We start from the raw sequence: 56,030 nt of genomic DNA, 5'->3' as shown, positions 1-56,030 counted from the left end.
GGGAGGGGTACCTCAAACAGAAGGAAATTACTGTCATATATGGTGGTAACTTCCGATTCCTTTGGGTACTATTCCACTAGCCGTAGTGTCTGGGGCTATTTATCCCCTTGCGATTGTGTTAAAAGGTCTATTTTCTGGCGGCGGAAGTGAAAATCTCTTAGGGGTGGAACTCACCTCGGAGACGATTGCTGTAGCTCAGCTCAAACAGCAGGGGTCTAGCCTCAAGCTGACTCACTTTGCGACCACTCCCATGCCCAGCGGAGCGATGGAGGATGACAAAATTCTCGATCCGCAAGCCGTAGGGCTAACCTTACTGGAGTTACTCAATGAGAATCGCATCAAGCAGACCCAGGTGGCTAGTGCCATTCCGGGGCGAGACGCCATTGTGAGATTGCTGAGACTACCTGCCGACTTGCCAGAAGACGAGTTGCGCAATACGGTCCTCAATCAAGAAGCAGAATTGTACATTCCCTTCCCTCGAGAAGAGGCGGACATCGACTTTCAACCCTTGGGAATTAATGTTTCCCCCGATGGGGCGGAAGAAATTGAGGTGTTATTGGTGGCCACGCCCAGAGAGATCGTCGATAACTACCTATCGGTGATGTCGGTGGCCAATCTAGAAGTCAACTCGATCGAATTGGCCAGCTTTGCACTCATTCGCGCCATCAAAGATCAACTGGCTCAATTCGGCCAGCAAGAGGCGATCGCCCTAGCCTCGATCGGCTACGAAGTCACCCAGTTGAGCATCATTGTTTCTGGGGTGCCGCAGTTTACCCGCACCATCAATATCGGTACGGCGGAAATGCAGCAAGTGTTGGGACAGGCCCTCAACGTTCCGGCAGCCACCTCAGACTCGTTGCTCAAATCCTTGAAGCTGCCCATTGTCGATCCCAATGTGGGCTCTCGGCCCACCGGCAATCCGGGCAGTGCTGCAGTCGCCAGGGTACTGACCGACTTGGCCGACGAGTTGCAGCGCTCGATCGATTTCTACGCCAACCAAGATGGCAGTGCATCGGTCGTACAAATTCTGTTAGCTGGGCAGGGGGCCAGCCTCAAAGATATCGACGTGTTCTTGGGACAGCAACTCAGTCAAACTGTGTCGCTGGTAGATCCCTTGAATGGGGTGAGTGTCCCGCAGTCGATCGACATTCCAGAAGGCATGCGGGCATCCATCGGGGTGGCAGTGGGTTTAGGCATGCGAGAGAGTTAGCGGAGGGGAAGACCGTGTACACACCTGAAATTAATTTCCTCAAGCAGCGGCAGCAGCAGGCCGCAGGGGGGGCAGTTGGAACTGTCATCAGCCCTACGGTTGCCCGAGGAATTCGCAGTGGAGCGAATGCTGTCATTATCGGTGCAGCTTTTGCTCTCGTCCTCGTAGGGGCTTATGGGGCAGTGGCCTTTTTTGTCGAGAGGCGGCTCGCCAATCTGAAGGGAGAACTGGCACAAGTTGAAACAGATTTGAGTCGGGCTGAAGGGGAAGTAGCCCAGTTGCGTCAATTGGAAAACGAGTTGAATGCCATCAACGATCGCACTTCGGCTTTCAAGTCATTTTTCAATCAGTTGCGGCCTTGGTCGTCCATTTTAGAAGACTTCCGACAGCAAGTTCCTGCGAATGTCTGGATTACTGAAATTAGGGCCGAAAACAGGACGGTCACGATTGAGGGGCAATCTCCCTCATTCGATAGTGTGAACGACTACCAATTGACCTTGTTGCAATCTCCCTTGGTGGAAAATGCCTTGCTGGAGAGGGCCGTCCTCGAAAATACCTCAGGAGACGCAGAGGCAGAACTCTTGCCAACCGTTGAATATAGCCTGCAGGTAACCCTGACCGATCGCTCGGTTGAAGATCTGTTTTTAACGCTTTCAGAGAATGGCTCGACCGGTTTGATTCGGAAAATTGAAATTTTGCGCGACTTGGAGGAGCAAACATGAGCGGACCCTATGGTGGCTACGACGGGCAAGAGGAATACATTCCGACTCCAGAAGAACTGGCAGCGTTAGAACAAACGGCTGCGCCGACGGTGCTCTTCGGCATCGAAATTACGCCACTGCGACTGGGGGTCTTGATTGGAGCTGTCGGCTTGCTCTGTGTGGGCATCTTCTCGATCGTGCACCTGCGACCCAAATTGCAGGAAATGCAACAGGTGGATGCCGATATTCAAGATAAGTCTCGACGGCTACAGACTGCCAACCAGGTTATCGTCAGTCTGACAGGCATTGAAGACGACATTGTTCGAGCCCGTCAGGTTAACGATGCCATTAGCAATCTCTTGCCCACCCCCGACAACGTCGATACGCAATTGCTCGAACTCAATCGCTTGGTCACCCAAAGCAACGTGCAATTAAAAAGCTTCATTCCCAGCCCATTTCAGCCGGCAGGGGAGGACGTACCGGTCGCAATTCAGCCGCAGTTACAGCAGAGTTCTACGCAGGTGATTGTCGATAGCACTTCTTACGACCAATGGATCGACTTGATGGGCAATATCGAGCGCTTGGAAACGTTGTTTAAAGTCAGCGATTTGAGAATCAGTATTGACCCCGATAGCAGAGTTCAGACTACCGAATTCAATCTCGATGCGTTTGTGTACGATAGCTCGGTCCCAATTGTGATTCCCGAGAATACAGTTAATGAAGGAGAGACGTAAATGATTCGACCAGTTTTAGCAAGCTGGCTATTTTTTAGCTGGGTTGGCGACTCTACTGAGTTTACAACCCTCTAGATTCGCCATCTCTCGAGATGGGTTTGATTAACTTTGGTGTGAATGAATTTGCCGTGAGGTGTGAGGTTATGATCGTAAAACGTTGTCTGAAAACAGGGCTAGCTGCTGGTTTAGCCTTGAGTTTGCCGCTAACCGCTGCGAGTGTATTATTTCCTAGCTCGCAGTCATCGCGTTTGGCCATTGCTGCTAACGAATCTCAAGACCAGGCTGCCATTCGAGCGATTGACCTACAGCAGCAAGGCGATCGCTTGACCTTGGAGATTGCTCTGGCGGGCACGGGACGCCCACAAGTCTTTTTCACGCAGCAGGGTAACGCCTGGGTGGGAGACATTGCCAATGTCAGCCTCGATGTCAATGGCGAACGCAGCCACTATCGTCAAGATAATCCCGCCCCCGGCATCCGCTATCTAGAAGCCCGTCAAATCAGCAACACAGGCGTTCAAATTCGCCTCTTAGGAGATACTGCTGCTCCGCAAGGATTGCTCTCTACCCGCAGCAGCGATCTGCTGGTCTTCGACTTCGACAGCCCGCCCGTGGCGACCATTGCCTCCGTACCGACAGATGCCAGTGACTCCGCAACTGTGTCTGATGTTGCTGCAGGTGAAGCGCCACTACCGGAATCCAGCCAAGCGAACGAACCCGCCATCTTACCGCCACTATTACCCCCGCGGAGTCGTCGATCGGAGTCTAGTTCTACCACCGCCAGTGCTAGCAACTCCCAGGGCGAGGGCGTTCTCTTAGAGAATGGCCTGCCATCTCCCATCGATACATATTTGCGCGGCAATAACGCCTCAAGCTCCCCTTCCTCGGCACCGCCCTCGCGGCCAAACGCAGTCGCAGCCTCTACAGCAACACCATCAACCGCTGCTGCCCCAGAAGCGTCATCCCCCACCCCAGCAGCGCTCCCGCCTACGTCTGTGGCGCAAGGGACTGACACAACTCCAGAGGCGCAGCCAATACCGCCCCCTCTCCGACAGCGATTGTCACTCGCGACAGCTCCTCCCGTTGGAGACATTGTGACGGGAGATATCAGGCTGACACCTCCCATTGTCGATCTGGGCAGCCGCGAAACGGTGACATTGACGCTCAAAGATGCTCCTGTGGCGGATGTCTTGAGTTTGTTAGTGCGGCGGGCGGGTTTAGACGTTGTGCTCAATGATGTGCCTGCCGATGCCACGGTTTCTCTAGATGTGAATAGCTCGCCACTGCAGGACGTGTTTGGTTCCCTCTTGCAACTCAACCAGTTACAGTCCGAGCGGGTGGGACAGACGGTCTTTATCGGCAATACCTTGCCGGGGGTCCAGCAGGAAACGTTGCGCACGTTCCGCCTCAATCAAGCCTTTGTATTCGAGACCACTCTGCAAGCTGGAGGGATTGAACCCACGCTAGGCGACCTCGATTCCATCATCGGTGAAGATATCGAAATTCCTGGGGTATTAGATACCTTGCTCGATATGGCTGCCAATCTGCCTCCGCTAGATGGAGTCCAACTGTTTGGCGACGAGCGCACCAACACCATCACAGCCATCGGCACCCCCTTCCAGCTCGATCTGATTTCAGCACAAATTAGTCAGTTAGACGTGCGCCGCCGCCAAGCTATGCTCGATTTCAAGCTGGTGGATGTCATCTTGGATAACAACCTGACGTTAGATTTCGCCGGCTCCTTCCAAAGTGGCAACTTCGGCTTGGGCTTCTTCTTAGACCCTGCCTTTCAACCACCGCTTGAAGATGGCTCCAGTAACTTTATCTTTGACAGTTTGGGCGATCTGGCCACGCAAGGAATTGCAGAGATCGAGGTCTTAGCCGAAAGCGATCGCTTTAAAATCTTGGCCGATCCGAAAGTCTTCGTCAGCGACGGCGGGTTCAGTACCGTTACCATCGGCGATGAAGTTATTGTCAATGTTGAATTCCAGACCGATCCGGCTACAGGGGTTACCACCGAAACCGCTGTTATCGGTAATGTTGGCGTCACGCTAGTCGTCAGAAATGTGCGGATTGATGACAACGGTTTTGTCACGCTCGACCTCTCTCCTCAGGTCTCATCCCCTTCATCGACAGAGATATTTGCTGAAACCACCATCACACTCCTCAGCCAGCGTACGCTCAATTCGCAACAGTTGCGCATGAGAGATGGCGAAACATTATTGATCTCGGGTCTGATTCAAGATACCGATCTGGTCACTGTGGATAAAGTTCCCATCTTGGGGGATATTCCATTGTTGGGAGCCTTGTTCCGTCAATCAAGTACCGAGAACGAGCGCCGCGAGGTGGTGCTCTTAATGACCCCATACATTCTGAAGGAAAACACCTGAAGTACGAGATAGGGTTCCGCGATCTCTTGCCATTGACTGGCAGTTTTTCCCAGAGTGGCTGGCCTACCCCTCGGGGTTCGACCAGTGGACTGCAGGTGTTGACAGAGAGCTTGGGGGTGCGATCTCAGTGAAGAGTTCGCGCTCCAATAGGCTCGCTGAATAGCTCGCTGTGGGAATCCTACGATCGCCGCCCGCCCCCCTCAAGCCATGAGCGCTGTCAACACCGTCCTCGAACTGCTCGACGAATATGCCAATGGCGAACGCAACTTCAGCCGCTCCGAGCTGCACGAAGCCAATCTAGCTAAAGCCATTCTCAACGGTATAGACCTCAGTTGGGCTTATATGGTGGGAACCCGTCTCAACAATTCCGAGCTGCAATACGCCCACCTCGACTGGACTAACTTGATTGGGGCCGACCTCAGCGGAGCCAACCTCAACCGTGCCAATTTAAGCTGGGCTAAACTCAGCCGTGCCAATCTTTACGGGGCCAACCTGGCCCACGCCAACTTCGTTTGGTGCAACCTCGTAGGGGCCGACCTGCGAACCATCAACTTAGATTTGGCAGACCTGCGCGAAGCGAATTACTCTTTGGAAACCCGTTTGCCTGCTGGCTTCGATCCGATCGAAGCAGGTATGTATCTAGTAGATATTGCGCCCTCCGACAATTGACAGTTGGGGGGCCTCCACTGGCAGGGATCGTCGCCCCTGGGCCTCTATCGCGAAAACACAGGGTCTATATTGCAAAACGTCAGTTCGACAGGCGTCTGGCCCTCAGGTTGCAAAAACACCGCGCCCCGAAAAAAACCGCCCGACTACACGTCAGGCGGAACAAGGTGTGAGGAGTGAACGGAAACATAAGTCTCCGCTGCCTCCATCATAGTCGGCCCGAACTGGATTGCAAAAGCTCAAAAACGCAAACCGCGATCGCACTGGCCAATTTCCATCGATCCGCTCGCACCTCCAACGGCCCGTCAGTCTTACGGTTAGCTCTATTAGCCCGCGATCGCCGTCACGGGAACCGCCGGTCCCGCCACCGAAAGAACGGGCTGCGTTAAGTAACGGGCAACCACCCGCTGCAGGCGATCGGCATCCACCGCCGCAATGGCCTCTGGATAGTGACGATCGTAGGCTACTCCCAGCCCGAGAGTCTCGTACCAGCCCAAAAGCTGTGCCAATTGGCTGTTGGTCTGCTTCGACAGCGCATATTGTCCGAGCAATTTGCGCTTGGCAATTGCCAACTCGTCTGCCGTCAGAGGCTGCTGCACGAGGCGATCGAACTCGTCTCTCAACCCCTGTACCGCCTCTACTGCGTTGGCTGGAGCAGTCCCTAAATAAGCAATCAACGGCGCTGCATGACGGCGGGGGGCGAAGGAGGCCGATACTTCATAAGCCAAGCCTCGCTTTTCGCGCAATTCCACAAACAAGCGACTGGATAGCCCGCCCCCCAAATGCACGCAAGCAAGTTTGAGGGGAATCCAATCGGGATTGTCAATCGGGGCTGCCCGACAGCCCAACATCGCAATCGTTTGCTGCGTTTGCTGCTCTGAAACCAGCGAGCGATCGCCCTCCAAGCTCGGCAAGGGATTGACCGCCAATTCTGGGGCTGAGGCAGGGGCAAGCCAATCTCCGAGGGCATCGGCAACCAGACATTCGGCCTCGATCGGATCGATCCGTCCGGCGATCGCCACCACCAACCGGTCGGGACGCAGGCGATCGCGGTGATAGGCCACTAAATCGGCACATGCGAGCGCTGCAACAGTGTCTGAAGTTCCCGTGACGGCAAAGGCATAGGGGTGATTGCCGTAGAGGGCCCGTCTCAGGGGGTCGAAGGCTGCTGTGAAGGGTCGCTCTTGCTGGGCGCGAATAGATTGCAGCACCAGAGCTCGCTCGCGATCGAACTCAGTTTGCGGGAAGCTCGGCCTGCGGGCGATCTCGCAGGCTAAATGAAACAGGCTGGGAAAATCTGAGGCCACTGACTTGAGGCTGAGGGCAAAGTAATCGGCAGTACTTTCCGAGCCGAATAAGGCCCCAGCAGACTCCACGCATTCAGCAATATCCAGCGCAGTTCGCCCTTCCGTCCCCTTGGTCAACACCGCAGCCACTAAGTGCGAAAGTCCCGCCTGTCGAGCCGTTTCAGCTAAAGCTCCCCCACTCCAATACAGCCGCGCGGAAACAATATCCACTGCTGGATTCTCGATCGCCAGCAAGACAATGCCGTTGGAAAATTGGGATCGATGGATAGTGGGGTTCACTTCTGACTCGAGACAGGCACTGGCAACCGTAAAGATACTACAGCAATTGCAGCTAGTCTCCCCACGCTTGACAAATTCGCACAGAACGGGTTCTTAGCAAATGGGGACAGCCTCTTCGGGCGCGAGCAGGGTAATACAATAGCGATCGACCGGCAGATAGCGCAGAGCGAGCTGTCTCAGGGATTCGGGAGTGGCGGTGCGGATGCACTCTAAATAGCGATCGGCCAGCTCCAGTCCGCCACTGAAATGATAAAAGCCGTAGACGCGAGCCAGTTGGCTGGGAGATTCGGTGGAGAAGACCAGTTCATTGGTTAAAATGCGGCGCGCCCGCTCCAGTTCTTCTGGCGAAATCAGCTCCTGCTGCAGGCGGCGAACTTCCTGTAAAATCGTAGCCTCGACCATTTCCGTGCGACTGGCATCGAGATAGGCACTGATGTAAAACAACCCTGCATCTAAGTGAACTGCAGAGGAACTGCCAATACCCCGCACCCAGCCCCGCTCTTCTCGCAACAACTGCACCAGTCGGGAGGAGCGACCATCTCCCAGCACCGAGGCCAACAGATCGAGCCCGCAGGCGTCGTCCCAAGCTGCAACACTCGTACTGGGCCAAGCCACAATCAAGCGGGCTTGCTCCAAGCGCGGTTCAGTCGTTTCCACCCGACGCACCCCCTCCAGAGGCGGCTCTGACGATACAGAAGGACGGGGAACCTCGACCCCTCCGACCGGCAAATCCCCAAACTGTTGCTCGACGAGCTGCTCGGCCCAATCGAGCTCGAAATTACCCACCATCACGACCGTCATGCGATCGGGACGGTACCAACTGCGGTGGTAGGCTCGCATTTGTTCGGGGGTCAGGGCCATGAGGCTATCGACAGTACCCAAGACGGGACGACCGTAGGGGTGATTGGTGTAGGCACTGTGGGTGAGGAGGTGGTGGGCGCGATGGTCGGGATTGTCTTGCGATCGCCGAATTTCTTCAATGACCACCTGTCGCTCTCGCTGAAACTCGCCCTCAGGGATGGAAGCATGGGTGACCACTTCAGTCAGATAGGGCAGAGTATCGGCTAAATCTGCGGCTGCAACGGTGATGTAAAAGTGAGTGTAGTCTTGGCTAGTGGCAGCGTTGGTAATGCCGCCCCGGCTTTCAACCTCGCGATCGAGTTCGCCGGGGGAGAGGCGATCGGTGCCCTTAAAAATCATATGTTCGAGGAAGTGGGATACGCCCAAGAGTTCGGGGGGTTCCTGACGCCCGCCCGCTCGAACCCAAATGTCGACTGTGACTGCATCTGTGGCGGCAATGGGATGGTAGATGGCTGTCAACCCATTCTCGAGCTGACGAACGATCGCGGCTGAAACAAGCGAATTCAATGAGAGTATGCCTTGTTTGTCTGAGTATCTATCTCGTCTAAGTATCTATTTTAGTCGCGAAGCGATCGCCTCGCACGCACGAATTGCGGCGATCGAGTCAAGCTTTATGAGGATTTCGAGATCGCTGTCTCAGCCTGACCAGCTCAAAAATGCCACCAGGGCGAGAGAGAGGGCGATCGTTACCACTAAAGTAAATAAGGCAAATTGTTCGGAGTCGGAGAGGGGACGGCGGGTAATTTCGTAGGATGCAGCACTGACTCGACCGGCCTCTGCTCGCTCGGGGTAACCGTTGGAGGGGGGATCTTGGATTTGCACGATGGGCACCGTGCCGAAGCCGGTCCGGCCATCGTAGAGGGCCCGTTGGGTGGGATTCGTCAGAATGGCGTAGGCTTCGTGGATGCCTTGGAAGCGTTGCTTGGCAATGTCGGGGGCCAAGGGGGAGATATCGGGATGGTAGCGCTTGCTGAGGTCTCGGTAGGCATGGCGAATCTCCTGAATGGAGGCCCAGGGAGCGACACCCAAGCGATCGTAGTAAGTCGGCTCGCGCATAACTAGAGTTCGACAGCGAGGATGCTTTAGGGTACCTCAAAGTCTCGGGTGAAGTCAGTGATGGGATGAACGATCGCCGAGGATAGCGGCTTTCCAACCGGTCGAGGGACTGGCAAGCGGACGATCTAGTCGTCTTCCTCTTCTTCTACCTCGTTAGGCGGGTAGTAGAAGCCAGTGTTTCTCTGAGACAGCACGGCTTTACCCAGAGACAGCGCCTTTTGAGCTTGGAGGTCGGCTTTGCGGTTCCAGGTGGCAAAGCGGCTGCGACGCTTGCGTTTGGAGGTTTTCTTCTTGGGGACTGCCATCGTTCGTCAATCTCAATGGGATTTTAAGAGCTTTGCTAGTCTAACAAGAAATCTTCCGGTTCCGATCGAGAACATTGAGGGGGAGCCAACTCTGACTTTGCTCCAGAGTTCTTGGCCTAAACTGAATTCCTCCAGAATTCTTGGCCTAAACTGACTTCGCTCCAGAATTCTTGGCCTAAACTGACTTCGCTCCAGAGTTCTTGGCCTAAACTGAGCAGGTAGTGAAATCGGTGCTTGACTAAATCACCTTCAGTCAAGTGTTTGGCAGTATCGTTTGGCAGGGGGACCGCGATGAAAGTTGCTATTTTCAGTAGTAAGAAGTACGAACGACCATTCCTGAATTCCGCCAACGAGCAGCACAGTCACGAATTGGTATTTTTAGAACCGCGACTGACCCCCACAACATCGGCTCTAGCTGCAGGGTTTCCAGCCGTATGTGTCTTCATTAACGACGACCTCGGGCGAGATACGCTGGAGGCGATCGCCGCTGGAGGCACCCGTCTGGTAGCACTGCGCTGTGCGGGGTTTAACAATGTCGATCTAGAAGCCGCCAGCGAACTGGGGCTAACGGTCGTGCGAGTGCCTGCCTACTCGCCCTACGCAGTGGCCGAACATGCTGTGGGTCTCATTTTGATGCTCAATCGCAAGCTCAGCCGAGCCTACAACCGCGTTCGCGATGATAATTTTTCTTTGGAAGGGCTGTTGGGGTTCGACCTGCACGGCTCGACTGTCGGGATCGTAGGTACTGGCAAAATTGGGCTCTGCTTTGCCCACATCATGAATGGCTTTGGCTGTCACTTACTGGCCTGCGACCCCCATGAAAATTCCGAGGTTTCAGCCCTAGGAGCCACCTATGTCGATTTGCCCCAATTGCTATCCCAGTCGGATATTGTCTCCCTCCACTGCCCCCTTTTGCCTTCCACTTACCACCTCATCAATGCCGACACACTGCAACAGCTCAAGCGGGGTGCCATGCTCGTCAATACCAGTCGAGGGGGCCTAATCGATACCCCGGCGGCGATCGCCGCCATCAAATCCGGCACCATTGGCTATTTAGGCATTGACGTTTACGAACAAGAGGACGAACTCTTTTTTGAGGATCGGTCCGATACCATCATTCAAGACGATACCTTTCAACTGTTGCAATCGTTTTCCAACGTTGTCATTACCGCTCACCAAGCCTTTTTCACCCGCAACGCGCTGGAAAATATTGCCAGTACTACCCTCGCGAACATTACCGATATCGAGCGGGGAAAACCTTGTCTCAATCAAGTGCAGTTCGCATAGCTAGCCCGATCTGAGTGCCTATTCATCTACAGCAACTGCAAACAGATTAGGGGAGCGATCGCATGGCCTCTGCAATCGCCATCGCCACCCAGTCAACATGCTCAAATTTCAATTCGGGATAGATGGGCAGGCTGAGGACCTGTTTGCCAACGCGATCGCTGGTAACATTCGCCGGATATTGCCCCTCGTAGACCGGCAGTCGATCCTGCGGAATTGGATAGTACACCATGCTGGCAATGCCGCGCTCGCACAAGAACTGCCGTACGGCATCCCGCTTGCCGTCTAGAATTCGGACGGTGTACTGGTGAAAGACGTGGCCCTCCTCTAGCGCTGGCACCAGCACCCCTGCAACATCCGCGAGGAGTTGGCTGTATCGCTGGGCGATCGCGCGGCGCTGTTGGTTCCAGGCATCAATGTAGTTGAGCTTGACCCGCAGAATCGCTGCTTGCAGGCTGTCGAGGCGGGAGTTGTAGCCCAACATTTCATTGCGATACCGTTGCAAGCCGCCGTGGACCCGCAGTTTGCGCGCCAACTCGGCAATGCCATCGTCGTTGGTTGAAATCAATCCGGCATCGCCATAGGCTCCCAGATTTTTAGTCGGGAAAAACGAGAAGGCTCCCACATGCCCCATCGAGCCCGTTTGCTTGCCAGTCACGGCACTGCGGATTTTATCGTCGCAGCGATCGTCACAGCCCCGACAGCCACCGGCATAGCGAGCCCCAAAGGATTGAGCGCAGTCTTCAATTACTTTAAGCTTGTGGGCTTCTGCCAGTTGCAGGATGGCGGCCATCGCTGCCGGGTTGCCGTACAGATGAACGGGCATAATTGCCTTCGTACGCGGCCCGATCTTCGCTTCAATACCCGCCGGATCGATGTTAAAGGTGGCTGCGTCAATATCTGCAAAGACGGGCTTAGCTCCTACATTACTGATGGATTCAGCAGTAGCAAAGAAGCTAAATGGAGTCGAAATGACTTCGTCGCCAGGGCCAATGCCCAACGCCCGCAAGCCAATGATGAGGGCATCTGTGCCCGAATTGACGCCGATCGCGTGCTTTGTGCCCAAATACTCTGCCACCTCCTGCTCGAAGCGCGACACTTCGGGACCGAGAATAAATTGGCCGGAGTCGAGTACGCCATTCACTGCTGCCTGAATCTCATCTTTGAGATTGCGATATTGCTCCTGCAGATTCAGGATGGGAATCTTTACATCGCTCACGGACTTCGATCGCCTCGATTTCAACAGACAGCAGAGTGTTAAAAAATACAGGTGCCTGACTCAATTGTGTGGCAAATTGCCATCATGCAGAGTGCGGGATTGCAGTGCGCTCGGAAATCGACAGTTGCGATCGCCAATACACCCGCTACCATCGCATAAGCCGTGACATCTTGGGAGAAATCTCCATGCGATTTCAACCTGCAGTGGCTCGCCCCAGTTCCGAGCTCTCATTTTGCCGGCGATCGAGCCCCTGCTCCAAGCCGATATCTTACAGGCTTCGCACCACGGAAAGCATTTCTGAAAAAGGCAGCAAAATTTACGCCAAAAGTACGAACTTACGCTTACACTAGAAAGACTAAAATGTAAATCCCAATACGTTTCCCGGTATGAGCCTGACCGCAACGCCCGAAACCCTAGGCATTCAATTGCCCGACTGGCTCAAAACGTGCTGGAATATCGAACCTGGCCGTCCGATTGTCAGTAGTTCTCGCACCTATAGCCCCGAAGATATCCAACTGATTTGCCGTGCCTTCAGCTTCGCCCGCGATCTGCACGAAGGCCAAACGCGAAAATCGGGCGAGCCCTACATTATCCATCCCATTCAAGTGGCTGGCTTGCTGTGGAATCTGGGGGGAGATGCGGCCATGGTGGCTTCTGGGTTCCTCCACGATGTCGTCGAAGATACAGAAGTTTCCCTAGACGAGATCGAGCAGCATTTCGGCTTAGAAGTGCGCGACCTCGTAGATGGCGTCACAAAGCTATCCAAATTTAATTTCTCCAGCCGCACCGAACAGCAAGCTGAGAACTTTCGCCGCATGTTCTTGGCAATGGCTCAAGATATTCGCGTCATTGTGGTGAAATTGGCCGATCGCCTACACAACATGCGCACGTTGGAACACCTGCCCTCCGAAAAGCAACAGCGGATCGCAGCAGAAACCAAGGATATTTTCGCCCCCTTAGCCAATCGGTTGGGGATTTGGCGATTTAAGTGGGAGTTAGAAGATCTCTCCTTTAAATATTTAGAACCCGATGCTTATCAGGGCATGAAGCAGCATGTAACGGTCAAGCGCACCGAGCGGGAAGCCAGCATTAAAGTCTTTATCGATCGCCTGCAGCAGCGCCTCAAGCAAGATGGCTTGGAGCAATTCGAGATCGACGGTCGTCCCAAGCACCTCTACAGCATCTACCGCAAGATGCAGCGCCAGCAAAAGACCTTCGGCGAAATTTACGACTTGGCGGGGGTTCGCATCATCGTCAATACCAACACCGAGTGCTATCAGGCCCTCGCCACCGTCCACCGCTCTTTCCGCCCCATCCCCGGTCGGTTTAAAGACTACATTGGCTTGCCCAAGCCCAATCAATACCAATCCCTCCACACCGCTGTAATTGGCATCAATGGCCGCCCCGTAGAGGTGCAAATTCGCACTTGGGAGATGCATCGCATTGCCGAATACGGGATTGCCGCCCATTGGAAATATAAAGAGTCGGGCGGAGGCTTGACGGTCACGGGGGATGAAGAAAAATTTGCTTGGGTGCGCCAACTGCTGGAATGGCAGAGCGATTTGAGCGATGCCCGCGAATATATGGATTCCGTCCGGGAGAATCTATTCGAGAGTGAAGTGTATGTGTTTACGCCCAAAAGCGATCTGATTGCCCTGCCTCGCGGATCGACGCCGGTCGATTTCGCCTATCGCATTCACACCGAAGTGGGCAATCACTGTGCTGGGGCGCGGGTCAACGAGCTCATGGTGCCGTTGGACAGACAGTTGCGCAACGGCGATATCGTCTCGATTATTACCCAGAAAAACGCCAGTCCCAGCCTCGATTGGGTAAATTTTGTCGCCACCGCCAGCGCCCGCAACCGCATCCGCCAGTGGTACAAGCGATCGCGTCGCGATGAAAACATCACTCGCGGTCGCCATCTATTGGAGCGGGAGCTGGGTAAATCGGGCTTGGATGCACTGCTCAAATCGGAGCGCATGCAAAAGATTGCGGTCCGCCTTAACTACTCCAGCCCAGACGACCTGTTAGCAGGCTTGGGCTTTGGCGAAACAGGAGTTACCTCCGTCGTTAACAAGCTGCGGGAATCGACGAAAACCCCTGCCGAGACCAAATCAGAACTCCCTAGTTTTCGTCACGCCTCCCCCATGGCGAAAGCCTTTGCAAAAGACAGCACCGAGCCAATTCGGGGGGTGGAAGGGATGCCACACCATATTGCCAAGTGCTGCAACCCCCTACCGGGAGAGGACATTATCGGCCTCGTAACCTTGTCTGGGCGCGGGATTGCCATTCATCGACAGGACTGTTCCAACCTGATTGCAGTGGCTGAAACCAATAGCGATCGCCTCTTGCCCGTCAGTTGGAACGAATCCAATTTTCCCAACCGCGCCCCCACTTATCCCGTAGAGCTGCAAGTGGAAGCGATCGATCGGGTGGGCGTGCTCAAAGATATCCTGGCCCGCCTGTCCGACAGTCAGATCAACGTCAGCAATGCCAAAGTCAAAACCACCCCTGGCAAACCGGCTATCATTCGCCTCTCGATCGATGTGGCCCACAAAGACCAACTCAAGCACACGATCGCTCGCTTGCGCCAACTTTCCGACGTGATCGATCTCAAGTGCGATCGCCACATCCGCAGCTCTCGCTAGTCCGAAGCCCCTCTCAATCGGCACTCCTTCTCCGCGCGCCCCACTGCAATGGTTCGGAATTGAGTCGGCAAGCCCGCCCAATTTTTCCTGTCTGGCTCCGTGTCTGTCAGATAGAACCGCAGAATGCAACAATAAGTTAAGTTCAAACAGTTAACTTCAACGTTCATTTCAAGCCCTCGGGGCTGGGTGGAAATATGTTTCGACGGGCGATCGCCGGATTTTTAGCAACTGTGGTTATCCTGCTGACGGGTTGTTCGAATGCCGTGGCCTTGCAAACGTTTTCAGATCGCTCGGGTTTATTTTCGTTTGGATATCCCAACGGCATGATGCAGGTGCAGGGACTTCGTAACGATGCGGGCAGGACGTTGCTATTTCGGGATTTGGTCTACGATGACGAGCTGGTGAGCTTGACCGTTGCCGATTATGACAAAGCCGAGCGCATCGAAGATTTGGGCTCGATTGAAGCAGTGGGTCGACGGGTTGCCACCAATCTCCTAGCCCCCGCAGGCTCCGATCGAGAAGCCACCCTGCTCAACGGCGGCAGCCTCGAACGGGATGGCAGGGTCTATTACATTCTCGAATATGCGGTGAATGCCAACGGCCAGCCCCGCCACGATGTCGTGACAGTTGCGATCGCCCACAACAAGCTCTACACCTTAACCGCCTCCACGTCCGAAAGTCGCTGGCAAACCCTGAACAGGGCATTCTACGAGGTAGGTAAGTCTCTGGTCGTAAACTAGCGCGTGACCCAATCCCCCCTCACACCCTCCGATACCTCTCCCTCCCTCTATTCCCTCAGAATGGCCGACATTCCCGCAGGCGATCGCCCGCGCGAGCGCTTGCTGGCCCACGGCCCCCGCCATCTTTCCAGTGCCGAATTGCTGGCCCTATTGCTCAATACCGGTCAGGGGGCAGGCAAGTTGTCAGCAGTCGGTTTGGGACAACTGCTGCTGGCCCACCTCAGCCATCACGATGCCGATCCCCTCAGCCGCCTGCGGGAGGTGGAAGCGGGGGAGCTGACTCAGGTGGATGGCATCGGCCCTGCCAAAGCTGCGACGATTCTGGCGGCAATTGAGTTGGGGCGGCGGGTGTTTTTATCGCGACCGAGCGATCGCACCACGATCGATTCTCCGGCGATCGCTGCTTCAATCTTTAGTGCCGAGCTGATGTGGGCGGAGCAAGAACATTTTGGCGTTCTGTTACTGGATGTCAAAAACCGCCCACTCGGCCAATACATTGCGACGAAAGGGACTGCGACTGAAACTCTATCCCACCCGCGCGAAACCTTCAAAGCCGCGATCCGCCAGGGAGCCAGCAGCATTTTAGTGGCCCACAACCATCCTTCGGGTATGCTCGAGCCCAGCCCTGAAGATCGGCAACTCACGCAGCAGCTATTGCAAGCTAGTCAGTTCCTAGACATTCCCCTGCACGATCACCTGATTTTGGGAGGGGGCAAGTTTGTCAGCTTGAGGGAAATTACCGACCTGTGGGAGCTTTAGAACCGAATTCAAGTCAGAATTCGGTATACAGTTCTGCGCTAACCCCATTGCTATGCCGATCTCTTGGCCCTATCGCACCCCCGGAATTCCCGATCGCGAATTCGAGCGCATCCCCGGCATCCCCCTCACGCCGCGAGAAGTGCGCGTATTATTTCTCAGTCAACTGCGGCTGCCTCCCAGAGGCTGTTTGTGGGATATCGGCGCGGGCACAGGAACGATCGCGGTGGAGGCGGGGCTATTGTGCCCGGACTTGCAGATTGTGGCGATCGAGCGGGACGAAGATGTGGTGGACTTAATTCGGCGCAATTGCGGCAAGTTTGGCGTCACCAACGTGGAGATCGTGCAGGGCAACGCCCCTGAATGCTTGGCTGAGATTTCCACTCCCCCCGATCGCATTTGTTTGGAAGGGGGAAAGGCGATCGGTCAGCTCTTGGCAGACTGTTGGGGGGATCTCAATCGGGGCGGGCGATTGGTAGCGGTGGCCTCCTCGCTAGAAACCCTCTACGCAGTTTCAGAAGGATTTGCACAAGTTCGGGCACGCCAGATTGAAGTCATTCAATCGGCGATTAACCGATTGGAAACCAAGGGGCTGAGCCAAAAACTCGTGCCCCTCGAGCCGATGTTTCTCCTCAGCGGCGAAAAAATGGATTGATGGGATATTTTCCATACTCATAACGAGTATGAGTTATACTGCGGGCAATTGTTGATTTCCATTATTTGGCATTCCATCAGGAGGCATCGATTGTGGCCCGCATTCAAGACATTCCCATCGCCCAAATCCGGCGGCCTTTTCATCGCGAAAACGACCAATCAAAAGTGCGGGCTCTGATGGAGTCCATACGCGAGATTGGCCTGCAAGAGCCCATCGACATTCTGGAAGTGGAGGGCCAATATTATGGCTTTTCGGGCTGCCACCGCTACGAAGCCTGCACGAAGTTAGGGCACGAGACGATTGCGTGCCGCATTCGCAAAGCGACGCCTGCGGTGTTGGCGATGCATTTGGCTTAAGGGGAAGTTGCTCGAAGGGTTGGGTTTACTTCCAACCCTGCGCGAAGTTCGTAGAGAGCCTAGGATAAGACAGTATCTCTGCACCTAGCGAGGATTGCAATGCGTCGTTTTGGCCTGTTTCTTTCAGCTCTCTTGTTTGTCTTACTGGCAGGCTGCCAGTCTATTCTGCCTAAAACGGTGGCCCAATCGGGAGATCTGGTGCGGGTGGAATATACCCTCACTCTTGCCGACGGGACTATTGCAGACTCATCTGAGGGCCGCGATCCGTTGGAATTCACCTTGGGGGCTGGCGAAGTGGTGCCGGGATTTGATAGTGGCGTCAGCGGATTGCACGTGGGAGAATCCGCAGAATTTACGGTGCCTGCCGCAGAGGGATACGGAGACCGTCAATCCGAATTGATCCTCACTCTCCCTCTCAATGAGGATGAGGTCGAAGTTCCCGAGGTGGATTCGACCGTCTATCTGAACGGTCCGGGCGGCATTCCCATTCCCGCTAAGGTACTGGAGATTGCCGACGAGTCTATTACGCTGGATGCCAATCACCCTCTCGCCGGTCAAGATTTAACCTTTGCCGTTGAATTAGTAGAAATTGTGAGTGACGCCAATACCGGCAATGCTGAGGCTGGCACCGATCTGGAGCCATAGGGTCGAGGCAGTTCCGATCGTCACCAGTCGCGAAAAACCCGCTCAAATTGCCCGCTTGCGAAGGGGTCGCACGGGCGGTGCAATCCCTTCAGGTGGGTCGACCTGAGTTCGATGACTCTGCATGGCCCTCACCCCCGGCCCCTCTCCCAAGTTTGGGAGAGGGGAGAAACAGCCGAAAATCCTTACGGGGCCTTGTTCCCCTGCCCCCAAAGTTGGGGTTAGGGGTTAGGGGAAGGGGGCCACAGGCATCTAGACAAATGGCCAATGTTTCGGAATATGAATTTCGCCAGCAGCATCAGAATTGGGGGAAGGGGCTAGGGGATGGGGGCCAGACACTTGTCGAACTGACGTGGGTCGCTGCAGCAAAGCCTCCCAGCAACTGCTGCGAGTCTGATAGGCCCATCGATCGCTGCAGTTGCACGAGCTCTGCGATCGCTACGGCGACAACCCTCTCGCCCTCAAGATTGTCGCCACCACTATCCGAGATCTGTTCGAGGGCGACATCGGCGCATTTCTCGCCCGAGATATTACCCTGGTCAACAGCATTCGCCAACTGCTAGACCAATGCTTCCATCGCCTCTCGCCTCTGGAAAAAAGAGTGATGTACTGGCTGGCGATCGCCCGAGATCCCCTACCGAGCGACCCTACGAGGGGATGGAGATTGCGCAGGTGACGAGCTTGAGTGCAGCACAAAGGTCGGCGCTGAAGGCACTGGGGGCAATTGATTAGTGTGTAGACCCGCGCGCCTACTCCGAGCGATTCTCCTGTCGATCGCCCTCAAAGCGTTTCCACCAGGAACTCAGGGGCAAATACACTGCGGGTGCCCACAGACTGCTGATGATGGCAGACCGCAAAGCAATGGTTTGGTGATTGAGCCAGATACTATCGATCGTTCTCGCCGCCCATTGGCCGCTGTCTTCGTTCCAGCCTAAAAGCAAAGTCCACTGCAGGGCCATCAGGGTTTCGGCGATCGCAACCATGCCGAACACAATCAGAGCTGCTGAAATAAAGTCCTCTTTGAGCACCCTTTGTTTTTGCAGGCGGGCGGTCAAGATGCCCACGATCGCCAACCCCAGCGCGTGGGTGGGACGCGGTTGAGAGATCGCGTCTTGCAGAAAGCCCAGCATCAACCCAGCAAGAGCCGCCTGTCCCGTCGGGCGGTTCACACTCCAGCACACCACCCAAATCAGTGTCCAGTTGGGAGTCAGCCCCGCCAGCACCATCCCCGGCAAGCGCACCCAGCCTCCCAAGGCGCAAGCCAGGGCAGATAGCGCAGTAATCGCCCAATTGCTGTATCGGGAACTCAGCAGCAGATTAAAGAGTGGGTTCGATGGCTGGGTCATAGCTATAGATGATGCCCCACTCTAGCAGGCTAATCGGGGCAGATAGCTCTACCACTGCTGCGGGAGCGGGACTCGCGTCGAGATCGACCGACTGGATGCGACCGACAATTAAACTAGCGGGATACAGGCTGCTGAACCCCGACGTGACCACAGTATCGCCGATTTGAACATCGGGCGATCGCTCGAAAAACTCCAGCACCGCCAACTGCGACCCGCGTCCGCGCAAGACCCCCATGGCCCGCGTGCGGCTGAGGGTTACCCCCACTCGACTGGTGGGGTCGCTCACCAGCAAAATGCGGCTGGTGTTGGGGGTCACTCGCTCCACTCGCCCCACCAGTCCGCCGGGAGCCATGACCACATCCCCCGGACTGACATTGTGATTGGCCCCGCGTCCCAAGGAGATCTCCTGCCACCAACCGTCGGCAGAGCGACTCACCACGGCTGCCGGCACTGCCTCGCCAACCAATTCTTCTCGGATATCTAACAATTGCCGCAATTGTCGATTTTGTCGCTGCAGCTCGGTGACCCGAGCCAGCAATTCTCGATTGGCAGCCGTACTCAGAGCCACATCCAGATTGACCTTGGGACGAAAGGGGGCCGACACCCAGTAAAACGTTTCTGTCAACACTTCGCCCTGGGTTTGTCGCAGTGCCAGCACTGCCGCCAGCGATGTCGCTGCCAGCACTGATGGAACGCCAAATCGGCTCCACCACCTGCGAATTGTATCGAGCGCTATTGCCATGGCTTCCCCTATCGGTGGATAGCGTACCAACAATCGGTGTCAATTTCACACAACCCACACATTTGATACTGCTGTATTGCCATACTGCTGTATTGCGGGTGTCCCTCGCGAAGCTGCAATTAACAGCTAGATTCTGAGGAATCTATCTTGCCAACTGGCGATCGCCAACGCCGCGCGCGCGGGATTGAGAAAGAATTGAGCTTAGCCTTTGAAACTGCTGCTGACCACCCGACCCAAGCCTTTGAAGTTCTCTAGCACTTGGCCGGTCCCCAACACCACACAACTCAGTGGGTCGGCAGCGATATGGACTAAGATGCCCGTTTCGTGGCTGATCAATGCATCGAGTCCCCGCAAGAGGGCTCCGCCACCCGCCAGCATGATGCCGCGATCGATAATATCGGCAGCCAGTTCGGGGGGGGTGCGTTCTAAGGTCCGCTTAATCGCTTCGACGATGACGGACAGGGGTTCGGCCATGCTTTCGCGAATTTCGGGACTTTTGACGGTGACGGTACGGGGCAAGCCGGAGAGCAGGTGTAAGCCGCGTACGTCGAGGGAGAGTTCTTCTTCTGTCGGATAAGCAGAGCCAATTTGGATTTTAATTTCTTCGGCAGTGCGTTCCCCAATCACGAGGTTGTGGACTTTTTTGAGATATTGGGCAATCGATTCCGTCAGTTCGTCACCGGCAATGCGGACGGATTCACTCAGAACGGTCCCCTGCAAACTGAGAACGGCCACTTCAGTGGTACCGCCGCCAATATCGACGATCATGTTGCCGGTGGGTTCGGCGACGGGCAGTCCGGCTCCGATCGCCGCCGCTACGGGCTCGTCCACCAAATGCACCTCGCGCGCGCCCGCTTGAATCGCCGCTTCCATCACGGCTCGGCGTTCTACGCCCGTGACGCCGCTGGGGATACCGATGACAATACGGGGGGCAATTAGCGATCGCCCTTCGTGAACCCGATGAATAAAGTGTTTGAGCATCATCTCGGCGACATCGAAGTCGGCGATGACGCCGTCGCGGAGGGGACGCACGGCAGCGATATTGCCGGGGGTGCGACCCAACATTTTCTTCGCGTCTTCTCCTACGGTTAGGGGAACTTTGCTGTCTTGGTCGATCGCTACAACAGAGGGTTCTTGGAGAACGATGCCCCGTCCCGGCACGAAGACCAATGTATTGGCAGTTCCCAGGTCGATTCCCATATCTCGGGAAAAACGGTCAAGCAGGCCCACAGTATTTCACTCCCACATCACAGCCACTCAAGTTAGACGGATGTTGACGGTTGGTCAATCTCGTCAAGAACCCTAACTCCGCTGGATGGTGCTTGGATGTTTTCGCCATCGCGATCGGCGTGCATTCATGACAAACACTAGGATTGTCGCACTGAAAGCGATACAAGACGTCGATCGCACCATGCAAAAGAGCTCGCTCTAGTGTACTGCACGCGATCGGCAGATTCAGCGGTGGGGATAGGAAGTTTGGGATCGGGTTGGCGTTTGTAGGATTGAGCAGTCCGTTTGCGGGAACGGAGGATAGGACAATATTCAATTGGCCGGATCGCAGCGAATTTCGAGCAGAAAGCCATCGGGGTCGTAAAAGTAGATGCCTCGACCGGTGGGACGAGTGACTGGGCCATTGGCGATCGCCACACCGCGATCGCGCAGCGCTGCTACGGCGGTATCGAACTGCGCGGGGGCAATATCGAAAGCCATGTGGTTGGCACGGGTAAACTCTATTGCCGGATCGGCAGCGGGGGGCGATAGATCCGGCGCCGCAAACAGGTCGAGGACGGTACCGTCGGGAGTAACGAAGTTGGCGACCTTGCCATCCTCCACCATCTGCTGGAGTGTGGCGGGAATCTCTTCGCCAGTCAGTTCTTTTAACCCCAAGATCTGGCCGTAGAAGGCTCGGGACAGATGGATATCGCGCACATTCAGGGCAATGTGGTGAACCCCCTGCAAGTGTCCGGGGGCGATCGCGCTAGAGACGACAGAATCTGGCATAACAAATCGAGGATAGGTGACCCATTGACAGGCGAAAGATTGACAGGCGAAAGACGAACAGCAGACTGCACATTCATGGTGGCCCATAAGTCCACATTCAGCGAAAGGGTTCCGTCGGGCGATCGCCAGCGAAACTTGAATCGATCGAAAAATCGCTATAGTTAAATACACAGTTCGCAATATTTTCTTCTGAGGCTCAGAATGTACATCCGGTCATTGCTTCCTCGCCTGCGCGCTACTCTCGAGCGTGCGCTCGTGCTGGGGGTGACCTGCCTCCTCTGCGGCTCTGTCTGGTTGGGCAATACCAGCGCTGGGGCTCAAAGGGTGCTGCCCGTGGTGGAAATGGAGTTTCCCCAGCCGGAAGTGACTGTGTTGGATCTCGCCAATCAACTGACTCCAAACCAAGAAGCGAAACTCGATCGCCAACTCAAGCAACTGGAAGCAGACACCGGCTGGAAACTGCGGGTGCTGACTCAAGCGGACAAATCCCCCGGTCGCCAAGTGAAAGACTATTGGGGACTGAATGAAAAGAGCGTACTGATGGTGGCCAATCCGCGCGGCGGCAATTTGTTGGCTTTTAATGTGGGCGATCGCGTCCGCGAAGTGTTGCCCCGCACCTTTTGGATCGAACTGCAATCGCGCTACGGCAACCAATTTTTCGTGCGCGATAATGGCAATGCCGATGCCATTCAAACCACTGTCAGTGCCCTAGATGGCTGCTTTCGAGAGGGCGGTTGCAGAGTAGTGCCGGGGCTGCCCGACGAGCATTGGGTGCTCACGCTGGCCATGTCGGTTGCGGGCGGCCTGATCTGTGGTTTTGCCGGTAAACCCCGCAAAGAGAACGAGATCTTTCGCTGGCAATGGGCATTGCTGTTCGCCCCCCTCTGGCTGACCCTCTTCGGAGCCTTTGGCATTGGTCCCGTAGTCAGCCGCACAGCGGATTGGCTGCCCATCACTCGGAACGTGCTGGCTTTTTTAGCCAGTGTATTGGCGATTTATGTCTTACCCATCACTCCGTTTGGTCGCGACGCTGAAGTCGAGGAAAGTTAACCTTCAGCGATTCATCGCAGACAAAACTCCGTCCGGCGGCGATCGCTAAAAGCCCGGACGGAGTTTAACTTGAGGCCGATGGCAGTTAGGGCAGTGGGAATTAAGACGCAGTCGCAGCGGCTGCAGTCGCATTCGAGCCAACAGCGAAGGAGGTGCCGCAACCGCAAGTGTTGGCGGCGTTTGGATTGTCAAACCGGAAGCCACCCCCCAACAGGTCTTCGCTAAAGTCAACTGTCATGCCGTCAATGATGGAGAGACTGAGGGGGTCTACAACCACTTTGCAGCCATCGAAATCAAAGATCTCGTCAGCCTCTTTCGGATCGGACTCAAAGCCCATCGTGTAAGACATTCCCGAGCAGCCGCTGGGCTTAACCCCCAAGCGCAAGCACATGTTCGGATCGTCGTACTTGGAGCGAATTCGTTTGACTTCGCGGATGGCCGATTCTGTCAGGTTAATGCTGAGCATGTTCCAACTTGCATAAGTTCCTAAATACAGGCTACACCAACTTTCTCATTCCGTATCTGTCGCGGCATCGGTGGGAGAGCCTTCAAGCACTATGCCAGACGAACGAGGCGGCCTGCGGCCAAACGGGCCGATGTCGAGGCGATCGGGAAGGAATACTCCGAGGAGCAGCCAACTGAAATTTGCTCGGACAATCCTTACGAAGGCTGCGGCTCAAATCATTTCTGAGCGCAGCTTTAGCCGAGATCGGTAATTGAGATGGACTGGGTTCGGTTTCCCCAATCTTGCCCATTGAACCGAGCTTTTATGTTGGGAACTGTAAAGAAAAGCAGAACGCTAGTGTTTAGCTTTTCTGCGCCAACTAGTTTCAGTTCAGTTATCTCTTCTATTGAGTTTCAATATCTTGCAAATTTTGGAGGGTTCAGATGACTATGTTGACTTGGTATGCAATGGATGAAGCTGACAGAATCCGTCGACAGTTAGACAGACTGTTCGAACCCAATGCTGGCGCTTCTGTAACGCGAGCTGGAGAGACTCTTTCGACCCCCGCTCAAGTTTGGGAAACCAATGAAAGCTACATTGTTCGAGTTATGCTGCCGGGAGTAAAGGCTGAAAATCTCGATATTGAAGCACATGCCCGAGGTTTAACCATTAGCGGTCATGCTGATTTTGAAAGTCTCGAGAATGCCACATTACTTCACAGTGAATTTAGTAACGGTCAATTCAAGCGCAGTTGGAAATTCGCGCGCTCGATTAAAACTGAGGCAGTCTCGGCTCGTCATCTGGATGGCTTGTTGAGTGTGACTTTACCGAAGGAAGATGTCGCTCGCACGATTAAGGTTGCGATCGAGAATGGTCAAGGCAATGCGAGTCAGATGGGAGCAGATTCTGAAACAACTGCAGAGCTCTCTGCCTAACGCTCGGCGATCGCGGGATCGCCGATCTCGCGATCGCTTGAAGAAAACTGTCGAGTTTCAAATCTATTTCTAACTTCCCGAACTGCACTATCTCTGCGAATAGATTCCAAGAATTTGGGCCATTTTAAAATGCAGGAGTGTAGCGGGTTAAATGAAGTCAACCACGTTGTTGTCTGTGGGGTTGCACTTCAATTTTGACCACTCGTGATTCCTGATGTATGAAAATGAACGTCAATCCTCGAGTTCGACAGTTAACTCTGGCACTCTTGCTGTTTGGCATGGGGCTGGGAAGCGGTATCTTGGCCTCAGGTCAGATTTCGGATAGCTCTGAGGGGAGCGATGGGCTGTCAGGAGTAGCCGCCTCGCCAGCAGTTGCCGATAGCGAACCAGCAATTGCTGCTGCGCCGCTCTCTAGCGATCGCAGCCTCAGTTTCATCTCCGATGTCGTTCGGGCTGTCGGGCCTGCTGTCGTGCGAATTGATGCCACGAAGGTGATTGAGACTTCAGTAGCATCTCCATTTGGCAACCCCCTCTTCAGCGATCCCTATTTGCGTCGATTCTTTGGCAATTTGCCCGAGCTGCGTCGGGAATACCGCCAACAGGGCACGGGGTCTGGATTTATCATTAGCAGTGACGGCAAGATTGTGACTAACGCTCACGTGGTCGATCGTGCCGCTGAAGTGGAGGTCCGCCTGCAGGACGGTCGCACCTTTACGGGTCGAGTGATCGGCAGCGACCCCGTGACCGATATTGCCTTGGTACAAATTGAGGCAGAGGATCTTCCCACTGTTGCGCTAGGGGATTCCGATCGCGTGCAGGTGGGCGAATGGGCAATCGCCATTGGCAACCCGCTGGGATTAGACAGCACCGTCACAGCGGGGATCGTCAGTGCCGTGAGCCGTTCCCCCAGAGAAGTGGGTATTCCCGATAAGCGGGTGAACTTTATCCAAACCGATACCGCGATCAATCCCGGTAACTCGGGCGGGCCGCTGCTCGATGCCAGCGGCAACGTTATCGGGGTCAATACGGCGATTATTCGCGGGGCGTCGGGGGTTGGCTTTGCCATACCTATTAATACGGCGGCGGCGATCGCTCGCCAACTGGAAGCATCGGGAACTGTCGAGCATCCCTATCTCGGAATTGAAATGATTGCCCTCACCGCCACAGTGCGCGAACAGCTCAACTCCGATCCCAACAGCGGGTTCTTTGTCGAGCGAGAAGAGGGTATTTTAGTGCGGCGTGTGGTGCCTGACTCTCCTGCCGAGCGGGCGGGGCTGAGGGCTGGCGATATTATCGTCCAAATCGATGGCGAGACCGTGACGAATGCCGAGCAAGTTCAGCAGAAAGTTTTCAACACATCTGTAGGGAGTACTTTGAGGCTGGAACTCGATCGCAACGGTCGAACTCAGCAAATCAACATCCAAACGGGAGCGTATCCAGTTGCCCGAAACTCGTGAATGTCAGTTCGACAAACGTCTGTCCCTCACCCCCGACCCCTCTCCCTAGGGAGAGGGGAGAAACAGCCGCGATTCCTTGCTGGACTTTGTTTCTCTGTCTCCAAAGTTACGGCTGACGCCACGCTTTGCGAGGGGGGTTAGAAGATAGGGGGCAGATACTTATCGAACTGGCGTGTTGAAACATACCGATAGACGCGACCCACTCTAGAGCTGAGGTAACAGAGACTCGATAGATTTCAAAAAGTTTCGACAATCAATCGTGCCGCCCTGGCAATGTCGAGAAGAGCTGAACTATCCCGCAACATACACCGGTTCTGCTGTGCTCAAAATCGCTTGCCGGCGAAGCCAGTTAGGGCTCTTTTCAATTGCGGACTTCGAGAGGAGGTCCACCTCTCGACCGAACATCTCAGCTAGTTCCTGTTCCATTTGCACTAGGTCTAGGAGATTGCGGCGGGCCTCTGGCTGAAACTCTACGAGTACATCGACATCGCTATCGGGCCGAAAATCCTCTCGCAGAACCGAGCCAAACAAATCCAGCTCTTGCACCTGCCAACGCTGGCAAAATTCGTGAATTTTTTCTCTTGGCAACTGGATCGGCAGGATTTTCATGTGCGATCGCTCAACCATCCATTCAACATACATGAAGACCGTTATTGCAATAGTGGCGAGGGCGGCAGTGGCGATACATTGCTGAGGTTCGACCAGGTAAACGGAGCTTCTAGAGCAGCGCTCATCCACAGCAACCGTTTGGCGCGAGTCATACCGACGTAAAGCAGTCGCAACTCTTCTGCCCCTTTGAGTTGATGGGCCTGTTGCTGAGCAGACAACAAATCGGGAATCGGTTGTTTGTGCAAGTGAGCCCGCAGTTGGGCTCGGGTGACATCCGTCAGATTGAATTCGCCGATAAACCGGTGGCCTTGGGGCACAAACGGTTTGGCATCGCCGGGAAAGGTGCGCTCGTGCAGGAAGGGCAAAAAGACGTAGTCCCAATCTAGACCTTTAGCCTTGTGCAGGGTCATGAGGGTGAGTTGGTTGGGGCGAGTGAAGATGGAATCGGCATCGGCTTCGAGGGGGGAAAAGTCGGCGTCGGCGACGATTTCGGTCAGAGCTTCGACGGCACTGCGGAGGGAGGCGGCAGCACCGACTTGACGGGCAACGCGATCGCTTAACTTATCGGCAGTAGCCAATTCATTGGCATCGTAACGCAGAGTCAGCGCCAGGAAAGTGAGTAGCGCAGGAGGGGTTAATTCCAAACTGGCTTTGAGCAAGCTGGTGCAAAGTTTTTGGACAGATTGTTCGGCAGGCTCTAGCTCGGGGGCGAGAGGACCGGGATACAAAAATTGTTCGGGGATGCTGGCAAGGCGGCTGTAGTTGAGTTTGGGGATAATGTTGCGGCCGCGTAAAGTATCGAGGGCACTGCGCAGGTATTGGGGGGAATGGGGGCGGCTGAGGAATTGGACGATCGCCAGTAACTCCACAGGAACCTGCGATCGCCTGCCCGACTGTCCGGCATCGTACAGTTGAAATCCGGCCTCTTTGGCCCTGTCTTTGAGCTGTTTGTAGAGAAATTGCACCTGGGATTTGTAGCGCACTAAAACGGCAGCGTTGCGCTTGGGGTTAGCTGCCAGCAGTTGCGCGACGCGATCGCCAATCTGTTGGGCTGTTGCTTGAATCGTCTCGGGAAAGCACAGCTCTACCCCCGGTCCGTCGGGATTGGCATCCGGCTGCGGATCGCCGATGGGGGCGGGGTGAATGTCTTGAATGCGAAACGGAATACTGCTGCCCCATTGCCTGAATTCATTCGCTCGGCGGTGCAGTTGATTGGCTGCCTCAATAATGGCGATATTGCTGCGACCGGCTTCGGTCATTTTGGAGAAATTGTTTTCGGAACGACAGCGATCGCAAAACTGGCGGAAAAAATAGGGATCGGCGGGGGTAAAAGTGGAGTTGATCGCCTGATTGGAATCCCCCACCCGCACAAAATTCAATTGGCCCGTAGCAGGATCGCGAGCCAGCAGTTCCAGCAGTCGCTGCTGCTGCACGCTGGAGTCTTGGGCTTCGTCTTCAAAGACTGCAAACACCTGCCGCTGCCACTGTTCTAGCACCGTCTGATTCTCCAACACCCGCAGAGCCGCCCGCGTCATATCGTCATAGTCAATCCGGTTATTCTGCTTGCGAATCCGTTCGTATTCGCGATAGAGTTCCGCCGCAATCTCCAAGACTGGGTATTGGGGTAAAACCCATTCCTCTCCTTCCGGCACTGCGGGGGGCGGTATCTGCTCTCGGGCGATCGCCAGCAGCTTGTCGGGGGATGAATCCGAACTTTTGGCTTCGGGGATCAGCGTGCGGGCTAGATCTGGCAACACTTCCGATCGCAAGACGGTAATGCGGCGCTGGCGCTCGCTTTCTTCCCCATCAAACCCTCCCCCCTCCAACAGTTCCTGAAATTGCTGTGGGGAATGTTCCACCCAGCGATCGACAGCTTGGCGCAGATAGCGTTTTTTCTCCGCTTCCGATAGCACCGCCAAGTCTTCGTCAATGCCTGACAAATCGGGATGCTGGTGGGCGATCGCCAAACTCAAGCCGTGAATGGTATAGACGGAAAAGCCCCCCATTGGGAGCTTGAGGGACTGCAGGTGCTGGCGAATTTTGTCTCGGATTTGGGCGGCTGCCGAGCGCGTAAAGGTCACCACCACAAGCTGTTTGCCGCGATGGAGCCGGTGCGCGGCCACAGCGATCGCCGCCCCTCCAGCCATACCCGTAGACTTGCCCGCCCCCGGTACCGCCGACACTGCCAGTGGCCCGCCGCGCCAATCAGCTAAAACCCGTTGCTTTTGCCGCAACCGCAATCGAATCGACTCTAGCGCGCTGAGGCGATCGGGAGAAATATCGAGGGTAGGGGCTGGAACTGGAGCAGCCACAGTGGTTTCAGCGACACATTGTCACCAAGTTATCCTATTCTGCAGCGGAATTCAGCCGACTCGAACGGTTCAGGCAGGCTCAATCCCGCCGTAGGGCGATCGCAAAGTTGTCCTGCCGACCTCTAGGCTGCGGGCACCTACTCCCCATCCAGCAGTTCTTCCACTTGGTGCATACTCCAGCCGCGCTCTCTGGCAATCCAGCCTAGCTTTTCAAATGCCTCCGCATCCGAATCGGCCTCTAACGCGATCGCGTGATTGCTCTCGGTACCCAGAAGATCGTCGTCTTTCACTTCAATTTCAAATCGATAGTGAGCCATAGTGTTTGGGGCTGTAATTTTGAATCACTATCTAAGAAGTTACAAATATGAAGAGTCCGTAGCGAACATCTGTAAAAAAAGTTGGACAGTTTCCGATACCCTGCACTACTTATTAGGGCTGAAAACCTTCACGAGAACAAATCGAGATCCGTCACAGCACCGAGGCTGCTCGACGACACCAGCTTGGCATACTTGGCTAGAGTTCCCTTCTGATAGCGGGGCTGAGGAGGCTGCCAAGCAGCGCGACGTTGGGCTAATTCCTCCTCCGGCACATTCAGTTGTAACAACCGCTGTTCGGCATCGATCGTAATGCTGTCTCCTTCTTTCACCAAGGCGATCGTGCCCCCCACTGCTGCTTCCGGCGCAACGTGACCCACCACCATTCCATAGGTACCGCCCGAGAACCGACCGTCCGTAATCAAGCCAACCGAATCCCCCAGCCCAGCCCCAATAATTGCAGACGTAGGAGCCAGCATCTCCCGCATACCGGGACCGCCCACCGGTCCTTCGTAGCGCACCACGACGACATCGCCAGCCACAACCTTGCCATCCAGAATGGCGCTGAGGCAGTCCTCTTCAGACTCGAACACCCGTGCCGGACCGGTAATCTTGGGATTCTTCACACCCGAGATCTTGGCAACGGCCCCTTCAACCGCAAGGTTCCCTTTCAAAATGGCCAGGTGACCCTGACGGTACATAGGGTTATCCCACTGACGAATCACATCTTGGTCGGGGGACGGTGCGGCAGGCACGTCAGCCAGCACTTCAGCAATGGTTTGTCCCGAAACGGTGAGGGCATCGCCGTGGAGCAAACCCCGATCCAACAACATCTTCATCACCTGCGGGATGCCGCCTGCTTTGTGCAAGTCGGTGGCTACATAGCGACCCGAGGGTTTGAGATCGCAGAGTACCGGAACCCGTTCGCGAATCGTTTCGAAATCGTCCAGGCTGAGTTCGACCCCGATCGCATGGGCGATCGCCAACAGGTGCAAGACAGAATTTGTGGAACCCCCCACCGCCATAATCGCGGCGATCGCATTTTCAAACCCCTTGCGGGTCAAAATATGGCTGGGTAAAATTTGCTTGCGAATCGCTTCCACTAGCACGAAGGCGGACTTCTCGGCACTCTCTGCTTTCTCCTCGTCTTCCGCCGCCATTGTGGAAGAGTAGGGCAAGCTCAGTCCCATTGCTTCGATCGCCGAAGACATGGTATTGGCGGTATACATGCCGCCACAGGAGCCAGCGCCAGGGCAGGCGTTGCGCTCCACATTCATCAATTCTTCTTCGCTAATTTTGCCTGCGCTGAACTCGCCCACCGCTTCGAAGGAGCTGACCACCGTGAGGTCGCGACCGTCTAAATGACCGGGTTTAATGGTGCCGCCGTAGACAAAAATGGCCGGAATATTGAGGCGGGCGATCGCGATCGTGGCCCCCGGCATATTCTTGTCGCAACCGCCGATCGCCAACACCCCATCTAAACTCTGACCGCCACAGACCGTTTCGATCGAATCGGCAATCACTTCGCGAGACACCAAGGAGTATTTCATCCCTTCAGTGCCCATCGAGATGCCGTCACTAATGGTGATGGTGCCGAACATTTGGGGCATGGCCCCCGCCTGTTTGAAGCCGCTTTCTGCCCGCTCCGCCAGCTTGCCAATACCCATATTGCAAGGGGTAATGGTGCTGTGACCGTTAGCCAAGCCCACAATTGGCTTGACGAAATCCTTGTCGCCAAATCCCACAGCACGCAGCATGGCGCGGTTGGGGGAGCGCTGAACTCCTTCGGTGATGGCACGACTTTTGCGGTTTTCAGGCATCGGTGTGGGCTCAATCGAGACAAATTTTGGAGGGCGATCGCATCCGTCGGGCAAGACCAAACGTATTGCATCGACCTTAGGTTTATCATGTTGTCCCTGTCGGTGCCACCAATCTCTCCCTTGGGCCAGCAGATTGCAGCACAATCCATCTGCCATGATGAATAGGTGTATCGGGGCGTCTTAAAGTGGATGAAGAAACTCGTCAAGCGTTTGCAACTGCAGGGAACTTAATTCAGCAGTTGGCCCAAATGCAAATCGAACACGAGCAGGCCAATCAGCGGGCGTTCGAGCGATTTGAGCGGTTGTTCGAGCAATTTGGCGCCGAAATTGCAGAGCTCAAGCAGCTCATCGGCAGTAATGCTCGGGCGATTCAGGCATTGAGCGATCGCGAAAGCAATTAGCCGCAAGGTAATAGGACGAGTTCAGTTTGACGGTATTCTCGCGCGGTTTGTGGCGAGTTTGGCTTACCCCAGCAATTGGACGAGATCGACGGCGATCGCCGGAAAAGCTAAGGGCGAAATCGATCCTGCGGCGATCGCCGTTTTGACCCGATACTGCTCCCCCTCGGGCTGGCGATGCACCCACGCCTGCGATGCTTGAACGTCGATCGCCCAATATTCTGAAATACCGGCCAGGGCATACAGGCGCTGCTTATCGTTGAGGTCGTAGGCTAAGGTGCTGTTGGAAATTTCAATCAGCCAGTGGATATCTTCGGGGTTGGGATGGCGGTGTTTGTAGCAGGATAGTGGGGGACGAACAATTGCTATATCCGGCTCTGGCTCCGAGCCCCAAGCATTCAGGTCGATGGGACCGGGGGATAAGACGTCAGCGCGATCGCCCAACAAAGATTGCAAGTATCCAAGCGCCTGATGGTTGGTGTAGTTGTGAGTGGGGTTTTCTGGAGGCATTTCGACAATCTCGCCCTGCAGTAATTCAACGCGGCGATCGGCAAACAGGCCGGCCTCAATCATGCGGTGATAGTCATCGACTGTCCATTGGGCTAATGTCTTCACGGCTCGTCTCGGGAGGTTAAATATCGGCTTCGATGACCGCTGCTATGGTGAAGGCAATCTTGGTGAGGGTTTTGTCAGAGATATAGCCCAATTGCAGAATTAAACCAAGTCTAGTCAGAAACCTGTAGTTTTAATGAGGCACCTTTTAGTACCCCTCACTAACGCTGTTAACCACTGCATTCGCCCCCTAAATCCCCCATTCTGGGGGACTTGACGACAGTGCTAGCTGGGGTTTGGAGGCTGGGAAGACGAACCGGCCAATCGCGGTCATTCAAGTTGTAGAACGAAGCCAACAGACTCTCACAAGTCCCCCACTGGTGGGGGATTTAGGGGGCTGAGTGCAATGCCTGAAAACTCCAGGTCTCAACATGGATGAGGTTTAGTACTCAACAATGTCACCTGCTAGCCATTCTTTCCACTCAGTATTTTGTTCGTAATGGGTCTGTATTGCTTCGGCTTGCTCTGCCAAAATGCGTCTGCGTTCGACAAGAGGTTTCTCGAGAAAATCACGGCGTTCCTCTAAGGTGAGGTCGCCATTGTCGTCGTCTTCAAAAGAAGATACTGCAGGTTGCGATGAGCTACCCTCTAAAAGCTGCTTTTCTGTTACACCTTCTGCCTGCAGTAGCTCCTGCACGAGCACTTGTAGCAGCAAGAGTTGGTCTGTGTGGGACAGCTCTTTAACGGTTGGGATCAGCTCAGCGATCGTCATAACTTTTCGGCAAGTGTCAGGGGGGTCAGATGGCTGTCACTTCTATTGTGCAATAGTATATTCCCATTGGCTGGCAAATCACCCTATTCAAGCCTGGTCCTGCAACTGCTCGATAACCTGCTGCAATTCCGGCTCGCCGACCCGATAGATCTCATTACAAAAATGACAGGTGGCTTCTGCTCCGCCATCTTTTTCAATCATGTCCTTCAGCTCCACCTCTCCCAACAGCCGCAGCGCCCTCAACATCCGATCTTCGCTGCAGGGACAGTGGAACCGAATCATTTGGGTGTCGGCAGCGATCTGTAACCCCCAATCCCCCAGTAGATTTTCCAGAATATCGGTCAAGCCCATGCCCGATCGCAAGAGCGGCGTAAACCCCGTCAAGCCCGATAACTTTGCCTCCATATCGGCAATCAACTGCTCGGGGGCACCGGGCAACAATTGCAGCATCATCCCCCCCGCCGCCTGCACCCCCGCACTATCCACAAACACCCCCAACAGGACAGCCGATGGGGTTTGCTCGGAGGTGACTAAATACTGCGTCACATCATCCCCAATTTCCCCAGACACCAGTTGCACCGTGCCGCTGTAGGGATAGCCAAAGCCCAAATCGCGAATCACGTGCAACATGCCATCGCGACCCACCGCACCGCCAACATCCAACTTGCCGAGGGCATTGGGCGGCAACTCGATTTGGGGATGTTGGACGTAACCGCGCACGCTCCCATCCGCCCCAGCATCGACCCACACCTTACCGAGCGGACCGCCCCCGAGAAATTGCAGATTCACACGGGCATCCGCCCGCTTCATCCCCGAAGAAATCAGCAAGCCTGCAGTCATGGCCCGACCCAAGGCAGCGGTGGCGACATAAGACAAACTGTGGCGGTTCCGCGCTTCTTCGCACAATTGGGTCGAAATGGCAGTCACTGCTCGGGCATTTCCATCCGCTGCCGTTGCTCGAATCAGATAATCTGCCACAATGCTCTCCGCACAACTCAACTCAGCCCGCAGGAGGTTCAGAAGCGGTGCAGGCCAAACAGCCCTTAGTGTAACACTCTGTTACATGGAGATTGGTGCTCGGATCTTTAGGCTGAAGGAGGTTCGGAGAGAGGGTCTAGAACGCTATCTAACTTTTGGGCGATCGCCCCAATCCAGGCGCGATCGCGATCGATAAAACTGCGGGGGGCATCTGCGCCCAAAACTAAAGCACCGCGCTCGCCCACCGGTTCGCACAGCAGTGCTTGCGTGTTAGCAGGCAAGTAATCAAATTCAACTCGGGCCGGATACAGTTTGAGATCCACCAGGTAAACGGGCTTTTGAGTCTTGAGAACGCGAGCCAGGATGGTACCGGGTTCCACTGTTTGGCCGGGAGAGTAATCCGTATCGGACAGAATTCCCCGCCGCAGAATCAGGCGATCGCCATACATCAGAACCACACTTTGGGCGGGACTGGCCAGCAGCAGCGATCGCGTCGCCCAGCCCAGCTCTAACCGCTGTGCCTGCGATAATTCCGACCACAGTTCGAACCCCTGCTCGCCCTCCAACTGCACCGCTTTGGGGGGAAGGGGTTGCACTTGCTGCCACAGCAGTCCCGTCAGTACGAGTAGGGCACTGAGCAACACCCCGAGGGCATCCGATCGCGATTGGCTGTTGAGCAGATCGGGACTGAAGGCCAGATGATTCAGCACCAAGAGACTGCCGCCGAGAATGCCTGCCACCAAAGGGAGATAGCGAATTACCACGGCAGCAGTTCCCAGTTGAGTTGGGCGGCGGCGGTTGCCAGGGCGTCGGGATTCTCCAGATCCTGCGGCTGTAGATCGAGATGCCCCAACACGGGGACGCGGAGGGTTGCCTCAATGGGTTCGGACAGCGCCTTAACAGCTTCTGCAGAGCCGCTGCCCCACACAACAAATCCGAGCAGCTGCGCTTGTGACTGGCGGGCCAGGGCAGCAAAGGCAGTCGCGAGACTGAAACTATGGGCATTGATGGGCAGGGTCAGCAGCACGGATAAACGCCAATCGCCCGCCCATTCGGCCAGGGTGGATGTGGCATCGATCGCAGCGCCAAAACTGTGGGGTAAGGCGATCGCCAGCGGCTCTCCCCGTTCGAGCAATTCGGTATAGTCTCGCCACAACTGGCCCCAGTCGGCGATCGCTAAATCCTCCGGCACCGATAGCCCCTGAAGCTGGGAATGCCGATGCTTGGTTAGGTAAGCGGCGATCGCCTTTGAGACTGCAACAGGAGCGGCGATCGCTTCGGTTCCTGCCGTCCCCGGCACTGTATCGGCCATCAGCAAACCCTTCACCGATATTGCTCCAACAACTGGAAAAACTCGGGGGCAATATCGTAGCCCAACACCTTGGCCATATTTCTCACATCAGCCGTCGAGCCAAAGTCTTTATCTTTGAACCAATCGAGCAAGACAAAAATCTTTTGCATGACAAAAATTTCCAGCCCCTCGGGATTGAACTGGATGCCCTCCCGCTGGCTAAATTGATGGGGCACCAGCATGGCGGCGTAGCGGGCCAACTCCCCCCCGCGCCAGTCGAGAAAGTAGGGCAGCCAAGGGTAGGCAACATCCCAGCGCACAAACCACAGCCGCACTTCGGAAATCTCGGACAGCTCTCGCGGATCGTCCTCTGCACGGGGATAGTCGATCGCGCATTGCAATTGCTGAGCACACCCTTTGGGATTGGTCAGCAGGGTCTCGACAATGGCATGTCCGGCGCTGAGATCGAGATTGGCGATCGCGTCAGCAGTTAAAACGAGGGTAACGCTCATAGCAGCGAGAACAGCCAATAAACAGAAGGATAGAACGAAAGAACGCCGCTAGCTGCGACCGACAGAAAGACCGGCAGACCGATCGACATTAGCCGCTGCAGCATCGGCTTCGGCCTCGCGAACTCGGGCAAGGTGGCGATGGGCAGCTTCCACAAACCGGCTGACGCGAATGGGATCGATCCCTTCAGACAGCTTGCCGTGCCGCTTGAGGGATGTGGCCACAATCGCCCCGTCGGCCACCTGCAACAGCGAGCTAATATTATCCAGATTCGCGCCAGAGCCAATCAAGAGCGGCGTGTCGGGAGCCGTTGCCCGCGCCATTTCCAGTTCGTCAATTGAGGGGGGATGGCCCGTGGCCCAACCGGACAAAATAATGCCGTCAGCCAAACCGCGCTCCACGGTATCCTTCACGACTGAAATCGGGTTGGTGGCTGCGAGGGGGCGAGCGTGCTTGACCAAAACATCCGCGTAGATTTGAATGTCTGCCCCCAATTGGCGACGATAGCGCAACAGGTTATAAGCATCCCCCTCAATCGTGCCCTGATCGGTCACCATCACCCCTGTCAGAACGTTGACGCGAATAAATTGAGCGCCAGTGCAGGCGGCGATCGCGAGGGCACTGCGACCGTCGTTGCGCAACACGTTAAGGCCGAGGGGCAACTGCACCATTTGCTTGATGCGCTGCACAATCGCGGTCATGGCACTGACCACCGCCGGGTCCGCCTGCCCTTTGGTGTAGGGCATGTCATTTAAGTTTTCGACAATAATTCCGTCCACACCGCCCGCTGCTAGAGCCGTGGCCTCTTGCTCCGCCCGAGCGATCGCCGCTTCTAGATTGCCGCCCCAACGGGGGGAAGTGGGTAGCGGCAACAGGTGTACGACTCCAATAATCGGGTTTTGCGTATGGAAAATGTGCTCCAGAGCAGCCACAGCTTGCCAGTCTCCTCGGCGGGATAGACAGTGGAAAACAATTATCCTGTATTTTGCAGAAATCGATCTTTGTCAATATCGATCTTGCAAAATCCAAGGGTTTGCCAATGGGAACCGAACGATCGTCCGTGCAGTCCAACACTATTCAGCCTAACGCCAATCGGATCCCTCAAACGGGATACTCGCCATCCCGAGCGGTCGTGGCGATCGCTTTGGGCAGCAATTTGGGCGATCCTCGTCAAAACCTCGAAGCTGGATTAATGGCTCTCCAGAATCATCCAGATATCGAACTCTTGCAGGTGTCTCCCTGCTTTTGGACGGAGCCGGTCTACTGGGGCGATCGCCCTCAACAGGAGTCCCCAGCGTATCTCAACGGTGCCGCACTCCTGGCGACCTCCCTATTGCCTCCAGAGCTCATGCGAGTGCTCCTCCAGGTCGAAGCCCAACTGGGGCGAGCCCGCCACCGCAAGTGGGACTCGCGCACCCTCGATCTCGATATTTTGCTGTGGGAGGATCGCTGGTTTGAGGGGCCAGATGCGATCGTGCCGCATCCGCGCATGGCAGAGCGGGCCTTTGTGCTCGTACCTCTCAAGCACCTGATTCCCCACTGGCGCTATCCCGAGGGCGATCGCCAAGGGGGAGCCACCATTGCCGAGCTAGTCCAGCGAGTGAGTTGGCAGGGGGTGGCGGTGGAACGCCCCGTGCAGCTCTTAATGAAATAGATACGCCATCCCCACCAAAAAGCCCAATACTGCAGTGATGGTCAAGCCAAAATGGAGCAAAGACGTACCGCCGCGACGCACCATATTGCGCATGGCTAATTTTGTATAGCTATCCTCCGGTTTTGCCATATAGCGGGGATCGTAGCTGGGGGAGGACTCGGTAGCTTCTTCAGGGATTGCGGTTTCGTCAGACATGCGATTGAACGGGAGTGCTGTAGGGTTGATTGTTTCCAGTCTAAGGGCGATCGCACAGCGGGCAACAGGCCACCGTTTGGGTTGAGTGGAGGTTGAAGACGATCTGTTGGTTGGCCGGATCGACACTCCAACTGCTCAAGCTCACATCCGTAGTTTTTCAAGATATTGAGGGAAACTGGTGGTGTCAGGCTTGTCCAGATGACATCAGTGAAGTGGGAATTGATGCGTCTGACATTGCTTATCAGATGACGGAATTAGGTATTCTACTCTATCAGCGGTTGCAGTCTGCCCCGCCCTTTCGTTATGCCCTGGTTGGTTTGGAAGTTGATGAATTTAGAACCTATAGTGAGTCGATCTCAGAGGCGACCGTTCCCAGTTTTCCAGGTTTGGTGCTAGCTGAGATGGTTTGGCGATCGCTCGGAGCCTCGATTTTATTTCGCCCCTTTAGCCCAGGTTACGTTTGGCAGCCCTACGAAGGCGAAGTTTATAAGCCACTGACGGTATCGCCGGATTTGAAAAATAAGTTCAGTGAACTGCTGGTTCTTAAATGAGTTTCATAAATTCGGCGATCGTACAAAGTCAGGTCTAGGGTTGCGGCGCGTGCTAACAAATCGTTGCGGCGGCGGAATAAAAATGGTTGGCGAAGATGCCAAAGTTACGAGTCGCCACTGAACTCAATCGTTATGCCGCTTGTCTTCTAGTTTGGAGATAACTGATGATAGTTTGGAGATAACTGATAGCCTGTCTGGATAGTCCTTCAACAGTAAGGATATGGCTCTATCGGACTTAGTATGCTAGTTCCATGCCAAAGCTGCCCAAAGCCTTGCTAGCAATGGATTAGACGGTAAAACATACCTCTTTATGGTCAAGATCTCATGAAAGCCTTACTGGGTAGGATGTTGGGCTTTTCAAGACTGCGGACAGCATAACAGGAGCGGTAGAGCCAAGGATATTAGGTGCTGAAACCCTTGCCCTGCAGACACTCGATCCTTACCACTGAGGCATTACCCAGAAATTAAAGTTAGAAGCCTCAGCAGCACTTTACAATAGATAAAAAGTTGTTTGGAGAAAGCGAATGACGTGGCAGGAGTTACAAAAACAGGCGTTGCAGTTGCCCATTGGCGATCGTTGGCGTTTAGTCCAGTTGTTGTTAAGTTCGATTCAAAAAGAAACGCTAGTGTTATTTAGTCCTCCGATTCCCAACACAAACTCTTTGACTGGTCTCGATCCTTGGACTCAAAGCCTGATTGGGGTGATTAAGCTAGGAACAGAAGATCCTACAGAGTCCTACGTGGACTACTTGGAGGAGAAATACAGTTGAAGCACGTATTATTTGACAGTGATGTTTTGCTCGATGTTCTGGCCCAACGACAGCCATTTGCGATCGCTTCTGCACAGGCATTGAGTACAGCAACTCAACCGCAAGTCCAAGGTTATATTTCGGGTCATGCTGTAACGAATATTTTCTATATTTTGCATCGTCAAGTTGGCAGCGAAACAGCCCGTGAGCTTTTGTCAAGGTTATTGCAACATCTTCAGGTTGCTAGTGTAACAGATGTAGTAATTAGGGCTGCATTACAAAGCTCCATGACAGATTTTGAAGATGCTGTGACAAGCGAGGCTGCAAACGTCGCAGGAGTAGAAGTTATTGTGACTCGAAATAAATCTGATTTTACTGCCTCTGCCATTCCCGCATTATTGCCAGACGAGTTTTTGGCGATACCCTTGGAGTAAGCAGATGATGCCGTTGCATAACAAGTCGCTGCACCGGAATGCCGAAAGTTGGTCGGCTGAGTTGCAAAAGTTATCTGCGTCCGCTGAACTCAATCGTTATCCTCCAAATCTATTCGCTATTTGCAAATAGCGAATACTCCCTTCCCACTCTAAGATCGATCGTTGAAAATCACCTAGAAGTCTTGCTGTATATAGATTTATGCTATGCAGTCTCCTGTCGGCATAGGAGTAAGATGAAATTGAAATCTGTTTGCTGACTCCAGTGCTCAAGCCCCAAGACATTCTTTGCCTGTTAAAGTTATACGGATTGCCGTCCGATGATTGGACCTATACGTCTTTGGCCCAGGAGTTAGGCATCAGTGCTTCGGAGGTTCATGCGGCTCTTCAGCGCAGTGCGTGCAGCAGTCTATTCGATCTCACTCAAAAGACTGTCAATCTAGCAAAGTTGAGGCATTTGAGGGGCGAGGGCGGGGAGATTTTTACGCCAGTGCTGATTTTGAGGACATCATCATGGAGGTCATGATGGGAATCTGCGGGGGCGATCGCTAAAAAGTTATTGAATTTGCCCGCTCCACCAGAATTTCCCCTTAGTGTGAAAGAAACCTTTGCACCCGGTCTATCTCTTGGGAGATGTGTCATGACTGGCCTGAAGATTTTAATGCTGGTGGGCGATTTTGTGGAAGATTACGAAGTCATGGTGCCGTTCCAAGCCCTCCAAATGGTAGGACATACCGTTTGCGCTGTTTGTCCCGACAAAAAGGCTGGCGAATCGGTGCGCACGGCAGTCCACGATTTTGAAGGGGATCAAACTTACTCAGAAAAGCCCGGACACAACTTTACGTTGAATGCCACCTTTGCCGACATTCAGGTGGCTGACTACGATGCCTTAGCGATTCCTGGCGGTCGTGCCCCCGAATACCTGCGGCTCAATCCAGAGGTCATCGCAGTAGTGCAGCATTTTGCCAACGCCAATAAACCGATCGCCGCCATTTGTCACGGAGCACAACTCCTAGCCGCTGCTGGAGTGCTTGCAGGCAAGCGCTGCTCGGCCTACCCCGCCTGCGGCCCCGAGGTGAATGCTGCGGGCGGCATCTATGTGGAGATTCCCGTTACTGAGGCGATCGCCGATGGCAATCTCGTCACCGCCCCAGCTTGGCCCGCCCATCCCAAGTGGCTGGCAGAATTTCTAGCTGTACTGGGTACTACTATCCAACATCGTCAAGTGGCGACTGTTTAAGATTAAGAATTGAAAATATATCGCTGTCCTTCGGGACTAATGCCAATGATTGTCAATTGACAATCTAATACTTTAAAGCCGTGCTTCTCAGCCACCTTCTGGCTAATTGCCAATACTTGATTGTTCTTAAATTCGATCACTTGGTTGGTCTTGACGCAAACCAAATGGTGGTGGTGGTGGGGATAGGGTTGATTGATCTCGTAATGCTTGTGCCCCTCTGCCAGCTCCAGCTCCCGCAGAATGCCCATGCGAGCCATCAGCTTCACGGTGCGGTAGATGGTTGAAAGGCTAATATTTTCCCCTTCTTGTTTGAGGCGATCGTGCAAATCTTCCGCGCTCAGATGCTCCCCCTCCGGTAGATTTTGGAACGTATCTAAAATCCGCTCCCGCTGTGGGGTCATGCGCCACCCGACTGCGTTGAGTTCTGCTTTAAAGGCTTCTGGGGAATAAGCGTCAGTTAAAGTCACGGTATTGTCAATAAAGCGTTGTTATTGATAATAACTGAAGATCCCGCTCTGCGACCAGCAGCGATCGCAGTTGCTGGGGATCTGAAGCGCACTATTCTAGAAATAGACATCTGTTAGGCTATGCGCCCATGCCACCCCGCTGGAAAGTAACCCCCTCTCGCCGCGAATCGGAATATCGCTATTTGGACGATCGTTATACGCTTGCTGCCAACGCCATGCTTTATAGCACGGTGGTGACGGGGTTGTGGTTTTTCCAGTTGCTCTACCGAGCCGATTGGCCTTGGCTGCAGCCGGTGGCGATCGCCTGGACGGCCATTTTGGCCCTGAATGCCCTCTGGGTGATGCTTGTTGCCCGCTATCCGGGCTTGACAGAAAAAACTGGCAGCGATCTAGTCAGTAAAGAAGAACTCTCCAGCCAAGAAGAGGGATAAAGCCATGTCGGACAGTCAGCGAATCGAACAGCTAGCCGCAGCATTGGGAGAGGAAGTCTATCTGGATGTGGCCAAGTGGCATTTGTTCCTGGCGGATGCCAAATTGCACCTGCCGCTGGCTGAAAAACTGTTGCCAATGGTGGATGAGGGCAGGATTGACGAAGATGCTGTGGTAGAGGTGCTCAAAGGCGTTCCCGTGCAGTTGGGGGGAGGGCGGACGCAACTGAGTTTGTTCGACCTATTGCCCATGCAAGGGATTATGACCGCGATCGACCTGCTGGAAAAGTTTGCCGATCGCTAGAGCCACGACACCACACCTAAATTATGCCCACCAACAGCAATCCGTTCAGCGAGCAGCTCGGGCGATCGCCGTTCTCGCTTCATCTGGGGCTCGCGCAGGAATTATGGATATGAAAGTCATCAAGGCTAGAGTGATTGATTCAACTCATCTGGAGCTGAGCCAGCCTATTTCAGTTAGCGAGGGTGAGGATATTTTGATTTCTATAGCAGAACGGGAGGAGTCAGAGCGTCTTTGGCAAGACGCTGCTAGAGAGAGATTCTTGGCAGCCTATGACGAGCAGGATTCAGTGTATGACCAGCTATAAGTTTGGCGAGCGTGAACAAGGCCCTGCAGAACCAGGGCCTGACAGAATCAATCCGCAGACGGGCTACACCGGCAACTGCGGGCGGCTGGGCTCGGGCCAATCGAGGTGGAAAAATTCACCCCGAGGCCGATCCAAACGCTCGTAAGTATGTGCCCCAAAGTAGTCTCGCTGCGCCTGCAATAAATTGGCGGGCAAGAAACCGGTGCGATAAGAGTCGTAATAGGCCAACGACGACGAAAATGTCGGAGCCGGAACCCCCTGCATCGCCGCCGTAGCCACCACCTCGCGCCAGTGGGTCTGGGAATCTTCTACCTCTTTCGTGAAGTAGGGATCGAGCAATAGATTGGCGAGCGCGGCATCGCGATCGAAGGCTTCCTTAATCCGCTGTAAGAACCGCGCCCGAATAATGCAGCCACCGCGCCAAATCGTGGCAATCTCGCCAAAGTTGAGCTGCCAGTCATATTCCTTTTGGGCCTCGCGCATCAGGGCAAATCCCTGGGCGTAAGAGCAAATCTTGGAGCAATAGAGGGCATCGCGAATTGCATTGACAAACGCTTGTTTGTCCCCCCGAAAACTCGGCCCCGGACCGTGCAAGATCTGGCTGGCCGCCACGCGCTCCTGTTTGAGGGAGCTGACAATCCGAGCGTAAACCGCTTCGGCGATCGTGGGAGCGGGAACCCCCATCTCCAGCGAATTCATCGCCGTCCACTTACCCGTACCTTTCTGACCGGCGGTGTCTAAAACCACATCCACAAACGGCTGACCGGTCACGGGGTCCACCTGCTGCAGAATATCTGCGGTGACCTCAATCAAAAAACTATCCAGCTTGCCCCGGTTCCACTCGGCAAACACCTCGCTCATTTCGGCAGGCTTCATACCCAACACATCCCGCATCAGGTGATAGGCTTCGCAAATCATTTGCATGTCGCCGTATTCGATGCCGTTGTGGACCATCTTGACGTAGTGGCCCGCACCATTGGGACCGAGGTAAGCGGAGCAGGGAACGCCTCCGACAATTGGATGACCGGGGGTCGCCCCTTTCAGTTCTTTACCCGTCTCGGGGTCCACTTTGGCAGAGATGGCCGTCCAGATGGGTTCCAGAGACTTCCAAGCCTCGGGGCTGCCACCGGGCATGAGGGAAGGGCCGAAGCGAGCCCCTTCTTCCCCCCCCGAAGTGCCGGAACCGAAAAACTTGAGTTGGTCAGCATAGTTCTTTTCGCGATCGATGGTGTCCGTCCAGAGGGAATTTCCCGCATCCACCACAATGTCATCCGGCTCCAGACCTGCTTCGAGCAGATCTGAAATGACGTAATCGATCGCCTTGCCCGCCTTGATCAGCAAGACAATTTTGCGGGGCTTTTTCAGCGACGCCAACAGCTCGGACAGTGACGTGCAGGGGACGAGTCCCCCTGGCGTATCGGGGTTTTCGGCAACAAATTTTTCCATGACTGAAGTGGTGCGGTTGTATACCGCGACCTTGTATCCGTGGTCGGCCATGTTGAGGACGAGATTTTGGCCCATCACAGCCAAGCCAATCAGCCCAATATCTGCCTGTGCTTGCGTCATGCTTGTCAATCCTTACCTTCAGCGCTAGCATCTCGATTTTAGTGGAGCAATCTCCGCCTAACGGGCGGTTTGCTGGAAGACAGTGTTAAATCCTGCTTAGAGGCGATCGGCGGTTTGCATCATCGTCGCTACAGAGGGCGATCGAGTTCGTAAGAGACGACAGCCAAATTCTCGACCTGTGGAAATTCGGGATGGTGCGGATTGAGTAGGTAATTGCGGCCTTCTCCTCGTGGAGTCTATGGAGGTGGAATGCGCTCGACTACATAAAAGCCAAGAATCGGTGAAAATAAGGGTTAGGGTGTAGCACCAAACCAGCGATTGCATCCTGACGAAGAGCATCACCATGCCGACTCTTACTTTAGAACTGCCCACTGACCTCGCCCTTCACATCTCGCAGGCAGAGTTCGCAGCGCTTGCGGCTGCTAACCGGGATTTACGATTGGAGAGGACTGCAGATGGTAAGTTGAGCGTGAGTCCCCCAACTGGTAGTGAATCGAGTCAACGAAATCTCAGCATTTGCCTTCAGCTTGGCAACTGGGCTGAAGCCAACGAAGCTTTGGGTGTTGCCTTCGAGTCTTCCGGTGGCTTTGAGTTACCCAATGGTGCTACCCGCGCTCCAGATGCCTCTTGGGTAAGCCGCGAGCGCTGGGATGCCCTAACTCAAGAGGAGAAGGAAGGCTTTGCCCCCCTGTGCCCCGATTTTGTCGTTGAGTTGCGCTCGAAGAGCGATCGTCTCGACGTATTGCAGAATAAGATGCGCGAATATCTTGCTAGCGGCGCACGCCTCGGCTGGCTGATCGATCCCCAAAACTTTCGAGTAGAAATTTACCGTAGTGGCGCAGAAATGCTGGTTTTGGAGCGACCCAATCAGCTCTCAGGGGAAGATGTACTGCCTGGTTTTACCCTTAGCTTGCAACGTATCTGGTAAGCGAGCACGAACGGTCATAGCTTAAAACTGGTCGATTTAGGGTAGCAAAACAGGCGAAAATGAGCCGCCTCGATGATGGCTGTGGGGAGCGATCGCAAAGTTGACTTCTGATGGACCGCAGCAGCATATCCCCGAGAGGACAAGGCCGAGCTCTGCCACCCGCGACAAGGGGTTATTGAGCAACCTCTGCGGGGGGTTGGGGGCAATCGCTCATGACTGCATCGAAAGCTAGCTGCAAAGCCTCTAAGCGATTGTCTAGGCGGTTTTCTGCAGGCAGCCGGTCAAATACATCTAACCGCTTCAGACGACTTTCCACCTCGTCTTTGGCCCCGACAATATAGACGCGGCGATGGCGAGCGACCGACTCTCTGACCATATTTTCGATCGCCAGCGAAGCCGTCACCCCTAGCAACGGCACGCCCGTCACATCCAGAATCAAAGCATCGTAACTGCCCACAATCGCCAGCCGTCGAGAAATGGTCTTCGCGGCCCCAAAGCTCATGGGGCCACTCAAGCTAAACAGTAAAATTCGCCCATCGGCTTTTCGCAGCAGTTCTCGGGCTTCGTGACTGAGAGAGTCGTCATCCTCTGGAGATTTAATTGCCTTGACGTCTTTGCTCAACACCTCAGTCTGACGCTGAATCGTGAACAGATTGGCCACAAAAACACCAACCGCCACTGCGGTAATCAGGTCGACAAAAACCGTCAGCAGCATAACGCCGTACATAATTCCTGCTGCCCGCAGCGAGATCTTGTGAGCCCGCTTGAGAAAGCCCCAATCGATAATATCGATCCCCACTTTGAGCAAAATACCTGCGAGGACGGCGTGAGGAATGGTGGCGGTGAGAGGCCCCGCCTGCAACAAAACCACCAGCAACACTAGCGCGTGAATCACCCCCGAGATAGGCGTCTTCCCGCCTGCCTGCACGTTCACCACCGTGCGCATCGTGGCTCCCGCTCCGGGCAAGCCGCCAAACAGACCGGAAACCAGATTGCCAATCCCCTGACCGATGAGCTCGCGATCGCTATCGTGCTGCGTGCGAGTAATGTTGTCTGCCACCAAAGACGTCAGCAAAGAGTCGATTGCCCCCAAGGTTGCCAGCGTCAAACCATAGGAGATCGCGAGTTTGAGCTGCGAAAGCTCTAGCCTGGGTAGGTGTAACTGCGGCAATCCAGTTGGAATTTCGCCGATGCGGAGGATGTCGCTGTCGGGAAACAGCAGCACTGACACGAGCGTGGAAACAATCAAAGCCGTGAGGGGGGCAGGCAAAATGCGGTTGAGCCGACGCGGGTAGAACAAGACAATCGCCAGTGTCAGCAGTCCCAAGCCAGTCGAAATGGGATCGAGGTTGACAAGATTATTGGGAACTTGTTGCAGGGAAGCAATCGCGCTCCCCGCGCCGGGATATCCCAACAGGGGGCCGATCTCGATCGAGATAATGATGGCCCCGATCCCCGACATAAAGCCAGACACGACTGTGTAGGGGATCAAGGTGATGTACTTGCCCAGTCGCAAGACACCAAATAGGATTTGAAAGAGCCCCCCCAACATCACAATCGTGAAGGCAAGGGCGATGCTGTTTTCAGAGCTATCTGCTGCAGCCACCGCTGTGAAAACTGTGGCCATCACCACCGTCATGGGGCCAGTCGGACCGGAGATTTGAGACGGAGTGCCTCCAAACAGTGCGGCAAACAGGCCAATCAGAATGGCACCGTACAAGCCAGTAATAGCTCCCGCCCCTGAAGATACGCCAAAGGCTAGGGCTAGAGGCAAGGCAACGATCGCCGCTGTCACCCCTCCAAAGGCATCTCCCCGAAGATTATCGAATCGCAAACCGTGAAAGAGTTTCATATAATGCGCAGGCAACCCACAGAAGCGGCTGTCTCAAATAACATTGATATTGAAGTGAAATACAGAGATTTTGAGGAATCCCGACATCCTCCATCGATTGTAGGGGTTGACATCGCTCTGCACTCGGCGAGTTCGATCCAGGCGATCGCCCCCACACCCCGCGAGCGGGCAATCGCAGACGGACATCGAGCAGCATGCGAAAATAAGTCAGCCCCTATTGATGACAAGCTCCGAGGCACTCTCTTGAACGCCAACTCCCCCTCTCCCACCGCTGCCCGCCGCAAAAAACCCGACTGGCTGCGGGTGAAAGCCCCTCAATGGGAGCGGGTGGGAGCGGTCAAGGATCTGTTGCGGGGTTTGGGGCTCAACACCGTCTGCGAAGAAGCCTCCTGTCCCAATATCGGCGAATGTTTCCAGCGGGGCACTGCTACGTTCTTAATCATGGGGCCTGCCTGCACGCGGGCTTGTCCCTATTGCGATATCGATTTCGAGAAGCAGCCCAAAGCCCTCGATCCGACTGAGCCCGATCGCCTTGCCGAAGCGGTTCGCCGCATGAACCTCAACCATGTGGTGATTACCTCGGTCAATCGCGACGATCTCGACGATGGCGGTGCCAGCCAATTCGTCCGCTGCATTGAGGCGGTGCGCGAGACCTCTCCCGGCACTAGCATCGAAGTCTTAATCCCCGATTTGTGCGGCAATTGGGCGGCTCTCGCTACCATCCTGGCTGCCGCCCCCGAAGTGCTCAATCACAACACCGAAACGGTGCCGCGCCTCTATCGTCGCGTGCGTCCACAGGGGGATTACCAGCGCTCCTTAGAACTCTTGAAGCGATCGCGCCAACTGCGCCCCGAGGTCTATACAAAGTCCGGCATCATGGTGGGCTTGGGGGAAACTGACGCAGAAGTGATTCAAGTCATGGCAGATTTGCGTCAGGTAGACTGCGATATTCTCACCATCGGTCAATACCTACAGCCGTCTCCCAAGCACCTGAGCTTGCAAGCATTTGTCACCCCCGCACAATTCCAACGCTGGCACGATGTCGGCATGGAAATGGGGTTTTTGCAGGTGGTTTCTACGCCGCTAACGCGCAGTTCTTACCACGCCGAAGAGGTGCAGGCTTTAATGGCAGACAATCCTCGCTAAGCGACCCCCTGCCGCTTATTGGCTTCTTTCAGAGAAACGGATGGCTCCTGTAGCCCCAGCCGCTGCATTTCCCGCTGCAGGGTGGCAAAGAAGAACTGCCGCTCGCTGCCTCGCACCACAGCCAAATGGTGGGCCTCTGCCAGGGCTACAGGGTACCCCATCCCCCGCTGGACCTGCGTCAAAATCGCCCCCAGCGCCCGGTCTAATAAGGCGGCATCGGTTGCCACCCAAGCGGGAAATTCCACTCTCGCCACCTCGCTGCCCACATGTAGGTAACAGAAATGGATGTGGTGGTGGGCTCCGTAAAGATCCAGCAGCTCGGCCTGACTGCGCCAAATGGGGCTGCGCTGATAGGGCGCGAGGCGGGCGGACCAAAGGGCGACATCGCCGAGCGATCGCGGTCCTTCCTTCGAGACGGAGTAGGGAGTGCAGGGGGCCGCGTACAGTTGGCGATCGCCACAGTGAATGCTGCATTCGCAGGTCTTGAAGGGACACAGACCCAAGCGCAAATAGGCGATCGTTTCACTGCTGCGGCTGGCACTGATATATCCGGCTAGGGGAATTCGAGCTTGTTGGAGGCGATCGAATTGGGCCAGCAGGGGAACGAGCCACTGGGGCTGCCAGTCGCGGGGCAGGGCATCCAGCCCCCAATGGATTAAGGCTCCGTCCACTAAGGCGATCGCGGGTACCGACTCCCTCGACCAATCCAAGGCTAACTGGGTTAACTCCTGCAGTTCTGCCTGGGTGCGACGCAGGGCCAACATTGTGTCAATACTGGTGCCTGGAGGGCGACCCCGATTGAGTTCTTCGGAGCGGTAATACACTTGCGGCGTGCTGTCGAGCAAGGGCAAACGCTTGCCGCCATACTCGATCGCCACCCGCCCCACATTCACCAGCGAGCAATAGGCGACTTCGTGATGGCTGGGGGTAATTTGAGAGCCATCGGTGGCCACGATCGCATGGGGGATGTCGAGGGGCGCGACGGCAGGGCAATCGCCTAAGGGTGCTTGCGGCAGAGCGGGGTGGAACCACAACTGCTCGCGATCGGAAGATTCGCGGCACTGCCAAGGGGAAGGGTCGGCGACTGCCCGCCCAAATACAGATAGCACTTCTTGCAGGCGGGCTCGGGCAGCGATCGCCTCCCGCTGCAGGTGTTCCCCCACCCGCTCCATCTGAGCTGCCAATTCGATCGTATTCAGCACGGGCTCGTTTCCAATCGCTGGCACCAGCTTATCTAACAGAACGCGCTAGCGAACCTCTGTCCCCGCGCTCGCCTGGAGCGTCCAGCGCTCTAGCACATCCCGCAAATCTTCTTTATGCACGGGTTTTGAGATAAAGTCATCCATCCCCACCGCCAAGCAGCGCTCTCGATCTTCGGGTAGGGCGCTCGCCGTCATGGCAATCACCACCGTATGGCGATCGTCCCCCTCCTGCTGGCGAATGGCGCGCGTTGCCTCAAATCCATCCATGCGCGGCATCTGACAATCCATCAGCACGACATCAAATGCAGCTCGGGCCATCGCCACCAAAACCTCCTGGCCATTCGCCGCCACCTCCGCCGAATAGCCCAAGCTGTTCAATTGCCGCAACGCCACCTTCTGATTGACGCGGTTATCTTCCGCCAGCAGAATGCGCGCACTGTGCTCGCGGGCAGCAGGCTCGGGCGGTGGTTTGACAACAGGGAGAGGCAGGGGCGTCGCTTGCACTGCGGCCAAGAGGGCATCGAGTAGACGGGCTCGCTTAACCGGTTTGGAGATGGCGGCATCAATGCGATCGCCATCTAGCCAGAGCTTGAGCATATCTTGTTTGGCTAAGGGGGCCATACCAATGCAATAAGGGCGGTTCGCCTGAGGTTGCCGGTCCAATGCCTCCAACAGGGCAGTTGCCTCCTCGCTGTTGAGATCGACCAAGACAATCTGAGGACAATTGCTTTGCAGCCAAGTAGAGGCTGTGGCAAGATCGAGAGTCTCCACCTGCAGACCCCATTGTTGTGCCCGTTCGGCGATCGCCGCGCGAGTGTCGGGAAATGCGTCCGCCACCACCAGACGCACCCCCTGCAGCAGTTTGAGATCCTCTTCTATCACTGTTTCGGGCTGATAGGGCAGGGTCACTTCAAACCAGAAGGTCGAGCCGACATCGAGCTCGCTCTCCACCCCAATCTCTCCCTCCATTAAGGTCACCAGCCGCTTGCAAATAGCCAGCCCCAACCCCGTTCCCCCATACTGTCGCGTGGTGGAAACATCCGCCTGCGAAAACGACTCGAACAGCTTTGCTTGCACCTGCGGGCCAATTCCAATTCCCGTATCTCGGACGCTGAAGCGTAGAGTGACCTCTACCTCCGATCGCTCCACGGCACTCACCTCCACCGTCACCCCACCCGTTTGGGTGAATTTGAGGGCGTTGCCGATCAAGTTGGTCAAAATTTGGCTGATGCGGGTGGGATCTCCCTGGAGCGAATCGGGCACGCGATCGTGTGCCCAACTGACCAATTCCAGGCCCCTACCTTGGGCTTGGGGAGCCAATAAATCCACGACCGCCTCAATACAGTGGGTCAACCGGAAGGGAATCTGCTCTAGTTCGACCGAGCCCGCTTCCAATTTCGAAAAATCCAAGATTTCATTAATGATCGCCAGCAGCGTGTCTCCACTAGCGCGAATGGTTTCAACAAAATCTTCTTGCTCGCTATTGAGGGGAGTCTCTAGCAATAGCCCTGCCAGCCCCACCACCGCATTCATGGGGGTGCGGATTTCGTGGCTCATGTTAGCTAAAAAGGCACCTTTCATGTGGGTGGCGGCTTCAGCCACCTGCCGAGCCCGTTCGAGCTCGCGGTTTTGGGCCACCAACTGCTCCTGCATTTCCCGCCTAGTGGTGATGTCTTCGACGGTCAGCAATACCCCCGTAAACTGCTGGTTGTGTTGGGCGAACAACGGATCGAGTTTGAGTACGTACCATCGCCCCTGTCGCTTCGCCTCCCATGGGGGTGGGGTTCGATTGGCGGCCAATTCCTGCAGACGTTGCTGCCAGCGGGCTAATGTCGTCCATCGGGGAATCAGGACCGGCTGCAGCCGATCGCCCACTTCCAGTTGCAGCCATGCCGAGGCGTGGGGATTGCAAAACCACACCACTCCTTTGATATCGGCAGCCGCCAGCCCGACTGGCAAACTGTCCGCGATCGCCGCCTGGGCCGATTGCGATCGCCCAAAAGCGGCTGCCAGCGTAGCCAGTCGCCCCACATTATCCCGAGAGCGTTCGTCCAAATCGGGGAAATTGACGGGCAAGGGATTGTCGCGAATCAAATCTTCACCATAGTCCTTCCATAGCAAGTTGATTTGCCGCTCTAGCTTGCGATTGGTCTCCATTCGCTCGCCGAGCTCGACCAACACCCCCGTCAGAGCAATCGAGGCCACCGGCCAAGCCACTGGCAGCCAATATCCCGCCTGAAAGGCGATCGAGCTCAGACTGCACCATGCCCCGCTGGCCAAAACAACCACCGCCAGTAGGTGGCGAGCAGAATAGCGCGCGATCGCCCAACCCAAAACCGGCCCCACCAACACTCCAATCGCCACCAACCACCAATGCGGAGATCGAGCTAGAGCATCTCCCTCCAGCAGGTTGTGCAGCGCCGCTGCATGCATATAGACGCCGCTCGTTTCCGGCACTCGATTGAAAGGGGTTTGTAAGGGGTCTAAGCCTCGCGCAGTCACCCCCACCAAGACAAACCGATCGGCAAATACTTCGGGATCGATGCGACCTTCTAAGACATCCACCAGGGAGACGGAGAGCAGCGCTCCTGTAGCCAATTCTGCCTCCAGCGAGCTGGGATCTTGCCGGTGTGTGACGGGGCTGGGCCAGTTCAACCAGAGGGTGCTATCGAGCTCTGGCAATTCCACAAGTTGTCGATCTGGCGGCAAGAAAGCATGCTCGATCTCTAGTGCTGCCCAAGCTAAGGCTGGTAAGAGCAATGGTTCTCCGGGGTCGCTGCCACTACCCAGCAGGCGGGCATCTAACACAGCAGTCGATAGCTCCACCCGCCGAGTAATCCCGTCAGCATCCTGGTATTTGTCAATATGCGCGAATGCGGCAGCACTTCGTTCAATCTCTGGACTGGAAGACAATAGCGCCCCAGTATGGTCACTCGCTTGAGCTAACACAACTCGACCGTGTTGGAGCATCAGGTCTGCGAGGTCTGCGTCTCGGGCATCCGGTTCGGGAAACGCAATATCGATTGCGATCGTGCGGGTATCTGCAGCGACTAAGATCTCTAGCAACCGAACGTAGTACTGGCGCGAGATCGGAAAACGTCCGAATTGCTGCAAACTGCGATCGTCGATTTCGATCACAGCAATGCGATCGCTCCAAGGGCGTGCCCCGCGCAGTCGATATCGCAGGTTGTAGGTCATCAACTCCAGCGGCTGCCACACGCCAAGCCCCGCAGACAGGCCAATCGCTGCCAAGGCCAAACAACCCGGCCACAGCCGTCTTGGGAACTTGGGCGATCGCCAGTTCAATCGGTACATTGAGAAGTCCGCTGGAGAAAAGAAGCCTCTTCCATTGAACGCTGAGAAATCTCTGAGTGCTACCCGGAGATCGCCTATTGTTACAGGCGAACGGAGAATTGCTCGGCGATCCCACGCGATTGCCAATCAAAAAGATACAGTACATGCGAAAAAGTGTATCGTTTCGGCGTGCGACCGTATTGGGACAACAAGATCGCTGCTTGCCTTTGATGGTTGGAGTAGCGATCGCGCCAATGGCAGGGTTGAATTCTAGCTAAACCTCAAGATCTCGGTTGGAGCTCGGATAGGAAGCCTGAATGAAGAGGCGATCGCCCTCTGCTGCAATTAAATTCCCGGAATTTCGCTGAGCTCGCACTCTAGCTCTTCCACCGAAAACCCGGTGGCTTGACGGTACTCATCCGCCGTAAATTCGTACCCATTAGATGTCGCAATGCGGACAAAGGTTGCCAAGTCTGAAGCTCGACTCAGTTTGTCTTGCAGTTGGGCATCGTTGCGGGCGGCACGAAATAGCTTGACCACATTTTCTCGAGCCACGATCTCTATCTCCCAAGTACGTTGCCGTTAAGGTAGCCTAGACCGTTTTATATCCGAAATAACGGACTAAAAGTATTCACCTTTTGTCGAATATCGAGGGGGGTTGGGGAGCCGCCATACTTGGGACGTGTATCTGTTCGAGCCCTAGGAGTGGCGTTGTGTTCGAGCCCGTCCTCAAGCCCATTCTCAGAGCTTATTTCAACAGGCTCCCGATCGCCGACAGACCCCCTCGCTTCGAGCAATTCTCGCAGCAAGCATGGCTGCAACCCAGCTTGGAGGCGATCGCCGCCGAGATCGATATCTACCTCGTCGCACCAGATCCTGCCTTATCCTCTCGTGCCAAACCCTTCCGGCCTCAACTGCACCCCAGTTCCCCAACAGTCCTCGATTGGGTCGCCCCTAGCCCGGACTTGGCGGCAGCAGCGGTATCCACCTCAGCATCGCCTCTGCCCGAGCGATCGTTTTTGGGACGGCGAGGGCGCTACCGCTTGCTCGAACGACAGGGGCAGCGGGGGGGGCACCCCCTCTATAGCGGCGTGGAGGTGGACACGAAGCAAGCAGTGATGCTGCAGGAATATCGATTGGATAGCCAGCGGCTTTCGCCGGTCGAGATTCAATTGCGGCAGCAGGCGTTTGCGCGGGTGGCGGGACTGGAATTGGCCGACGGGCGATCGCAAGATTTGCGCTGGGTAGAGCCCTCAGACGCGATCGCCGATCCGCTAGAGCCGCTGTGTTTCTTGGTGACGGACGAGCGCGCGATCGCCCCCTCCCTCAACCGCACCATCGAACGTCAGGGAGGTTTGCCCCCCGCCACTGTCGTCCGTCACCTCCAGCAAATTTTGCAATCTCTGGAATGTCTGCACACCCAGACCTTTCGGTTGCCCTCCAGTCAAACCGTGCGGGGGATCGCCTGCGGCAATCTCAGTTTAGATAGTCTGTGTCAACTGCAGTACGGCGAAGAAACATTTGTGTATTTGCGGGATCTGGCCTTGTGGGAGGATTTGTTCGATCCCGTCAAGCAACCGACGATCGCCCCCGAGATCCATCCCAAACAGGTAGCGCGAGACTTGCAAGATTTGGCCTACGTGGGATTTTATTTACTCTGCGGCAATACCGTTGGCGAGGACGGCATTCTCGACCCCCGCAGTTCTCTAGATTGGCCTGCCGGGGTGCCGCGATCGCTCGAATTTTTTATCAAACAGCTCCTCAATGGGGAATTTGCCAGTGCCGCTGAGGCTCGCATCGCATTGGAGCAACTGGTGTTCGAACCGTTGCCGTTACTTGTGCCGGCGGTGACCGCAGGCCAACGTAGCGCTCCTGCCGAAGACAATGTTTGGCAATGGGTGACTCTGCCGCTGCTGTTGCTGCTGTTGGGGGCAGCGCTGTTCGTTTGGAGTCTGGTTCGCCGCCAGGAGGAGGGTTTGGTTGCCGGTGTAGCGCATTTGCAGGAGGTGGCGGGGGTGCCTGCGGGCGAGTTTCGCTATACGGCGGTCGGGAATGGGGTGTGGCAGACAGTCAACCAGCGATGGGAGTTGTTAGCTCAGGAGGCGCGGTTTGAGGCGCGGGTGATGGCTGCCCAACCCCAGATCTCGTTGATCTACCGTCCGGCAGAGTCGGTCGCTTCGGCCTTGGAGCAGGTTCGCACGGGACAGGTCGATTTTGCAATTTTGCCAGCGATCGCCCCCTTCTCGGTCCAGCAGTTTGAGACCCAGACGATTGCCTACGATGGGTTGGCCGTGGTTGTGGCTTTTAGTTACGCTCAGCGGCGAAATGGCTTGCCACAGCACTTGCGGGGCCAATTATCCTTGCAGCAGGTGCAGCAACTTTACGGGCAGCAGGTGATGCAATGGGCCAATGTAGCGTCGAATTCAGTGTCTTTAGCGGTGCAACTCTACGCCCCCAGTTCTGCGGAAGCGAGGGAGATTTTCGAGCAGGTGGTGTTGCAGGGAGAGTCGCTGGAGAACGGGATTGTGGGATTGCGCACTCCAGCGATGTTGCGGCAGATTTTTCGGGATTTCGAGTCACCGGCCAGGCCAGTGGGGGGGGTAGGGTTTGCGCCCTTTAGCGAGGTGTTCGGCCAGTGCGCGGTGTATCCGCTGGCGTTGCGGCGGGCGGGGGAGGCGGCGGTGCAGGCGATCGCATTTCCGGATGGCAGCCCGCTGCGCCCCAGCAGCGATTTATGCACGACGAAGGGGGGGTATGCGTTGCAACCGGAGTTGTTTCGGCAGAGGATTTATCCGCTGGCCTATCCGGTGGTGGTGGTGTATTCCTTCGATAACAGTTTGCCGCCTGTGGGGCCAAAGATGGCAGAAATGTTGCTGACTGCCGAAGGACAAACACTCTTGCAGCAGGGGGGTTTGGTGCCAGTGTTCGGAGATCGTTGAGGTCAGATAGGCTGAGATATAATTCAGGATGAGCATCGCTTGAAGGTAGAATTTGATATGCGCTATCCAGTGAGACTGAAAGAGAGCGAGGAAGGATATGCGGTATGGTGTCCTAGTTTGCCAGGATGCTGGTCTCAAGGTGAGACTAAAGAAGAGGCTCTAGAAAACATCAAGGATGCAATTCAAATCTATTTTGAGACTCTTGAAGAAGTCGATCGAGATGCCGAATCTCTTTATGTGGAAGTAAGTTGACTGTGCCAAAGCTTCCAGGAGTTAATCATTTAAGAGCAATTAAGGCTTTTGAAAAGCTCGGTTTTCAAGTCATTAGACAGGGCAAACATATTACCATGGCTAATGGTGAGCGTATCATTGTTATTCCTAGAGCAAATCCAGTCAATGCTTTTACAATGGCTGGAATTGTTAAAGATTCTGGATTGACCATTCAAGAATTCAAGCAATTCTTATAAACCGAATTTAGTTTGAAACCCGTAGTTTTGAGTGCCTCCGACGGGTGCGGTCAATCGCTACATTCGCCCCCTAAATCCCCCATTCTGGGGGACTTGAGTACAGTGCTCGTTGGAGTTGGGAGGCTGGGAAGGCGATCTAGATCGCTATATCAATTTACGTTGCTTCGACACCCGTTGAGGGCGTTGGAATTCAATCGGCGCTGTCGAAATAGTCCTGCAGGAGTTGGTGGGGGGAGATGCCGACTTGCTGGAGGGTGGAGCTGGCTCTGTCAAAGGCGAGGCTTTGCATATCGGGGTCGAGCCAGATGTCGAGCAGGTTGGTGCTGCGCAGCCAATGCCAACAGCGATCGAATTGAGTGCCTGTGAGTTGTCCGGCGATCGCCAAGGCAATTTGGCCGCGCACGAAGTCCCAGGCGATCGGGGTGGTGCAGGTTTCTGCCATGTTCAGCAATTGGGGAGTAGTGACGGGGAACGCGGTTAGCCGCTTGCCATTGGCGAAGGTGCGCAGGGCTGGGTTGCCAAAAAATTCGAGGGGCTTGAAGTTCCAGTTATATTGCTGCCGAAGCAGGTCCAGAATTTCTTCTGCTGACATGCGAGAGTGTTGAATTCAATCAATCTGAGCTGATGTCAGCTTAGCGCGGACGATCGGCAATCGCCGCTCCAGAAATAATGTACGGGCCACATATCTCCATCACTCGACAGACTTGAAGATTGCTTGGAGATCGAGGACAAAATTTGGCAAAATGTCTTCTCCCGACAAACTCGTGGGGAAGGACAGGCTTTCGACACTTTGTCTGGGTCGATAAACCTCCACACATTCAGTTTTGGGGGAAATTAACCACCCCAGACGGCAGCCATTATCTATATACTCCTGCATTTTCAGTCGGAGCATTGCGATGTCGTCAGATTCAGAGGCGAGTTGCATCACAAAGTCAGGGCAAATGGGGGCGAAGCCGCGCCGCTGCTCGGAGGTGA

At 55.2% G+C, this 56,030-nt stretch carries 61 protein-coding genes (1 of these 61 running past the window's edge); 31 read left to right on the top strand and 30 right to left on the bottom strand.

Annotated elements, in window-relative coordinates:
* The first annotated feature begins 61 nt into the window (after positions 1–61).
* The 5 genes from pilM (at position 62) to SYN7336_RS02785 (ending at position 5,701) form a co-directional block, all read left to right on the top strand.
* Complete coding sequence (gene pilM / locus SYN7336_RS02805; protein ID WP_227498590.1) at positions 62–1,210, top strand: type IV pilus biogenesis protein PilM; 1,149 nt, start codon at positions 62–64, stop codon at positions 1,208–1,210.
* 14 nt (positions 1,211–1,224) lie between these two features.
* Positions 1,225–1,932, top strand: coding sequence for a PilN domain-containing protein (locus tag SYN7336_RS02800; RefSeq protein ID WP_017324399.1), 708 nt, complete (start codon positions 1,225–1,227; stop codon positions 1,930–1,932).
* Positions 1,929–2,645 (top strand): hypothetical protein, encoded by a 717-nt coding sequence (locus SYN7336_RS24140; RefSeq protein ID WP_017324398.1) that lies wholly within the window; start codon positions 1,929–1,931, stop codon positions 2,643–2,645. Before SYN7336_RS02800 ends, SYN7336_RS24140 begins: the two co-directional genes overlap by 4 nt.
* Before the next feature lie 143 nt (positions 2,646–2,788).
* Positions 2,789–5,032: an AMIN domain-containing protein gene (locus tag SYN7336_RS02790; RefSeq protein WP_162139078.1), complete on the top strand. Its 2,244-nt coding sequence runs from the start codon at positions 2,789–2,791 to the stop codon at positions 5,030–5,032.
* 207 nt (positions 5,033–5,239) lie between these two features.
* A complete protein-coding gene (locus tag SYN7336_RS02785; RefSeq protein WP_017324396.1) occupies positions 5,240–5,701 on the top strand; it encodes a pentapeptide repeat-containing protein in 462 nt (153 codons plus the stop codon).
* Positions 5,702–6,024: 323 nt separating this feature from the next.
* Here the strand turns inward: SYN7336_RS02785 and SYN7336_RS02780 are convergent, their stop codons facing one another.
* From SYN7336_RS02780 to SYN7336_RS02765, 4 genes are all read right to left on the bottom strand, one after another.
* Positions 6,025–7,284: a pitrilysin family protein gene (locus SYN7336_RS02780; protein ID WP_017324395.1), complete on the bottom strand. Its 1,260-nt coding sequence runs from the start codon at positions 7,282–7,284 to the stop codon at positions 6,025–6,027.
* Between the two features lie 93 nt (positions 7,285–7,377).
* Positions 7,378–8,652: a pitrilysin family protein gene (locus tag SYN7336_RS02775; RefSeq protein WP_026100639.1), complete on the bottom strand. Its 1,275-nt coding sequence runs from the start codon at positions 8,650–8,652 to the stop codon at positions 7,378–7,380.
* A 129-nt stretch (positions 8,653–8,781) separates the two neighbouring features.
* Positions 8,782–9,201: a J domain-containing protein gene (locus SYN7336_RS24135; protein ID WP_017324393.1), complete on the bottom strand. Its 420-nt coding sequence runs from the start codon at positions 9,199–9,201 to the stop codon at positions 8,782–8,784.
* Between the two features lie 125 nt (positions 9,202–9,326).
* Positions 9,327–9,506: a 50S ribosomal protein L32 gene (locus SYN7336_RS02765; RefSeq protein WP_017324392.1), complete on the bottom strand. Its 180-nt coding sequence runs from the start codon at positions 9,504–9,506 to the stop codon at positions 9,327–9,329.
* A gap of 291 nt (positions 9,507–9,797) precedes the next feature.
* Here SYN7336_RS02765 and SYN7336_RS02760 point away from each other — a divergent pair, with 291 nt between their 5' ends.
* On the top strand, positions 9,798–10,793 hold the full coding sequence (locus SYN7336_RS02760) for a 2-hydroxyacid dehydrogenase (RefSeq protein WP_017324391.1): 996 nt from the start codon (positions 9,798–9,800) through the stop codon (positions 10,791–10,793).
* Positions 10,794–10,839: 46 nt separating this feature from the next.
* Here the strand turns inward: SYN7336_RS02760 and SYN7336_RS02755 are convergent, their stop codons facing one another.
* Positions 10,840–12,009, bottom strand: coding sequence for a DegT/DnrJ/EryC1/StrS aminotransferase family protein (locus SYN7336_RS02755; protein ID WP_017324390.1), 1,170 nt, complete (start codon positions 12,007–12,009; stop codon positions 10,840–10,842).
* 386 nt (positions 12,010–12,395) lie between these two features.
* Between SYN7336_RS02755 and SYN7336_RS02745 the strand changes: the two genes are divergently transcribed.
* From SYN7336_RS02745 to SYN7336_RS30420, 7 genes are all read left to right on the top strand, one after another.
* The gene (locus SYN7336_RS02745; protein WP_017324388.1) at positions 12,396–14,657 is read left to right on the top strand and encodes a bifunctional (p)ppGpp synthetase/guanosine-3',5'-bis(diphosphate) 3'-pyrophosphohydrolase; all 2,262 of its coding nucleotides are present in this window, start codon (positions 12,396–12,398) and stop codon (positions 14,655–14,657) included.
* 194 nt (positions 14,658–14,851) lie between these two features.
* On the top strand, positions 14,852–15,397 hold the full coding sequence (gene psbP / locus SYN7336_RS02740) for a photosystem II reaction center PsbP (protein ID WP_017324387.1): 546 nt from the start codon (positions 14,852–14,854) through the stop codon (positions 15,395–15,397).
* Positions 15,398–15,457: 60 nt separating this feature from the next.
* The gene (gene radC / locus SYN7336_RS02735; RefSeq protein WP_017324386.1) at positions 15,458–16,156 is read left to right on the top strand and encodes a DNA repair protein RadC; all 699 of its coding nucleotides are present in this window, start codon (positions 15,458–15,460) and stop codon (positions 16,154–16,156) included.
* Positions 16,157–16,208: 52 nt separating this feature from the next.
* Entirely contained in the window at positions 16,209–16,808 is a 600-nt protein-coding gene (gene cbiT / locus SYN7336_RS02730; protein WP_017324385.1) for a precorrin-6Y C5,15-methyltransferase subunit CbiT, read from the top strand.
* Between the two features lie 92 nt (positions 16,809–16,900).
* Positions 16,901–17,164, top strand: coding sequence for a sulfiredoxin (locus SYN7336_RS02725; RefSeq protein WP_026100635.1), 264 nt, complete (start codon positions 16,901–16,903; stop codon positions 17,162–17,164).
* A 99-nt stretch (positions 17,165–17,263) separates the two neighbouring features.
* A complete protein-coding gene (locus SYN7336_RS24130) occupies positions 17,264–17,809 on the top strand; it encodes a peptidylprolyl isomerase (protein ID WP_017324383.1) in 546 nt (181 codons plus the stop codon).
* Positions 17,810–18,224: 415 nt separating this feature from the next.
* Entirely contained in the window at positions 18,225–18,482 is a 258-nt protein-coding gene (locus SYN7336_RS30420) for a hypothetical protein (RefSeq protein WP_017324381.1), read from the top strand.
* A gap of 73 nt (positions 18,483–18,555) precedes the next feature.
* Here the strand turns inward: SYN7336_RS30420 and mreD are convergent, their stop codons facing one another.
* The 4 genes from mreD to SYN7336_RS02690 form a co-directional block, all read right to left on the bottom strand.
* Positions 18,556–19,152, bottom strand: coding sequence for a rod shape-determining protein MreD (gene mreD, locus SYN7336_RS24125; RefSeq protein WP_017324380.1), 597 nt, complete (start codon positions 19,150–19,152; stop codon positions 18,556–18,558).
* Positions 19,124–19,894 (bottom strand): rod shape-determining protein MreC, encoded by a 771-nt coding sequence (gene mreC, locus SYN7336_RS02700; protein ID WP_038025692.1) that lies wholly within the window; start codon positions 19,892–19,894, stop codon positions 19,124–19,126. The genes mreD and mreC overlap by 29 nt, the downstream gene beginning before the upstream one ends.
* Before the next feature lie 201 nt (positions 19,895–20,095).
* Positions 20,096–21,124, bottom strand: a complete 1,029-nt coding sequence (locus SYN7336_RS02695) for a rod shape-determining protein (RefSeq protein ID WP_026100633.1) — start codon at positions 21,122–21,124, stop codon at positions 20,096–20,098.
* A gap of 312 nt (positions 21,125–21,436) precedes the next feature.
* Complete coding sequence (locus tag SYN7336_RS02690) at positions 21,437–21,895, bottom strand: VOC family protein (protein ID WP_017324377.1); 459 nt, start codon at positions 21,893–21,895, stop codon at positions 21,437–21,439.
* Between the two features lie 201 nt (positions 21,896–22,096).
* Between SYN7336_RS02690 and SYN7336_RS02685 the strand changes: the two genes are divergently transcribed.
* Entirely contained in the window at positions 22,097–22,945 is an 849-nt protein-coding gene (locus tag SYN7336_RS02685; protein WP_017324376.1) for a TPM domain-containing protein, read from the top strand.
* Between the two features lie 100 nt (positions 22,946–23,045).
* Here the strand turns inward: SYN7336_RS02685 and SYN7336_RS02680 are convergent, their stop codons facing one another.
* Positions 23,046–23,411 carry an iron-sulfur cluster assembly accessory protein gene (locus tag SYN7336_RS02680; RefSeq protein WP_017324375.1) on the bottom strand — a complete coding sequence of 122 codons (366 nt, stop codon included), beginning with the start codon at positions 23,409–23,411 and terminating at the stop codon, positions 23,046–23,048.
* Between the two features lie 422 nt (positions 23,412–23,833).
* Here SYN7336_RS02680 and SYN7336_RS24120 point away from each other — a divergent pair, with 422 nt between their 5' ends.
* Both SYN7336_RS24120 and SYN7336_RS02670 read left to right on the top strand, forming a co-directional pair.
* Positions 23,834–24,325 carry an Hsp20/alpha crystallin family protein gene (locus SYN7336_RS24120; protein WP_051039720.1) on the top strand — a complete coding sequence of 164 codons (492 nt, stop codon included), beginning with the start codon at positions 23,834–23,836 and terminating at the stop codon, positions 24,323–24,325.
* Positions 24,326–24,549: 224 nt separating this feature from the next.
* Positions 24,550–25,782, top strand: a complete 1,233-nt coding sequence (locus SYN7336_RS02670; protein WP_017324373.1) for an HhoA/HhoB/HtrA family serine endopeptidase — start codon at positions 24,550–24,552, stop codon at positions 25,780–25,782.
* A gap of 291 nt (positions 25,783–26,073) precedes the next feature.
* On the opposite strand, the gene SYN7336_RS02665 is transcribed toward SYN7336_RS02670, so the two are convergent.
* The 4 genes from SYN7336_RS02665 to ilvD all read right to left on the bottom strand — a co-directional run bounded on the left by SYN7336_RS02665 (position 26,074) and on the right by ilvD (position 30,837).
* Positions 26,074–26,391, bottom strand: coding sequence for a nucleotidyltransferase family protein (locus SYN7336_RS02665; RefSeq protein WP_017324372.1), 318 nt, complete (start codon positions 26,389–26,391; stop codon positions 26,074–26,076).
* A 41-nt stretch (positions 26,392–26,432) separates the two neighbouring features.
* Entirely contained in the window at positions 26,433–28,703 is a 2,271-nt protein-coding gene (locus SYN7336_RS02660; protein WP_017324371.1) for an ATP-dependent helicase, read from the bottom strand.
* Positions 28,704–28,840: 137 nt separating this feature from the next.
* On the bottom strand, positions 28,841–29,020 hold the full coding sequence (locus SYN7336_RS02655; protein WP_017324370.1) for a hypothetical protein: 180 nt from the start codon (positions 29,018–29,020) through the stop codon (positions 28,841–28,843).
* Positions 29,021–29,148: 128 nt separating this feature from the next.
* On the bottom strand, positions 29,149–30,837 hold the full coding sequence (gene ilvD / locus SYN7336_RS02650) for a dihydroxy-acid dehydratase (protein WP_026100631.1): 1,689 nt from the start codon (positions 30,835–30,837) through the stop codon (positions 29,149–29,151).
* 185 nt (positions 30,838–31,022) lie between these two features.
* Here ilvD and SYN7336_RS02645 point away from each other — a divergent pair, with 185 nt between their 5' ends.
* Positions 31,023–31,238, top strand: coding sequence for a DUF2019 domain-containing protein (locus SYN7336_RS02645; protein ID WP_017324368.1), 216 nt, complete (start codon positions 31,023–31,025; stop codon positions 31,236–31,238).
* 63 nt (positions 31,239–31,301) lie between these two features.
* Here SYN7336_RS02645 and SYN7336_RS02640 read toward each other — a convergent pair whose 3' ends face one another.
* From SYN7336_RS02640 to btpA, 7 genes are all read right to left on the bottom strand, one after another.
* Positions 31,302–31,850, bottom strand: a complete 549-nt coding sequence (locus SYN7336_RS02640) for a Uma2 family endonuclease (RefSeq protein ID WP_026100630.1) — start codon at positions 31,848–31,850, stop codon at positions 31,302–31,304.
* A gap of 379 nt (positions 31,851–32,229) precedes the next feature.
* Complete coding sequence (locus tag SYN7336_RS02635; protein ID WP_017324366.1) at positions 32,230–32,559, bottom strand: hypothetical protein; 330 nt, start codon at positions 32,557–32,559, stop codon at positions 32,230–32,232.
* Positions 32,560–32,646: 87 nt separating this feature from the next.
* Positions 32,647–33,537, bottom strand: coding sequence for an Hsp33 family molecular chaperone HslO (gene hslO, locus SYN7336_RS02630; protein ID WP_017324365.1), 891 nt, complete (start codon positions 33,535–33,537; stop codon positions 32,647–32,649).
* 107 nt (positions 33,538–33,644) lie between these two features.
* Positions 33,645–34,301, bottom strand: a complete 657-nt coding sequence (locus SYN7336_RS02625) for a cofactor assembly of complex C subunit B (protein ID WP_017324364.1) — start codon at positions 34,299–34,301, stop codon at positions 33,645–33,647.
* Complete coding sequence (locus SYN7336_RS02620) at positions 34,295–34,864, bottom strand: hypothetical protein (protein WP_017324363.1); 570 nt, start codon at positions 34,862–34,864, stop codon at positions 34,295–34,297. The genes SYN7336_RS02625 and SYN7336_RS02620 overlap by 7 nt, the downstream gene beginning before the upstream one ends.
* The gene (locus SYN7336_RS02615; protein ID WP_017324362.1) at positions 34,861–35,340 is read right to left on the bottom strand and encodes a CRR6 family NdhI maturation factor; all 480 of its coding nucleotides are present in this window, start codon (positions 35,338–35,340) and stop codon (positions 34,861–34,863) included. The genes SYN7336_RS02620 and SYN7336_RS02615 overlap by 4 nt, the downstream gene beginning before the upstream one ends.
* A 48-nt stretch (positions 35,341–35,388) precedes the next feature.
* Complete coding sequence (gene btpA, locus SYN7336_RS02610) at positions 35,389–36,270, bottom strand: photosystem I biogenesis protein BtpA (RefSeq protein WP_017324361.1); 882 nt, start codon at positions 36,268–36,270, stop codon at positions 35,389–35,391.
* Between the two features lie 107 nt (positions 36,271–36,377).
* Between btpA and folK the strand changes: the two genes are divergently transcribed.
* Entirely contained in the window at positions 36,378–36,992 is a 615-nt protein-coding gene (gene folK / locus SYN7336_RS24115) for a 2-amino-4-hydroxy-6-hydroxymethyldihydropteridine diphosphokinase (protein WP_083885872.1), read from the top strand.
* On the opposite strand, the gene SYN7336_RS02600 is transcribed toward folK, so the two are convergent.
* Positions 36,981–37,187, bottom strand: a complete 207-nt coding sequence (locus tag SYN7336_RS02600) for a DUF3285 domain-containing protein (protein WP_017324359.1) — start codon at positions 37,185–37,187, stop codon at positions 36,981–36,983. The genes folK and SYN7336_RS02600 overlap by 12 nt on opposite strands.
* A 212-nt stretch (positions 37,188–37,399) precedes the next feature.
* Between SYN7336_RS02600 and SYN7336_RS24110 the strand changes: the two genes are divergently transcribed.
* From SYN7336_RS24110 to SYN7336_RS02575, 5 genes are all read left to right on the top strand, one after another.
* The gene (locus SYN7336_RS24110) at positions 37,400–37,738 is read left to right on the top strand and encodes a hypothetical protein (protein WP_227498589.1); all 339 of its coding nucleotides are present in this window, start codon (positions 37,400–37,402) and stop codon (positions 37,736–37,738) included.
* 524 nt (positions 37,739–38,262) lie between these two features.
* Positions 38,263–38,508 (top strand): hypothetical protein, encoded by a 246-nt coding sequence (locus SYN7336_RS02590; RefSeq protein ID WP_017324357.1) that lies wholly within the window; start codon positions 38,263–38,265, stop codon positions 38,506–38,508.
* Positions 38,505–38,921, top strand: a complete 417-nt coding sequence (locus tag SYN7336_RS02585; RefSeq protein ID WP_017324356.1) for a PIN domain-containing protein — start codon at positions 38,505–38,507, stop codon at positions 38,919–38,921. The genes SYN7336_RS02590 and SYN7336_RS02585 overlap by 4 nt, the downstream gene beginning before the upstream one ends.
* A gap of 396 nt (positions 38,922–39,317) precedes the next feature.
* Positions 39,318–39,470, top strand: a complete 153-nt coding sequence (locus tag SYN7336_RS30415; RefSeq protein ID WP_156819995.1) for a hypothetical protein — start codon at positions 39,318–39,320, stop codon at positions 39,468–39,470.
* An 88-nt stretch (positions 39,471–39,558) separates the two neighbouring features.
* A complete protein-coding gene (locus SYN7336_RS02575; RefSeq protein WP_017324354.1) occupies positions 39,559–40,158 on the top strand; it encodes a DJ-1/PfpI family protein in 600 nt (199 codons plus the stop codon).
* A gap of 2 nt (positions 40,159–40,160) precedes the next feature.
* Here the strand turns inward: SYN7336_RS02575 and SYN7336_RS02570 are convergent, their stop codons facing one another.
* The gene (locus SYN7336_RS02570; protein WP_051039880.1) at positions 40,161–40,559 is read right to left on the bottom strand and encodes a transcriptional repressor; all 399 of its coding nucleotides are present in this window, start codon (positions 40,557–40,559) and stop codon (positions 40,161–40,163) included.
* A gap of 194 nt (positions 40,560–40,753) precedes the next feature.
* Here SYN7336_RS02570 and SYN7336_RS02565 point away from each other — a divergent pair, with 194 nt between their 5' ends.
* From SYN7336_RS02565 to SYN7336_RS32135, 3 genes are all read left to right on the top strand, one after another.
* A complete protein-coding gene (locus SYN7336_RS02565; RefSeq protein WP_017324352.1) occupies positions 40,754–41,056 on the top strand; it encodes a hypothetical protein in 303 nt (100 codons plus the stop codon).
* A 4-nt stretch (positions 41,057–41,060) separates the two neighbouring features.
* Complete coding sequence (locus tag SYN7336_RS02560) at positions 41,061–41,357, top strand: DUF3181 family protein (protein ID WP_017324351.1); 297 nt, start codon at positions 41,061–41,063, stop codon at positions 41,355–41,357.
* Positions 41,358–41,466: 109 nt separating this feature from the next.
* Complete coding sequence (locus SYN7336_RS32135) at positions 41,467–41,661, top strand: hypothetical protein (RefSeq protein WP_227498588.1); 195 nt, start codon at positions 41,467–41,469, stop codon at positions 41,659–41,661.
* A gap of 63 nt (positions 41,662–41,724) precedes the next feature.
* Here SYN7336_RS32135 and gndA read toward each other — a convergent pair whose 3' ends face one another.
* The gene (gndA, locus tag SYN7336_RS02550; RefSeq protein WP_017324349.1) at positions 41,725–43,227 is read right to left on the bottom strand and encodes an NADP-dependent phosphogluconate dehydrogenase; all 1,503 of its coding nucleotides are present in this window, start codon (positions 43,225–43,227) and stop codon (positions 41,725–41,727) included.
* A gap of 343 nt (positions 43,228–43,570) precedes the next feature.
* On the opposite strand from gndA, the gene SYN7336_RS02545 reads away from it, so the two are divergent.
* Positions 43,571–44,155, top strand: coding sequence for a Uma2 family endonuclease (locus tag SYN7336_RS02545; protein WP_017324348.1), 585 nt, complete (start codon positions 43,571–43,573; stop codon positions 44,153–44,155).
* A 172-nt stretch (positions 44,156–44,327) separates the two neighbouring features.
* Here SYN7336_RS02545 and SYN7336_RS02540 read toward each other — a convergent pair whose 3' ends face one another.
* Entirely contained in the window at positions 44,328–46,007 is a 1,680-nt protein-coding gene (locus SYN7336_RS02540; RefSeq protein WP_017324347.1) for a SulP family inorganic anion transporter, read from the bottom strand.
* A 243-nt stretch (positions 46,008–46,250) separates the two neighbouring features.
* On the opposite strand from SYN7336_RS02540, the gene lipA reads away from it, so the two are divergent.
* Complete coding sequence (gene lipA / locus SYN7336_RS02535; protein ID WP_156820325.1) at positions 46,251–47,153, top strand: lipoyl synthase; 903 nt, start codon at positions 46,251–46,253, stop codon at positions 47,151–47,153.
* On the opposite strand, the gene SYN7336_RS02530 is transcribed toward lipA, so the two are convergent.
* The 3 genes from SYN7336_RS02530 to SYN7336_RS02515 all read right to left on the bottom strand — a co-directional run bounded on the left by SYN7336_RS02530 (position 47,150) and on the right by SYN7336_RS02515 (position 52,204).
* Entirely contained in the window at positions 47,150–48,379 is a 1,230-nt protein-coding gene (locus SYN7336_RS02530) for a DNA double-strand break repair nuclease NurA (RefSeq protein ID WP_017324345.1), read from the bottom strand. The two genes, lipA and SYN7336_RS02530, sit on opposite strands and share 4 nt — an antisense overlap.
* A gap of 21 nt (positions 48,380–48,400) precedes the next feature.
* Positions 48,401–51,670: a CHASE2 domain-containing protein gene (locus tag SYN7336_RS27630; protein WP_083885636.1), complete on the bottom strand. Its 3,270-nt coding sequence runs from the start codon at positions 51,668–51,670 to the stop codon at positions 48,401–48,403.
* Between the two features lie 324 nt (positions 51,671–51,994).
* Positions 51,995–52,204, bottom strand: coding sequence for a Nif11-like leader peptide family natural product precursor (locus tag SYN7336_RS02515; protein WP_017324342.1), 210 nt, complete (start codon positions 52,202–52,204; stop codon positions 51,995–51,997).
* Between the two features lie 158 nt (positions 52,205–52,362).
* On the opposite strand from SYN7336_RS02515, the gene SYN7336_RS02510 reads away from it, so the two are divergent.
* Genes SYN7336_RS02510 through SYN7336_RS02500 form a run of 3 tightly spaced genes read left to right on the top strand, consistent with a single transcriptional unit; the run spans position 52,363 to position 55,055 of the window.
* Positions 52,363–54,588, top strand: coding sequence for a hypothetical protein (locus tag SYN7336_RS02510; protein WP_017324341.1), 2,226 nt, complete (start codon positions 52,363–52,365; stop codon positions 54,586–54,588).
* A gap of 39 nt (positions 54,589–54,627) precedes the next feature.
* Positions 54,628–54,840: a type II toxin-antitoxin system HicB family antitoxin gene (locus tag SYN7336_RS02505; RefSeq protein ID WP_017324340.1), complete on the top strand. Its 213-nt coding sequence runs from the start codon at positions 54,628–54,630 to the stop codon at positions 54,838–54,840.
* 2 nt (positions 54,841–54,842) lie between these two features.
* Positions 54,843–55,055 (top strand): type II toxin-antitoxin system HicA family toxin, encoded by a 213-nt coding sequence (locus tag SYN7336_RS02500; RefSeq protein WP_026100625.1) that lies wholly within the window; start codon positions 54,843–54,845, stop codon positions 55,053–55,055.
* Between the two features lie 190 nt (positions 55,056–55,245).
* On the opposite strand, the gene SYN7336_RS02495 is transcribed toward SYN7336_RS02500, so the two are convergent.
* Together SYN7336_RS02495 and SYN7336_RS02490 are read right to left on the bottom strand one after the other, a co-directional pair.
* On the bottom strand, positions 55,246–55,647 hold the full coding sequence (locus tag SYN7336_RS02495) for a hypothetical protein (RefSeq protein WP_017324338.1): 402 nt from the start codon (positions 55,645–55,647) through the stop codon (positions 55,246–55,248).
* Between the two features lie 99 nt (positions 55,648–55,746).
* Positions 55,747–56,030, bottom strand: the final stretch of a protein-coding gene (locus tag SYN7336_RS02490; RefSeq protein WP_017324337.1) for a Uma2 family endonuclease. The gene runs 307 nt beyond the window's last position; 284 of the gene's 591 nt are visible here — the last part of the coding sequence; the start codon falls outside the window, past its right edge; its stop codon occupies positions 55,747–55,749.

This window comes from Synechococcus sp. PCC 7336 (genome assembly GCF_000332275.1).
Lineage (GTDB): Bacteria > Cyanobacteriota > Cyanobacteriia > Thermostichales > PCC-7336 > PCC-7336.
The sequence above is the reverse complement of the archived record's forward strand: the minus strand, read 5'-3'. Positions and strand labels throughout refer to the sequence as shown.

What these genes read in the sequence shown, in the direction of transcription:
- SYN7336_RS24140 (WP_017324398.1), top strand. Translation starts at nt 1,929, where the DNA reads ATGAGCGGACCCTATGGTGGCTACGACGGGCAAGAGGAATACATTCCG.
- SYN7336_RS02790 (WP_162139078.1), top strand. Translation starts at nt 2,789, where the DNA reads ATGATCGTAAAACGTTGTCTGAAAACAGGGCTAGCTGCTGGTTTAGCC.
- SYN7336_RS02785 (WP_017324396.1), top strand. Translation starts at nt 5,240, where the DNA reads ATGAGCGCTGTCAACACCGTCCTCGAACTGCTCGACGAATATGCCAAT.
- SYN7336_RS24135 (WP_017324393.1), bottom strand. Translation starts at nt 9,201, where the DNA reads ATGCGCGAGCCGACTTACTACGATCGCTTGGGTGTCGCTCCCTGGGCC.
- SYN7336_RS02765 (WP_017324392.1), bottom strand. Translation starts at nt 9,506, where the DNA reads ATGGCAGTCCCCAAGAAGAAAACCTCCAAACGCAAGCGTCGCAGCCGC.
- SYN7336_RS02760 (WP_017324391.1), top strand. Translation starts at nt 9,798, where the DNA reads ATGAAAGTTGCTATTTTCAGTAGTAAGAAGTACGAACGACCATTCCTG.
- SYN7336_RS02745 (WP_017324388.1), top strand. Translation starts at nt 12,396, where the DNA reads ATGAGCCTGACCGCAACGCCCGAAACCCTAGGCATTCAATTGCCCGAC.
- psbP (WP_017324387.1), top strand. Translation starts at nt 14,852, where the DNA reads ATGTTTCGACGGGCGATCGCCGGATTTTTAGCAACTGTGGTTATCCTG.
- radC (WP_017324386.1), top strand. Translation starts at nt 15,458, where the DNA reads ATGGCCGACATTCCCGCAGGCGATCGCCCGCGCGAGCGCTTGCTGGCC.
- cbiT (WP_017324385.1), top strand. Translation starts at nt 16,209, where the DNA reads ATGCCGATCTCTTGGCCCTATCGCACCCCCGGAATTCCCGATCGCGAA.
- SYN7336_RS24130 (WP_017324383.1), top strand. Translation starts at nt 17,264, where the DNA reads ATGCGTCGTTTTGGCCTGTTTCTTTCAGCTCTCTTGTTTGTCTTACTG.
- mreD (WP_017324380.1), bottom strand. Translation starts at nt 19,152, where the DNA reads ATGACCCAGCCATCGAACCCACTCTTTAATCTGCTGCTGAGTTCCCGA.
- mreC (WP_038025692.1), bottom strand. Translation starts at nt 19,894, where the DNA reads ATGGCAATAGCGCTCGATACAATTCGCAGGTGGTGGAGCCGATTTGGC.
- SYN7336_RS02690 (WP_017324377.1), bottom strand. Translation starts at nt 21,895, where the DNA reads ATGCCAGATTCTGTCGTCTCTAGCGCGATCGCCCCCGGACACTTGCAG.
- SYN7336_RS02685 (WP_017324376.1), top strand. Translation starts at nt 22,097, where the DNA reads ATGTACATCCGGTCATTGCTTCCTCGCCTGCGCGCTACTCTCGAGCGT.
- SYN7336_RS02680 (WP_017324375.1), bottom strand. Translation starts at nt 23,411, where the DNA reads ATGCTCAGCATTAACCTGACAGAATCGGCCATCCGCGAAGTCAAACGA.
- SYN7336_RS24120 (WP_051039720.1), top strand. Translation starts at nt 23,834, where the DNA reads ATGACTATGTTGACTTGGTATGCAATGGATGAAGCTGACAGAATCCGT.
- SYN7336_RS02670 (WP_017324373.1), top strand. Translation starts at nt 24,550, where the DNA reads ATGAACGTCAATCCTCGAGTTCGACAGTTAACTCTGGCACTCTTGCTG.
- SYN7336_RS02665 (WP_017324372.1), bottom strand. Translation starts at nt 26,391, where the DNA reads ATGAAAATCCTGCCGATCCAGTTGCCAAGAGAAAAAATTCACGAATTT.
- SYN7336_RS02655 (WP_017324370.1), bottom strand. Translation starts at nt 29,020, where the DNA reads ATGGCTCACTATCGATTTGAAATTGAAGTGAAAGACGACGATCTTCTG.
- ilvD (WP_026100631.1), bottom strand. Translation starts at nt 30,837, where the DNA reads ATGCCTGAAAACCGCAAAAGTCGTGCCATCACCGAAGGAGTTCAGCGC.
- SYN7336_RS02635 (WP_017324366.1), bottom strand. Translation starts at nt 32,559, where the DNA reads ATGACGATCGCTGAGCTGATCCCAACCGTTAAAGAGCTGTCCCACACA.
- SYN7336_RS02615 (WP_017324362.1), bottom strand. Translation starts at nt 35,340, where the DNA reads ATGAGCGTTACCCTCGTTTTAACTGCTGACGCGATCGCCAATCTCGAT.
- folK (WP_083885872.1), top strand. Translation starts at nt 36,378, where the DNA reads ATGGGAACCGAACGATCGTCCGTGCAGTCCAACACTATTCAGCCTAAC.
- SYN7336_RS02600 (WP_017324359.1), bottom strand. Translation starts at nt 37,187, where the DNA reads ATGTCTGACGAAACCGCAATCCCTGAAGAAGCTACCGAGTCCTCCCCC.
- SYN7336_RS02590 (WP_017324357.1), top strand. Translation starts at nt 38,263, where the DNA reads ATGACGTGGCAGGAGTTACAAAAACAGGCGTTGCAGTTGCCCATTGGC.
- SYN7336_RS02575 (WP_017324354.1), top strand. Translation starts at nt 39,559, where the DNA reads ATGACTGGCCTGAAGATTTTAATGCTGGTGGGCGATTTTGTGGAAGAT.
- SYN7336_RS02570 (WP_051039880.1), bottom strand. Translation starts at nt 40,559, where the DNA reads ATGACCCCACAGCGGGAGCGGATTTTAGATACGTTCCAAAATCTACCG.
- SYN7336_RS02565 (WP_017324352.1), top strand. Translation starts at nt 40,754, where the DNA reads ATGCCACCCCGCTGGAAAGTAACCCCCTCTCGCCGCGAATCGGAATAT.
- SYN7336_RS02560 (WP_017324351.1), top strand. Translation starts at nt 41,061, where the DNA reads ATGTCGGACAGTCAGCGAATCGAACAGCTAGCCGCAGCATTGGGAGAG.
- SYN7336_RS32135 (WP_227498588.1), top strand. Translation starts at nt 41,467, where the DNA reads ATGAAAGTCATCAAGGCTAGAGTGATTGATTCAACTCATCTGGAGCTG.
- gndA (WP_017324349.1), bottom strand. Translation starts at nt 43,227, where the DNA reads ATGACGCAAGCACAGGCAGATATTGGGCTGATTGGCTTGGCTGTGATG.
- SYN7336_RS02545 (WP_017324348.1), top strand. Translation starts at nt 43,571, where the DNA reads ATGCCGACTCTTACTTTAGAACTGCCCACTGACCTCGCCCTTCACATC.
- SYN7336_RS02540 (WP_017324347.1), bottom strand. Translation starts at nt 46,007, where the DNA reads ATGAAACTCTTTCACGGTTTGCGATTCGATAATCTTCGGGGAGATGCC.
- SYN7336_RS27630 (WP_083885636.1), bottom strand. Translation starts at nt 51,670, where the DNA reads ATGTACCGATTGAACTGGCGATCGCCCAAGTTCCCAAGACGGCTGTGG.
- SYN7336_RS02495 (WP_017324338.1), bottom strand. Translation starts at nt 55,647, where the DNA reads ATGTCAGCAGAAGAAATTCTGGACCTGCTTCGGCAGCAATATAACTGG.